The following is a 50,757-nucleotide window of genomic DNA, read 5'->3' on the forward strand; positions in this document are numbered from 1 at the left end:
AACTTTTGAAGGTTTTAAAACAAGAATTTTAGCAAAAATAACAGCATTAACATTGGTTCAGTATATCAATAAATTCATATTTGACAGACCAATAAACAATATTAAAAATCAAACAATTTAATTACACCCAACGGGTTAAAGATATTATTTTTTTTTGATATGATAACAATTTTTGGTTTATAAAAAAATAACTATATTTGCACCGTTATTTACCATTCAAAATTAAATAATGAGGGAAGCAATGCTTCCCTCTTTTTATACAACTATGGCATTTAGAGATAAAATTTTGGAGTTACTGGAAGAAGGATTAAAAGAAAAACCTTCTTTGTTTTTGGTGGATTTAACAGTTACCGAAACATTAAAAGTGATAGTGACTTTAGATGGCGATAACGGTGTTAATTTGCAGGACTGTATAGATATCAGTCGGGTCATTGACAGTAATTTAGATCGTGAAGAACAGGATTATGCATTGGAAGTAGCTTCGGCAGGAGTTTCTACACCATTAAAACTGGTCAGACAATATCGGAAGAATATTGGACGAACATTGAAAGTAAAAACAGCTACCGAAACGATAGAAGCAAAGCTGGAAAATGTTACTGATGATAATATCACATTGACATGGACAGCAAGAGAACCAAAGAAAATTGGAAAAGGAAAAGAAACGGTTGAGCACAAACGTGAAGTTCCTTATTCAGATATAAAAGAAGCAATTGTTACAATAATATTTAATTAAATTTAGGCATGGAGAATATTGCATTAATCGATTCGTTTTCAGAGTTTAAAGACGATAAACTTATTGATCGGGTAACGCTTATGGCGATTTTGGAAGATGTATTTAGAAATGCATTGAAAAAGAAATACGGTTCTGATGATAATTTTGATATTATTATCAATCCTGATAAAGGCGATATGGAAATATGGAGAAGAAGAATCGTTGTTGCCGACGAAGATTTAGATCTTGAAAATGAAGAAATTACCTTAACAGAAGCAAGAAAAATTGAAGCCGATTTCGAGATTGGTGAAGAAGTTTCAGAAGAGGTGAAACTTATCGATCTTGGAAGAAGAGCTATCCTTGCTTTACGTCAAAACTTGATTTCTAAAATTCACGAACACGACAATACCAACCTGTACAAACAATTCAAGGATTTAATTGGCGAAATTTACACAGCGGAAGTGCACCATGTTCGTCCAAGAGTTGTAATTCTAATTGATGACGAAGGAAACGAAATTGTTTTACCAAAAGAAAAACAAATTCCATCCGACTTTTTTCGTAAAGGAGATAACGTTCGTGGCATCATCGAAAGCGTCGAATTGAAAGGGAATAAACCGCAAATTGTCATGTCGAGAACAGCAGATAAATTTCTGGAAAAATTATTCGAACAAGAAATTCCGGAAGTTTTTGACGGTTTGATTATGATTAAAAATGTGGTCAGAATTCCAGGTGAAAAAGCAAAAGTAGCGGTCGATTCTTATGATGACCGAATTGATCCTGTTGGTGCGTGTGTTGGTATGAAAGGTTCAAGAATCCACGGAATTGTTCGTGAGCTTGGAAACGAAAACATTGACGTAATCAACTATACTTCCAATTTGCAGCTTTATATTACTAGGGCGTTAAGTCCTGCAAAAGTATCTTCAGTTAAAATCGATGAAGAGAAAAAAAGAGCAGAAGTTTTCCTTAAATTAGAAGAAGTTTCAAAAGCAATCGGGCGTGGTGGACACAACATTAAATTGGCCGGACTTTTAACAGGTTACGAATTAGACGTAATAAGAGAAGGTGCTGCAATTGAAGAAGATGATGTTGAATTAACAGAGTTCTCAGACGAAATTGATGGTTGGGTAATCGACGAATTTGCAAAAATAGGATTGGATACTGCAAGAAGTATCTTGAATCAGGATGTTGCTGATTTAGTGAGAAGAACCGATTTAGAAGAAGAAACCATTTTGGAAGTAATAAGAATATTGAAAGAAGAGTTCCAGGACTAATCTTTCACACAAAATAGATAACATTAATAAGATTTTATGTCTGAAGGAAATATTAGAATTAATAAAGTTTTAAGGGAATTGAATATTTCTTTGGAAAGAGCTGTGGATTATCTTAAGGATAATGGCATTGTCATTGAGGCAAGCCCAAACACAAAAGTTTCCGATGATGTATATTCTATTCTTTGCGGACAATTTGCCGGTGACAAAGGGAATAAAGAAGCTTCGAAAGGAGTCAGTGAAGAAATAAGAAAAGAAAAAGAAGCACTTCGGGTTGAAAGAGAAAAAGAAATCGAAGGCAAACGCAAGCTTGAAGAAGACCGTCAGCAACAACAAGAGTTGATCAAAGCGAAAGCAACGGTAATTGCACCAAAACAAGTTGGGAAAATAGACTTGGAACCAAAAGCAACAGCTGCTCCGGTTCAAGCAATAAAACCAGTTCAAGAGCCAAAGCCAGTTGTTGACTCGAGCGTCAGCGAACAGGCGAAGCAAAAGAAAGAAGTTAGTGCTAAAAAAGAAGAGGCACCAACGGCTGCTCCAAAAGAAGAAAAAGTTGCAGCGCCAGTTGCTGAAGAGCCAATTGACGAAACGCATACAACACAATATCAAAATCTTACCGGACCAATACACACCGGGCAAACAATAGATTTAGCGCAATTTAATAAACCCAAAAAGAAAAAAGAGGAGTTTAAAAAAGACGCTGCTAAACCGGCAACTCCGGCAACTGGACAAACTGCTCAACAAGCTGCGAATGCTAATGCCAATGCCAATGCCAACAAAAATAAAAGAAAGCGAATTCCCGGCAAACCGGAACCAGGGAAACCTGTTGTTGGAGGCGGAGGCGGAGGAAATGCTTTTGGACCTAACAAACCTGGTGCTGCAAAACCTGGCGGTGGCGGTTTCCAAAAAGGAAATCGTCCTGCTATAGTTCAAAAAGTGGAGCCAACGGAAGAAGAAGTTAAAAATCAGATCAAAGAAACGTTAGAACGTCTTCAAGGAAAAGGAAACAAATCCAAAGCGGCAAAATACAGAAGAGATAAGCGTGATACGCACCGTCAACGAAGTGAAGATGAAATGCAGGCTCTTGAAGAAGGAAGCAAAACAATCAAGGTAACAGAATTTGTTACTGTTGGTGAAGTAGCTACGATGATGGATGTGCCTATTACAAAAGTAATCGGGACCTGTATGTCACTTGGAATCATGGTAACAATGAACCAAAGATTGGACGCCGAAACATTATCAATAGTTGCTGATGAGTTTGGTTTTGAAGTAGAATTTATTACATCTGATATTGAAGATTCGATTGAAGTTGTTGCAGATAAAGAAGAAGATTTAGTATCCCGCGCACCAATTGTAACCGTAATGGGTCACGTTGACCACGGTAAAACTTCGTTGCTGGATTATATACGAAATGAAAATGTAATTGCCGGAGAATCAGGTGGAATTACACAGCACATTGGTGCTTACGCCGTAATGCTTGAAGGTGGACAAAAAATCACTTTCCTTGATACACCAGGTCACGAAGCGTTTACCGCGATGCGTGCCCGTGGAGCGCAGGTTACCGATATTGCTATCATTGTGGTTGCTGCGGATGATGACATCATGCCACAAACCAAAGAAGCTATTAGCCACGCGCAAGCAGCTAATGTCCCGATGATATTTGCGATTAATAAAATTGATAAACAAGGCGCTAATCCTGAAAAGATTAAGGAGAAATTAGCCGCTATGAATTTATTGGTAGAAGATTGGGGTGGGAAATACCAATCGCATGATATCTCTGCCAAAAAAGGAACAGGCGTAAAAGAATTATTGGAAAAAGTGTTGCTTGAAGCTGAAATATTAGACTTAAAAGCAAATCCAAATAAACCTGCTGTAGGAACTGTTGTGGAAGCACAGTTAGACAAAGGAAGAGGCTATGTATCAACAATATTGGTACAATCAGGAACTTTGAAAGTAGGAGATTATGTATTGGCAGGAAAAAATCACGGAAAAGTGAAAGCCATGCACGATGAAAGAGGTCACAATGTAATGTCGGCCGGACCGTCAACACCAATCTCCATTTTAGGTTTGGATGGTGCGTCAACAGCTGGAGACAAATTCAACGTTTTTGAGGACGAAAGAGAAGCAAAACAAATCGCAACTAAACGTTTACAATTGATGCGTGAGCAATCCGTTAGGACACAACGTCATATTACCTTGGCGGAAATTGGTCGTCGTATTGCGTTGGGTCAGTTTAAGGAGTTAAATATTATCCTTAAAGGAGACGTTGATGGTTCTGTAGAAGCACTTTCGAGTGAGTTTTCTAAATTGTCTACGGATGAAATCCAAATCAATATTATCCACAAAGGGGTCGGAGCAATTACCGAAACTGACGTAATGTTGGCTTCTGCATCGGATGCGATTATCATTGGATTTAATGTGCGTCCGGCTGGAAATGCCCGTCAGATAGCGCAAAAAGAAGAAATCGACATCAGAAGTTATTCTATTATTTATGACGCAATCAACGATTTGAAAGACGCGATGGAAGGTATGCTTTCCCCTGAAATGAAGGAAGAAGTTACCGGTACTGCAGAAATCAGAGAGATTTTCAAAGTATCTAAAGTGGGAACTATCGCGGGTTGTATGGTTACCGATGGTAAAATCTTCAGGAATTCCAAAATCAGGATTATTCGTGAAGGTGTAGTTATTTTCACTGGTGAATTATCCACACTGAAACGTTTTAAAGACGACGTAAAAGATGTTGCAAAAGGATACGATTGTGGTATGCAGATTAAGAATTACAACGAGATTGAACAACTTGACATAATCGAAGCTTTCCAGGAAGTGGAAGTGAAGAAAAAGATGAAATAAATACAAACAAAAAAGTCCCGAATCATTCGGGACTTTTTTATTTATTCGGCTTTATCAAAAATGCATTTGGATACTTCTTTTTTAAATCGCTGAGGTTTTTTTCGGCCTCAATCCGGGTTTTGAAATTGCCGACCCAAACTTTGTATAATGGCGTACTGAAAACAATAGTGGCATCAATATTTTTATTTTCTCTTTTAAAATCAAGCAACGTTTTTTTGGAAGTTTCAGTATCACCGTTAAAAATCTGAATTTTATAGCGGTCATTTATCGTAATGGAACTGTTTATTTTACGTTTTTCATTTAAAAGTTGCTCAAACTTTGGATCTTGCGTTACACTTACTTTAGCCTCCTGACTATAGCTTTTTTGCGACAGAAATACCACAGTCAGCGTGGTGAAAATAAATTTTATTCTTTTTAAAAACTGCATAATTGTTTGATTTTTATACAAATGTAAAACATATAGAATTAAACAAAAGAGAAAACACTATTTAGAATTAATATAAATTGAATTTAAGATATATTTAAGGTTTTGAGAATAAGTCTTAAGTCGTATTTTTGTCCAAGTTTTTAAATAAAGTGTTAAAATTTTACTGAGCGTTACTCAGAAAAAATCATGCCAACATCAGCCGATAATTACTATATTATATGAAAAAAGTGGGTAACCATAATTCGATTTCAAGGAAGATAATCTACAGTTTAGCTTTAATGCTAACTTTCTCCTTCACTTCATTTTCACAAGCAACTCCGCAAGCAGCAGCAACTCCAGCAACTGCTACAGCTACAGCAGCACCAACCGCAACCGCTGGAGGTGACGCAGCAGCAGGAAAAGCATTGTTTAACACTAATTGTGCAGCTTGTCACAACCTCGACAGAAAAATGACAGGTCCGGCTCTTAGAGGTGTTACAGGGCGTCATGCCAAAGACTGGTTTTATGGTTGGATTGCCAACAGTTCTGCTTTGATAAAATCAGGTGATGCTGATGCGGTTAAATTATTTGCTGAAAACAACAAGTCAGTAATGACAGCGTTTCCTCAATTATCTAAACAGGATGTTGATAATATCTTAGCGTATACAAGCGAGCCAAAACCAGAGCCTATAAAACCGCCAGGTGTAGTTCCTGGGACCGGAGGAAGTGACAGTGGAATTTCAAACAATGTTATCCTTGGGGCTCTCTGTTTAGTGCTGTTGATGTTGGTAATCATGTTGTTCTTTGTTAACAATGTATTGACCAAAGTAGCCAAAGCAAACGGTATTGAAGTTGCCGAAAAAGAAAAAGGTTTGCCAATTTGGAGAGCTTTTGCAAAAAATCAGTTTCTAGTGTTAGTTTCTTGTATAATCTTATTATTAGCTAGCGGATTCTTTGTGTATGGTTACTTGATGCAAATAGGTGTTGATCAGGATTACCAGCCAATCCAGCCGATTCATTATTCTCACAGAATTCATGCCGGAAGCAACGGAATCAATTGTAAATATTGCCACTCTTCTGCAAGGGTAAGTAAAAATGCAGGAATTCCTTCTCTGAATGTTTGTATGAATTGCCACAAAAATATTGCTGAGGTATCTGATACAACAGCTACTTCTGAGTATTCAAAAGCATTTTACGACGGGGAAATTAAAAAATTATATGCAGCTGTTGGTTGGGATGGATCAAAATATACCGGAAAAACAAATCCGGTAAAATGGGTTCGTATTCACAACTTACCTGACTTTGCTTATTTCAATCACTCACAACACGTAACCGTTGCCGGAATTGAATGTCAAAAATGTCACGGTCCGGTGGAGACATACGAAATCCAAAAACAATTTGCTCCATTAACAATGGGTTGGTGTATCAAATGCCACCGCGAAACCGATGTGAAAATGGAAGGCAATGCCTATTACACAAAAATTCACGAAGAACTTTCCAAAAGATATGGCGTTGACAAATTGACGGCGGCCCAAATGGGAGGAATTGAATGTGGTAAGTGCCACTATTAATAAAATAATTTAAGAAGCTAATATTTATATACGATGTCATCGAACAAAAAATACTGGAAAAGTGTTGAGGAACTAAACGAAAACAGTTCTATTGTTGAGGCGCTTAGAAATAATGAATTTGTAGAGGAAATTCCAACAGACGAATTTCTATCTGACAAAGAAGCATTATCTTCTTCTTCAACTACTCGTCGTGATTTCTTGAAATACGTTGGATTTACAACAGCAGCTGCAACATTAGCTGCCTGCGAAGGCCCGGTACACAAATCAATTCCTTACGTTTTACAACCGGAACAAGTTATTCCAGGTGTTGCAGATTATTATGCAACTTCTATGTTTGATGGTTTCGATTTCGCTAACTTATTAGTAAAAACCCGTGAAGGGCGTCCAATAAAAATAGAAAACAACACTATTGCTGGTGCAAAATTCGCTGCCAATGCAAGAGTTCACGCTTCGGTATTGTCATTATATGATAGTATGCGTTTGAAAATAACGAAAGTGGCTCAAAAAAACGCTACCTGGCAGGAAGCAGATTTAAAAATTAAAGCAAGTTTAGCGGATGCAAAAACTAAAGGCGGACAAGTTGTTTTATTGACAAATACTTTAGCAAGTCCATCAACCGAAAAGTTAATAGCTGAATTTATCGCAAAAAACCCAACTGCAAAACACGTGACTTATGACGCTGTTTCTGAGTCTGCTGCTCTTGATGCATTCGAAGCTGCTTACGGAGAACGAGCTTTGGTTGATTATGATTTCTCAAAAGCGAATACAATTGTTTCTATCGGTGCTGACTTTTTAGGAGATTGGCAAGGTGGAAGTTTTGATTCTGGATACGCAAAAGGAAGAGTTCCACAAGCGGGAAAAATGTCAAAACACTATCAGTTTGAAGCTAACATGACTTTGTCTGGAGCTGCTGCTGATAAGCGTGTTCCAATGACAATTGCTAATCAAAAACAAGCTTTAGTTAAAATATACAATGTAATTACAGGTTCTGCAATATCAACCGGAAAAGTGGCTAACGAAGAGGTAGTTACCAAAGCAGCGCAACAGTTAAAAGCTGAAGGGACAAAAGGACTTTTAGTTTCAGGAATTCAGGATAAAAATGCACAATTATTAGTTTTAGCTATTAATTCAGCTTTGGCTAGTGAAGCATTTTCAACTATCGGAACACGTCAAATCAGAAAAGGTTCAAACGAAAAAGTAGCTCAATTAATTGCTGATATGAATGCAGGAAGTGTTCATACTTTGATTATGAGTGGCGTAAATCCAGTTTATACTTTAGCCGACAGCGCTAAATTTGTAAGCGGATTGAAAAAAGTAAAATTATCTGCTGCATTTTCTATAAGAGAAGATGAAACAGCTTCAATCACAAATATTGCAGTTCCGGCACCTCATTATTTAGAGACTTGGAATGATTTAATGTTGACCAAAGGGACTTATTCTTTGACCCAACCAACAATCCGTCCATTATTCAGCTCTAAACAATTCCAGGAAGGATTACTATCATGGAATGAAAACAGCGCGGATTACTATGATTATATAAAAGCGAATGCTGCTTCTTATACAAATGGCGCTTCATGGAACCAAACGGTTCACGATGGTGTTGCTGTTGGAACTCCAGCCGGTGCATCGGCAAGTTCAGGAGATTATGCTGCTGCGGCTAACACTTTGGCACAATCAAAAACAGCAAACGGATTTGAATTGGTATTGTATACCAAAACAGGTTTAGGTGATGGTCAACAAGCTAACAATCCATGGTTGCAAGAGTTCCCAGATCCAATTACAAGAGTTGCCTGGGATAACTATGTTACTATTTCTAAAGCTGATGCGGATTCAAAAGAATTAGGTTTTGAAAACAGAATAGTAGCTAACGGTGGTCTTAACGGAAGTTATGCAACCTTAACTGTTAATGGAATAAAACTGGAGAATGTTCCGGTTATAATTCAACCAGGACAAGCAAAAGGAACTCTAGGTTTGGCTTTGGGGTATGGCAAAAAAGTAGGATTAAAAGAAGAAATGCAAGTTGGTCTTAATGCTTATGCATTCTATGCTAATTTTAATAATGTACAATCAGTTACTATCGCTAAAGCAAGCGGAGAACATGAGTTTTCGTGTGTTCAGTCACAAAAAACCTTGATGGGTAGAGGCGATATTATCAAAGAAACAAATTTGACTATTTTCAATACTAAAGATGCTAAAGAATGGAATACTGTTCCTATGGTTTCTTTGGATCACAAAGAAGTAGAAGCAACTAAAGTTGATTTATGGGATTCATTTGACCGTTCAGTTGGTCACCATTTTAATCTTTCGATAGATTTGAATGCTTGTACCGGTTGTGGTGCTTGTGTAATTGCTTGCCATGCTGAAAACAACGTTCCGGTTGTTGGTAAAGCAGAAATCAGAAGAAGTCGTGATATGCACTGGTTGCGTATTGACAGATATTATTCATCAGAAGATACTTTTGCTGAAGACAACGAGAAAAAAGAAAATTTTGAAGGTTTATTTGGTAAAAAAGGCTCATTAGGTGGATTTGGAGAAATGGAAAATCCGGCTGATAATCCACAAATATCTTTCCAACCTGTAATGTGTCAACATTGTAATCATGCACCTTGTGAAACTGTTTGTCCTGTGGCAGCAACTTCGCATGGTCGTCAGGGCCAAAACCAAATGGCTTATAACAGATGTGTTGGTACTCGTTACTGCGCAAACAACTGTCCGTATAAAGTGCGTCGTTTTAACTGGTTCTTGTATAATAATAATGACGAGTTTGATTTCCATATGAATAATGATTTAGGACGTATGGTTCTTAATCCGGATGTAAACGTTCGTTCACGTGGAGTTATGGAAAAATGTTCTATGTGTATTCAAAAAACACAGTTGACAATCTTAACAGCAAAACGCGAAGGAAGAGAAGTAAACGTTGACGAATTCCAAACGGCTTGTTCGGCAGCCTGTTCAACTGGCGCTATTGTCTTTGGAGATGTTAACAATAAAGAAGATCAGGTTACAAAACTATCCGAAGATAAAAGAATGTATCACTTATTAGAAAGTGTTGGTACAAAGCCAAATGTGTTTTATCACGTTAAAGTTAGAAATACGTAGTATAAAAAATATTAATTAAGAAATAAAGGAATATGTCGTCTCATTACGAAGCACCCATTAGAAAACCATTAGTTATAGGTGAAAAATCATATCACGATATAACTGTAGATATAGCTGCTCCAATTGAAGGAAGAGCTAACAAACAGTGGTGGACTGTATTTACTATTGCATTAATAGCTTTCCTTTGGGGAATCAGCTGTATCATTTATACCATTTCAACAGGTATCGGAACATGGGGATTAAATAAAACAGTTGGTTGGGCTTGGGATATTACTAACTTCGTGTGGTGGGTAGGTATTGGTCACGCCGGTACACTTATTTCTGCCGTGTTATTATTATTCCGTCAGCGATGGAGAATGGCGATTAACCGTTCTGCAGAAGCGATGACTATCTTTTCTGTAATCCAAGCGGCAATATTTCCGGTTATTCACATGGGTCGTCCATGGTTAGCATATTGGGTATTACCAATTCCAAATCAATTCGGTTCACTATGGGTAAATTTTAACTCGCCGTTGCTTTGGGACGTATTTGCAATCTCAACCTATCTTTCTGTATCATTGGTTTTCTGGTGGACAGGATTACTGCCGGATTTTGCAATGCTTAGAGACAGAGCCGTAACCCCTTTTGCAAAAAAGATATATTCAATATTAAGTTTTGGATGGAGTGGAAGAGCAAAAGACTGGCAACGTTTTGAAGAAGTATCTTTGGTACTTGCAGGTTTAGCAACACCACTTGTGCTTTCGGTTCATACCATTGTAAGTATGGACTTTGCTACGTCGATTGTACCAGGTTGGCATACTACGATTTTCCCGCCTTACTTCGTTGCCGGTGCGGTATTTTCAGGATTTGCAATGGTAAACACCCTGCTTATCATTATGAGAAAGGTATCTAATCTTGAAGATTATATCACAATTCAACATATCGAATTAATGAATATTGTAATAATGATTACGGGTTCTATAGTAGGTGTTGCTTATATTACTGAGTTATTTATCGCTTGGTATTCCGGTGTTGAATTTGAACAATATGCATTCTTAAACAGAGCAACCGGACCTTACTGGTGGGCATACTGGTCGATGATGACATGTAATGTTTTCTCTCCACAGTTTATGTGGTTCAAAAAATTAAGAACAAGTATTATGTTCTCTTTCATTATCTCAATTGTGGTAAATATCGGTATGTGGTTTGAGCGTTTCGTAATTATCGTAACCTCATTGCACAGGGATTATCTTCCATCATCATGGACGATGTTTCAACCAACGTTTGTAGATATTGGGATTTTTATTGGAACAATAGGTTTCTTCTTTGTATTATTCCTTTTATATGCCAGAACTTTCCCAGTGATTGCACAAGCAGAGGTTAAAACAATCCTGAAATCTTCGGGAGAGAATTACAAGAGACAAAGAGAATTAGGAGGTCATAACCATTCAGATAAACATTAATAATTGCTATGAGTAGTAATAAAGTTATACACGCAATATACAATGATGATGATGTATTGATGGACGCAGTTCACAAAACAAGAGCCGCTCATCATCATATTGAAGAAGTTTTTACGCCGTTCCCGGTTCATGGTTTGGATAAAGCTATGGGAATTGCTCCAACACGATTAGCTATTTGTGCTTTCATTTATGGATGTATTGGTTTGACAGTAGCTACGACAATGATGAATTATATCATGATTCAGGATTGGCCGCAAGATATTGGAGGTAAACCAAGTTTTGCCTACTATCAAAATATGCCGGCATTTGTGCCAATTATGTTTGAGATGACGGTGTTCTTTGCAGCGCATTTAATGGTTATTACTTTTTATATGAGAAGTAGATTATGGCCATTCAAACAAGCTGAAAATCCTGATGTCAGAACAACTGACGACCATTTTTTAATGGAAGTTTCTGTAAAAGATAATGAAGAAGAATTGGTAAAATTTTTCAAAAGCACAGGCGCAGTAGAAGTTAAAGTAGTTGAAATTGATAAGCATTAATATAGATATGAAAAGTTTACTTAAAATAGCATTTGTATTAGGTATCGTTGTTTCCTTTTCGTCTTGTAAAGATAATTTGAAACCGAACTACCAATATATGCCAAACATGTACGAATCGGTAGCTTACGAAACCTATTCACAATCGGACGCTTTCAATTCGCCAACAGGTTTAAAAGGTAAAGAAGGTCAGCTTCCACCAAACGGTTCAATCAAAAGAGGATTCGTACCTTATGAAATTCCGAATACGACCGAAGGATATAACTTCTCTAAAACAATTACAAAATCACCACTAGATTCTACAGCGGTTGATATGAAAAAATCGGAAGAATTATTCGTGATCTATTGTGCCATTTGTCATGGAACAGCCGGTGATGGACAAGGAAAATTGGTAAAACAACAAAAATTCCTGGGAGTACCAAATTACAAAGACAGACAAATTTCTGTAGGTAGTATTTTCCATGTTCAAACGTATGGATTAAATTCAATGGGTTCTTACGCAAACCAATTGACGCAACAAGAGCGTTGGATGATTGCAGGGTATGTTTTGGAACTTAAAAGCAAATTATAATTGTAAAACAAACTGATTGTTATAGATATGTATACCTTTTCAAGTAAATTAAAAACTTTTTCTTTCATCTTAATGCTTCTAGGAGCTTTGGGTATTGGTATTGGTTTTATGTCGGCCCCAAAAACAATTCAAGATGTCGAGACTATCCTGAAAACTGAAGAAGCACATCACGAAGGTGGACACGAAGCTGTAGCAGCTCATGAAGAAGTAAAATCATCAACTGAAGTTAAAGCAGAACACGAAGAGCATGTAGAACATGTTTTTCACCAATTACAAAATAAACCGTGGGCAGCATTATATGTTGCATGTATCTTCTTCCTGTTAATAACAATGGGAGTTTTAGCATTTTATGGTATTCAACAAGTGGCACAGGCAGGCTGGTCTCCGGTATTGTTCAGGGTAATGCAGGGAATTACAGCTTATTTACCGGTAATATCGGTTATTTTCTTTGTAATCTTATTGTTATCAGGATTCCATGTTAACCATTTGTTCGTATGGATGAAAGAAGGCGTTGCTGACCCAAATAGCCCAAATTACGACGAGATAATTGCAGGTAAATCAGGCTATTTAAATTTCGCTTTTTGGATTTCAAGAGCGGCAATTTTCCTATTAGGCTGGAATTTGTACCGCTATTTATCACGAAAAAATTGTTTGGCTCAGGACGAAGCTAACGATGATGTTTTTTACAAAAAGAACTTTAAAATGTCAGCGGCATTTCTTGTTTTCTTTATCGTTTCGGAGTCTATAATGTCCTGGGACTGGATTATGTCAATTGATCCACATTGGTTCAGTACACTTTTCGGATGGTATGTTTTTGCAAGTTTTGTTGTGAGTGGTGTTACCGTAATTCAATTGGTGACAATTTATCTGAAATCTAAAGGATATTTGGAAAATGTAAACTCTAGCCATATACACGATTTATCGAAATTTATGTTTGGATTCAGTGTTTTCTGGACTTACTTATGGTTTTCACAATTTATGTTGATTTGGTATGCCAATATTCCTGAAGAAGTTACCTATTTCAAAACAAGGATAGAACTATACAACCTACCGTTTTTTGGTGCGTTCTTCATGAATTTTGTTTTCCCGATTTTACTTTTAGTAAATACCGATTTCAAACGTATTTATTGGATAGTTGTGATGGGAGGTATCGTAATTTTGACCGGACATTATATTGATTTCTTCAATATGATTATGCCGGGAACAGTTGGTGACAGATGGTTTATCGGAATTCCAGAAATATCAGCACTATTGTTTTTCTTTGGATTATTCATTTTTGTTGTGTTCAATGCTTTAACAAAAGTGCCGTTACTTCCAAAACGAAATCCTTTCATTGAAGAAAGTAAACATTTTCATTATTAATATTTAAAGTAAATTACAAATGACAACTCTTTTGGTACTTATAGTTGTAGTTTTATTGGCAGTTGCCTTGTGGCAGTTAACTAAGATATTCGACTTAACACAAGTCGGGGCTAACGTTAACAACACGCAGGTTGCAAATGATAATGATAATAAAGTTAACGGTTACTTGATGTTTGGGTTTCTTGTTTTCATTTACCTGACAACAATCTGGTGTCTTGTGTATTACGGAAAGTTCCCTTTAATTGGAGATTCAGCTTCGCAACACGGACCACAACTTGATAATTTGATGGTTATTACGATGGTTCTTATATTCATTGTTCAAACTATTACACAAGCCTTATTGCACTACTTTGCTTTTAAATACAGAGGAAGACAAGGGCAACAAGCTCTTTATTTTGCCGATAGCAATAAATTAGAATTTATTTGGAGTGTTATACCGGCTATTGTATTGGCAGTATTAATTCTTTACGGATTATATGCCTGGACAAATATTATGTTTGTGGATGAAAAAGATAATAAGGATGCGATTGTAATTGAGTTGTACGCACAACAATTTAAATGGGAAGCAAGATATTCCGGTGCAGATGATGTATTAGGAAAAGCAAACGTAAGATATATTGAAGGCGTAAATAATCTGGGAGTTGATTTATCAGATCCAAATGCACAGGATGACTTTACTTCTTCGGAATTACATATTCCAAAAGGGACAAGGATTATCTTCAAAATGAGATCGCAAGACGTATTGCACTCAGCGTATATGCCACATTTTAGAGCACAAATGAACTGTGTTCCCGGAATGGTAACTAATTTTTCATTCATACCAACAGTTACTACTGCTGAAATGAGAGAAAACGCAGATATGGTTGAAAAGGTTGCTAACATCAACAATATCAGAGCTAAGAAAAGCCTTGATTTAGTTGCCAAAGGAGAACCTGCACTTGATCCTTACACATTTGATTATTTATTATTGTGTAATAAAATTTGTGGTGCTTCACATTACAACATGCAAATGAAAGTAGTGGTTGACACGCCGGAAGAATACAGAGCCTGGCTAAAAGAAAATGCACCAAAAACAATTGTGCTTGCCGTAAAAGCTGCAGCTGCAGAAGCAAAAGCATCGGAAGCCGGAGAAACAAAGTCAAAAGATTCAACTAATGCAACAAGCAAAGACACCACTGTCGTTGCTCAGGCGGAAATGAAATAAATAAAATTTAAAGTTTACCTAATATGTCAGCAGAAGCTCACAATCACGATCACGGTCACGACGAACACGAACACCACCATAAAGACACGTTCATTACTAAATATATTTTTAGTATTGATCACAAGATGATTGCCAAACAATATTTGATTACGGGAATCATTATGGGTATTGTCGGTGTTGGAATGTCAATGCTTTTCAGAATGCAGATAGCCTGGCCTGAACAATCATTTAAGATTTTTAGTTTTTTCCTTGGTGAAAGAATGGCTCCGGGCGGAGTTATGACTAACGAAACTTATTTGTCATTAGTAACCATACACGGTACCATCATGGTATTCTTTGTATTGACTGCTGCGCTAAGTGGTACATTCAGTAACTTATTGATTCCACTCCAAATTGGAGCAAGGGATATGGCCTCCGGAGTGTTGAACATGATTTCCTATTGGTTGTTTTTCATTTCAAGTGTTGTAATGATATCTTCTTTATTTGTTGAATCGGGACCTGCGAGTGCCGGCTGGACAATATATCCGCCATTAAGTGCTTTACCACAGGCTATTTCAGGCTCCGGCACGGGAATGACTTTATGGTTGGTTTCAATGGCTATTTTCATCGCCGCTTCCTTATTGGGATCTTTGAATTATATCGTTACTGTAATCAATTTGAGAACAAAAGGAATGTCAATGACAAGATTGCCACTAACAATTTGGGCTTTCTTTATTACAGCCATCATCGGAGTAATCTCTTTTCCTGTATTGCTTTCAGCAGCTTTGATGTTGATTATGGATAGAAGTTTCGGAACTTCATTCTTCTTATCTGATATCTATATTGCTGGTGAAGTTTTACATTATCAGGGTGGTTCTCCGGTATTATTCGAGCACTTATTCTGGTTCTTGGGTCACCCGGAAGTATATATCGTATTATTACCTGCATTAGGAATCACATCTGAAGTTCTTGCAACCAATTCCCGTAAACCAATCTTTGGTTACCGAGCAATGATTATGTCAATTATAGCAATTGCATTCTTATCAACCATCGTTTGGGGTCACCATATGTTTATCTCGGGAATGAATCCATTCCTAGGTTCTGTATTTACCTTTACGACCTTATTGATTGCTATTCCATCTGCTGTAAAAGCGTTCAACTACATCACAACTTTATGGAAAGGTAACCTGCAGTTAAATCCTGCGATGTTATTCTCAATCGGATTGGTTTCCACTTTCATCACTGGAGGTTTGACCGGAATTATCCTTGGAGACAGTACATTGGATATTAACGTTCACGATACCTATTTCGTAGTAGCCCACTTCCACTTGGTAATGGGTATCTCAGCTCTTTACGGAATGTTTGCCGGAATTTATCATTGGTTCCCAAAAATGTTCGGAAGAATGTTGAACAAAAATTTAGGTTATGTCCACTTTTGGGTAACGGCAACTTGTGCTTATGGAGTTTTCTTCCCGATGCACTTTATCGGAATGGCTGGTTTACCAAGAAGATATTATACTAATACAAACTTCCCATTATTTGATGATTTGCAGAATGTGAATGTAATCATTACTTGTTTTGCTTTAGTGGGTGGAGCTTTTCAATTGGTGTTTTTATACAACTTCTTTAGTAGCATTTTCTACGGTAAGAAAACAGTTCAAAACCCATGGAGATCAAATACGTTGGAATGGACTGCTCCAATAAAACATATCCACGGAAACTGGGAAGGTGAGATCCCTCACGTACACAGATGGCCATACGATTACAGCAAACCTGGACATGATGAAGATTTTGTTCCTCAACATATTCCGATGAAAGAGGGGGAAGAACAGTTACATCATTAATTCAATAATATAAAATATAAAAATGCCTTTCCTTCCGAAGGGCATTTTTATTTGCACCCAACTTTGTTATATATTTGTAAAATGAACGAGAATCTTGATCCAACCAATTCCAATTTTAACCCTGAAGAACTTGACCTCGAAAAAAAGTTAAGACCTTTGTCTTTTGATGATTTTACCGGCCAGGAACAAGTGTTGGATAATCTAAAAGTATTCGTTGAAGCCGCTAATCAGCGAAGTGAAGCGCTTGATCATACCTTGTTTCATGGTCCGCCGGGATTGGGAAAAACTACTTTGGCCAATATCTTGGCTAATGAATTGGGAGTTGGAATTAAAATTACTTCCGGACCGGTTTTAGACAAGCCGGGAGATTTAGCTGGATTACTTACCAACCTTGAAGAAAGAGATGTTTTGTTTATTGATGAAATTCATCGGTTAAGTCCGGTTGTTGAAGAATATTTATATTCCGCCATGGAAGATTTTAAGATTGATATCATGATTGAATCCGGGCCAAATGCCAGAACAGTCCAAATCAATTTAAATCCGTTTACACTTGTAGGAGCAACAACACGCTCCGGATTATTGACAGCGCCAATGCGTGCCCGTTTCGGAATACAGAGCCGGTTACAATATTATAATACAGAACTTCTAACCACCATAGTGCAGCGTAGTTCCAGCATTTTAAAGATGCCCATAACTATGGAGGCCGCAATTGAAATTGCCGGAAGAAGCCGTGGAACGCCTCGTATAGCTAATGCACTTTTACGTCGGGTTCGTGATTTTGCCCAGATCAAAGGCAACGGCAAAATCGATATCGAAATTGCGAAATATGCGTTGAAAGCTTTACACGTTGATACACATGGGTTGGATGAAATGGACAATAAAATCTTAACAACTATAATCGACAAATTCAAAGGCGGACCAGTTGGCATATCAACTTTAGCGACCGCAGTTTCCGAAAGCGGAGAAACAATTGAAGAAGTCTACGAACCATTCTTAATTCAGGAAGGTTTTATAATCCGAACCCCAAGAGGAAGAGAAGTTACTGAGAAAGCCTATAAACATTTAGGGAAAATCAAAACCAATATTCAGGGCGGATTGTTTTAGGGCGTTCCCGCTGAAAAAGCGGGCGGGCTTTCCGCTCCAATCTTTTTACTGTGGCTTGCGAAAGCAATCCACAATAAAAAGGATTTATGCTTCAATCCCTAACGCAACTACCGGATTTTTTAAATTACAAAACAATGTCAGGCAATAAGAAATACAATTATCCAAAACAACTTTCGATATTCAGGTTCTTATTAAAGGCAGAAAGCATCCGTAAAAATCCAATTCCGTTTCACAAAAAATACTTCGACAAATTTGGAGATACATTTTCCTTGAAAATTGGTAAAACGAAACATGTTATTCTCTCAAGAGACAATGAAGTCGCGGAATATATCCTGCAAAAAAATCAGAAGAATTATCAAAAATCAGAACTGCAGACCAAATTCATATCCAAGTATTTGGGTAAAGGTTTATTGACAGCTAATGGCGATTTTTGGTTAAAACAACGTCGGTTAATTCAACCCGCTTTTCATAAGCAAAAAATGAATCAGTTGGTTCAGAATATGAATCAGACAATCATTGCCGAACTACAAAATCTGCCTGAAGATAAATTGGTTGCACTATTTCCAATCATGAACCAATTGGCTTTTAATGTGGTAGCAAAATCGCTTTTCCATATTTTGATAGAAGAGGAAATGAGTCGACTGAAAATCATTATAAATGATGTCCAAAACTTTCTTATCAAGGAAATACGTTTGCCCTATAAGGCATTTTGGTTTAAGATAAGTGGTCAGATAAAAAAGCACCAAAAATTAGCATTAGAAACAGATACCATAATCCAGAAAATTGTGGAAGAACGTATCAATTCAAATGCAAAGCACAATGATTTACTCGACATGCTTCTTGAAACAAGATACGAGGACATAGGCGAAGCCATGCCAACCCAACAATTGATAGACGAAATAAAGATTCTCTTTATCGCAGGTCACGAAACTTCCGCAAATGCAATGACTTTTACGCTGCATCTTTTAGGGAATCATCCCGAAATTCAACAAAAAGTTTTTGAGGAATTAATCGCTATCCAATCCCAAACAAATGATGTTGTTGAACAGCTTCAGGAAATGACCTATACCAATGCCGTCATAAATGAATCGATGCGGTTGTATCCCCCGGCGTGGATTACGGACCGGGAAAATATCGAAGACGATACGCTTTTAGGATTTCACATAAAAGAGAAAACACTTATTGGAGTTTCATTCTATGAATTGCACAGAAATCCGAAATATTGGAAAAATCCTTCCGACTTCAATCCGGAAAGATTTCTTGGCGAACAAAAAAAAGAATCAAACAAGTATTTTTATCCTTTTGGAGTCGGTCCAAGAATGTGCATCGGCCTTGGTTTTGCGATGTATGAAATGAGCCTGACGCTTTCTTATATTATCAAAAAGTACAAAGTCACTTCATCTAAAAAAGACATTGATATAAATCCATTGATTACCTTAAAACCTGTTGGAGCAGTAGTAACTTTCTCAAAAAGATGACATCAGATTCTAACAAAGCGAACTATTCCCAACTCATAAAAGCCGAAGCCAAACGCTTGGGCTTTCTGTCGTGCGGAATTTCAAAAGCTGGTTTTCTGGAAGAAGAAGCTCCGCGATTGGAACATTGGTTAAACCAAAATCATCAAGGCGAAATGAAGTACATGGAAAATCATTTCGACAAGCGGCTGAATCCAACTTTGTTGGTTGATGATGCAAAAAGCGTGATTTCATTATTACTGAATTATTATCCTTCAGAATCACAGAATCCGAACAGCTACAAGATCTCAAAATATGCCTATGGACAGGATTATCATTTTGTCATTAAGGAAAAATTAAAGGAATTACTTCATACAATTCAAACCCAAATCGGCGAAGTTTCGGGAAGAGCCTTTGTCGATTCGGCACCCGTGTTAGACAAAGCATGGGCGGCAAAATCGGGTTTGGGCTGGATTGGGAAAAACAGCAATTTGCTAACGCAGCAAGTAGGCTCATTTTATTTTATTGCAGAATTGATTATCGACTTAGATTTGGAATATGATTATGCCACAACCGACCATTGCGGCACTTGCACAGCTTGTATTGATGCCTGTCCAACGGAAGCGATTGTCGCGCCATATGTTGTTGACGGAAGCAAATGCATTTCTTATTTTACCATCGAACTCAAAGAGAATATTCCACAGGAAATGAAAGGAAAAATGGACGATTGGATGTTTGGCTGCGACATTTGCCAGGATGTCTGCCCATGGAATCGTTTTTCGAAATCGCATAACGAACCGCTTTTTAATCCAAACCCCGAAATGCTTTCGATGACTAAAAAAGACTGGGAAGAAATAACCGAAGAGATTTTTAAAACCGTATTTAAAAACTCCGCTGTAAAAAGAACAAAGTTCGATGGATTACAGCGAAACATTCAGTTTCTAAAATAAATTCTTTACAAAAGAAACTCCTAAAAATTTCCTTTTTACATTCAGTCTTCTACCTTTGTAGTCATCAAAATAATGACCATGCACAAAGACAGCAAAAGAAGAGAGGCACTTTTATACCACGCAAAACCAACACCGGGGAAAATCAAAGTGGTGCCCACCAAAAAATATGCAACGCAACGAGATTTGTCACTGGCCTATTCTCCGGGTGTTGCCGAGCCTTGTTTGGAAATTGCCAAAGATGTAAATAATGTTTATAAATATACTTCCAAAGGAAATTTAGTAGCCGTAATCAGTAATGGAACAGCGGTGTTAGGACTTGGTGACATTGGTCCCGAAGCTTCAAAACCCGTGATGGAAGGAAAAGCGCTGCTCTTCAAAATCTTTGCAGACATTGATGTTTTTGATATTGAAGTGAGGACAAAAGATGTTGATGCTTTTATAGAAACGGTGAAAAACATTGCACCAACATTTGGAGGAATAAACCTGGAAGACATTAAGGCACCGGAATCTTTTGAAATCGAAAGGCGTTTGGTAGAAGAACTGAATATTCCGGTTATGCACGACGACCAGCACGGAACCGCTATTATCTCTGCAGCAGCTTTGTTGAATGCAGTTGAATTAGCTGAAAAGAAAATGGGAGAAGTGAAAATGGTTATATCAGGTGCAGGTTCTGCCGCAATTGCGTGTGCTAATTTATATGTTTCTTTTGGCGTAAAACCGGAAAACATTGTCATGTTTAACAGCAAAGGCGTGCTTAGAAAAGAGGATCCAAAAATTTCAGAGGAGCAAAGAAAATATGCAACCGATAAAGACTTTCCATCCTTACTTGAAGCGATGACAGGAATAGATGTTTTTGTTGGTTTATCTACTGGCGATATCGTAACGCCCGAAATGTTGTTGGTGATGGCGAAAAACCCAATTGTTTTCGCGATGGCAAATCCAAATCCGGAAATCAATTATGATTTGGCTATAAAAACCAGAAGAGACATTATCATGGCGACCGGTCGTTCTGACCATCCTAACCAGGTGAACAATGTACTTGGTTTTCCGTATATTTTCCGTGGTGCGTTAGATGTCCGAGCAACCAAAATTAATGAAGAAATGAAAAAAGCGGCGGTTATCGCTTTAGCAGAATTAGCCAAAGAATCGGTTCCGGAACAAGTAAATATTGCTTACGGAGAAACCAAATTAAATTTTGGTAAGGATTATATTATTCCGAAACCATTTGACCCAAGATTAATAGCAAGAATTCCATTAGCCGTAGCAAAAGCTGCTATAGAATCCGGAGTTTCGCTCCAGCCAATTACCGATTGGGAGAAATATGAAGAAGAATTATTGGAGCGTTTAGGTTCGGATAACAAAATGGTTCGGTTGCTGACCAATCGTGCGAAGACGGAACCTAAACGAGTGGTTTTTGCCGAAGCAGATCATTTAGATGTGTTGAAAGCAGCTCAAATAGCGTATGAAGAAGGCATTGCCCTTCCGATACTTTTAGGAAATAAAGATTTGATTCTTGAACTCAAGGAGGAATTAGGATTTGATGCCGAAGTACCTATCATCGACCCAAAAACTAAAGAAGAAGACAAACGAAGACTGAAATACGGCGAATTATACTGGAAATCCAGACAGCGCCGTGGCATTTCACTGCTTGATGCTCAAAAGTGGATGAGAGAACGCAACTATTTTGCCGCAATGATGGTCAATGAAGGTGATGCCGATGCCATGGTTTCAGGATATTCCCGAAGTTATCCTTCTACAGTAAAACCCTTGATGCAACTGATTGGTAAAGCGCCTGGCATTACGCTAATTGCTACCACAAATATGATGATGACAAATCGGGGTCCGATGTTCTTATCGGACACTGCAATTAATCCAAATCCAACAGCAGATGAATTGGCTAAAATAGCATTGATGACGGCGAAAACGGTTAGAATGTTTGGAATGCAGCCGGTAATTGCCATGGTTTCTTTTTCCAATTTTGGTTCTTCAGCCCATGAAAGCGCAAGCAAAGTGAGGGAAGCAGTTGCTTATCTTCATAAATATTATCCTGACTTAGTTGTAGACGGAGAAATTCAGTCTGATTTTGCTTTAAACGCTGAGATGCTAAAGGCTAAATTTCCTTTTTCAAAATTGGCAGGAAAGAAAGTGAACACCTTGATTTTCCCCAATTTAGAATCGGCAAACATTACCTATAAACTTTTGAAGGAATTAGATAAAGTTGATTCAATCGGACCAATAATGTTAGGAATGGAGAAAGCAGTGCATGTCTTCCAACTTGGCGCAAGCGTAGAGGAAATGGTAAATATGGTAGCCGTTGCCGTGGTTGATGCACAAGAAAAAGACAAAAGAAAAAAGATGTCTGCCAAATAGTTTTTGTATTATTGTAGAGATATTGCAAAGACATTCCTTCAATTGGAGAATTTTGCTATATTTGGAATTAGATTTTAGTAAAAAATGATTTCACACATTCAAGGAAAATTAATTGAAAAAACGCCTACTGAAGTCGTAATTGACTGCAATGGTGTGGGTTATCATATTAATATTTCGTTGCATACTTTTTCCTTACTCCCCAATGCCGATTTTATTAAGTTGTTTACATTTCTCCAAATTAAGGAAGACGCACATTCTTTGTTTGGTTTTGTGGAAAAATCAGAGCGGGAATTATTTAAATTGCTATTATCTGTATCCGGAATTGGAGCCAGCATTGCAAGAACAATGTTGTCATCATTAGATCCAAAACAAATAATTCATGCCATTGCAAGCGCAGACGTTATTACCATTCAATCCATAAAAGGAATTGGGAGTAAAACTGCCCAGCGTGTCATCCTGGATTTAAAGGAAAAAGTGTTAAAAATCTATGATTTAAGCGAAATTTCTATGTCCCAACACAATATTAGTAGAGAAGAATCGTTATCTGCTTTAGAGGTTTTAGGTTATGTTAGAAAGAACGCTGAAAAAGTGGTGGATAAAATAATCAAGGAAAATCCGGAAGCCGGAGTTGAAACAATAATAAAACAAGCGTTAAAAAATTTATAATTCTTGGAAACAATATACTTTACAAAATCATTATTGAACGTTAAAAAATTGATCTTCGGATTAGTTTTGATGTTAAGTGCAACAGTTTTTTCCCAGGTAAATCCAACTCAGATAGACAGTACGGGTTATTCTACAGGAAGACTTGATATAAAAAATCCAAACAGCATTGTCAATGCGTATACGTATGACGCGGCCACCAACAGGTATATTTATACCAGTACCATGGATGGCTTTAATATCAATTATCCAATTATTTTAACGCCAAAAGAATACGAAGAATTAGTGCTTCGCGAATCAATGCGGGAATATTTTAAGAAAAAATCGGATGCAATTGATGGGAAAAAAGACGGAAGCGAGGCTGCAAAAAAGGATTTGTTACCAAGATATTATGTAAACTCCAGTTTCTTTGAAACTATTTTTGGTTCCAATACGATTGACGTTAAGCCAACAGGTTCCGTTGAAATGGATTTGGGAGTTCGTTACACCAAACAGGATAATCCATCTTTTTCACCAAGAAACAGAGCGCAGACTTCTTTTGATTTTGACCAAAGAATAAGCATGAGTTTAAATGGAAAAGTAGGAACACGATTGAGCGTAAATGCCAATTATGATACCGAATCAACTTTTGCTTTCCAAAATCTTATCAAATTAGAATACGCACCAACCGAAGATGATATTATTCAAAAAATAGAAGTTGGAAACGTGAGTATGCCACTTTCAAATTCCCTGATTCGAGGTGCGCAAAGTTTGTTTGGGGTCAAAGCCCAATTGCAATTCGGAAAAACGACGATAACTGGAGTGTTCTCTGAACAAAAATCCCAAACCAAATCGGTTACAGCGCAAGGTGGCGGAACTATACAGGATTTTGAATTGTTTGCACTTGATTACGATGCTGACCGCCATTTTTTCTTATCCCAGTATTTCAGAAATAAATATGATGATGCATTAAGAGATTATCCGGTAATTAGAAGTAGAGTGCAGATTACAAGGATTGAGGTTTGGGTAACCAATAGGCAGAATCGCGTGAGCACTACCAACAATAACCTTAGAAATATTATTGCGCTACAGGATTTAGGGGAATCACATTATACGGATGTTCCTGATTCCAGATTGGTTGCTATAAATCCTCAGCCAGCAAATTTCTTTGTAACCGATCCGGAAGTACTGCCTGATAATGAAGGGATTTTACCGTCAGATAACCGTAATAATAAATATGATCCGGGATTGATAATTCCGGCTACTCCGCCTAATCCTAATTATCCAGGATTATTAAATACAAACATTAGAGACATCGTAACCTCAAGTGCGGGCTTTAATAATATCAATCCTGTTGATGAAGGAACGGATTATTCTAAGTTGGAAAACGCCAGAAAGTTGGCGCCCAACGAATATACACTTAATCCACAATTGGGTTACATCTCATTGCAACAGCGTTTAGCCAATGACGAAGTATTGGCCGTTGCCTATCAATATACTATTGGCGACAATGTTTATCAGGTAGGAGAATTTGGTACAGATGGTGTTGATTCCACCGTAATTACAGATGCCACAAGTTCTAATCCATCAGTTTCTACCCAGAGTTTGATTCTGAAAATGTTAAAGAGCAATTTAACCAATGTGGAGAAACCAATCTGGAACCTGATGATGAAAAATATTTATCAGATACAGGGAGGTTACCAATTACAACAGGAAGATTTCAGATTTAACATCTTATATACAGATCCATCACCTATTAACTATATTACTCCTGTTGCAGGAACGCCATTTCCTGCGAGTCCAACAACGCCACCGGGGAATGAGGTTTCGGAAACTCCGCTCTTAAAAGTTTTCAATGTCGATAAACTGAATTATAATAATGACCCGCAACTTGGCGGTGATGGTTTTTTCGATTTCTTGCCGGGAATAACAGTTGACCAACAAAATGGACGCCTTATTTTCACAACGGTCGAACCATTTGGCAAGCTTTTGTTTGAGAAGTTAAGATTAAGTCCTGCTGAGGATTATTACAATGAAAGCACCTATAATGCCAATCAGGCAAAATATGTTTTCAGAGAAATGTATATAAAAACCCAGGCGGCGGCATTGCAGGATGCTGAAAAAAATAAATTCCAATTAAAAGGAAGGTACAAATCTGCCGGCGGTGATGGAATTCCGATTGGTGCTTATAATGTTCCAAGAGGTTCAGTTGTGGTTACGGCTGGAGGAAGAGTATTGCAGGAAGGAATTGATTATAGCGTAAATTATCAGGCGGGAAGAGTTCAAATCCTGGATCCGTCGTTGCAGGCATCCAATACGCCAATCCAGGTTTCTGTAGAAAACAATTCTACTTTTGGGCAACAAACACGAAGGTTTATGGGATTTAATGTAGAACATAAATTCTCGGATAAATTATTACTGGGTGCTACGTTTATAAAAATGACCGAAAGACCGCTTACAACTAAATCGAATTATGGTCAAGAATCGGTTAACAATACTATTTTTGGCCTCAATGCCAATTATTCTACAGAAGTTCCTTTTTTAACCCGAATGGTTAACAAACTGCCTAATATAGATACCGATGTACCTTCTAATTTCTCTTTGCGCGGCGAGGTTGCCTTTTTGAAACCGGATGCTTCGAAATCAGATCAGTTTGAAGGGGAACCCACGGTATATGTAGATGATTTTGAAGGATCGCAAACCACTATTGATATGCGTTCGGCGCAGTCATGGAGTTTATCTTCTACACCTAAACGTCCGACAACAGCAGATTACAATGATTTTGGTTCAAGTGCAGTTGGTTTGGATTATGGATATAAAAGAGCCAAACTAAACTGGTACAGCATTGACCCAACGCTGTATGTGCAAACACCCGGAGATATTGGTCAGGACGGAATTTCAGCCAATAACACCAGAAGAGTTTTTATTCGGGAATTATTTGACACCGACCCACTTATTGGACAATCGACAGTTATTAACACGTTAGATTTAAGGTATTACCCACAAGAAAGAGGGCCATATAACTACAATCCGCAAGCGCTTTCGTCCGGATTTAGCGATACTGAAGCCAAAGATAACTTTGGTGGGATTATGCGTGCCATCAATTCTACCAATTTTGAACAAAGCAATGTAGAATATATCCAATTTTGGGTTTTAGATCCTTATTTTGATCCGTCAAACCCGACAGCTGTTGCAAACTCAGCAAACTCTGGACAAATTTATTTTAATCTTGGAGAAATATCAGAAGATGTTTTGAAGGATGAACGTAAGCAATACGAGAACGGACTCCCTGACAACAGCACTTCACAAGCGTTAACCAACCCAACAGTTTGGGGTAAAGTTCCGTCATCGCAGTCGCTTATCTATGCTTTTGATGTGGATGGTGCCAATAGAGCCGCGCAGGATGTTGGTTTTGATGGTGTAAATAATAGTGCTGAACAAAGCCTTCCCGGAATTGGGGGTTATGCCGCATTGGCGGATCCCGCAGCGGACGATTATCAATACTTTTTAAGCGCTTCAGGATCAACCATATTTGACCGTTACAGAAGCTACAACGGCGTGGAAGGAAACTCACCAGTGGATCTTGCAGGTAGTAACAGAGGCTCAACAACGATTCCGGATGTTGAGGATATAAATCGTGATAATACAATGAATACGGCAAACGCGTATTACGAGTATAAAATCGATATGAATTATGGAAATATTGATGGTAGTGGAATGACCGTAGGACAAAACTTTATTACAGATAAAGTTGTTACTAACGTTTCGGGCACACCTAATGGAATTGACACACAAGCGAGATGGTATCAGTTTAAAATTCCTGTAACACAACCAACTAATGTTATTGGAAGTATTTCTGATTTCCGTTCCATTCGTTTTATGAGAATGTTCATGACCGGATTTTCATCTCCAATTACTGTGCGTTTTGGCGCTTTGGATTTGGTTCGTGGCGAATGGAGACGTTATGATAATTCATTCCAAATAACTGATACTGATCCGACAGATGACAATACAAATTTCGATGTTTTGTCAGTTAATATTCAGGAGAACTCACAAAGGGTGCCGATTCATTATGTAACGCCTCCGGGAGTAATTTTGGAGCAAGTTAGCAACGGACAACAGGTTATCAATCAAAATGAGCAATCGCTTTCTTTGAGAGCATGTGAATTAGAAATAGGCGACTCAAGAGCGGTATTTAAAAATGTTGATGTTGACATGCGTCAATACAATAAACTAAAAATGTTCCTGCACGCTGAAGCATTACCGACAGATGTAACACCATTGCAGGATAACCAATTGAAGGGGTTTATCCGTTTCGGAAATGACTTTACCAATAACTTTTACCAGGTTGAAATCCCGCTTAAAGTAACTCCGACGGGAGCTACAGACCCGGATGTCATTTGGCCTGCTGAAAATGAGATTAATCTCAATATGTCCTTGCTAACCAAAATGAAAGTTAGGGCATTGAGTATTCCTTTAGGTTCATTATTGCGGGATGAAAATGGCATCTATTATCCTGATAATGATCCAGCCCTCGCTCCTGATGGGGACGGAGATCCAAACTTGAGTTTAGGAATAAAAGGAACTCCAAACTTTGGTTTGGTTCGAACTTTAATGGTAGGAATTAAAAACAATACAGGCACTGCCTTATCTCCTGCTGCTACACCTATTTGTGGCGAGGTTTGGTTTAACGAATTGCGTTTGGCCGATTTGAACAACAAAGGCGGAATGGCCGCCGTATTAAACATGGACACTAACTTGGCCGATTTTGCTACGCTTTCTGGCACAGGAAGAATGAGCACCATTGGTTTTGGCGCTTTAGAGCAAGGACCACAAGAAAGAAGTAGAGAAGATATGCAGCAGTATAATATTGTTTCCAATCTTAGTTTGGGGAAATTATTACCAAAGAAATGGGGAATTAATTTACCGTTTAACTATGCCGTAGGCGAAGAAACTATTACGCCGGAGTATGATCCGTTTAATCAGGATATTCGTTTGGAGCAATTGCTCAGTAACACGACTGATGCTGCCGAAAGAGAAAATATCAGAAGCAGGGCAATCGATTTCACAAAACGAAAGAGCATCAACTTTATTGGTGTTAAAAAGGATAGAGCTGCAGAACAAAAGCAACACATTTATGACCCTGAGAATTTAACACTTTCGTATTCGTATAATCAGGTTGAAAAACACAATTACGAAATTGAAAATTATATCGATCAGCAGGTAAATACGAGCGTTGATTACACATATTCTTTCAAAAACAAAGCAATTGAACCGTTTAAGAAAAATAAATTCTTTAAGAAAAGTTCGTATTGGAAAATGCTAAGTGATTTCAACTTCAACTATCTGCCGGCCAGCATTTCATTTAGCAGCAACATTATCAGACAGTACAACAAACAACAGTTTAGGCAAGTTGATGTTGCCGGAATCGCTTTAGACCCACTGTTCAGAAGAAACTATATGTTCAACTATCAATATGGATTTAATTATAATATCACAAAAGCCTTAAAACTAAATTTTACAGCATCGACACACAATATTGTCCGCACTTATCTGGATGAAAATAATGTTCCGGATAACAGCAATACGATTTGGACAGACTTTTGGAATATTGGAACTCCAAACCAGCACAACCAGCAAATTGTTCTTAATTATGAATTGCCAATTAACAAAATTCCGTTCCTGGCATTTATAAAATCTACCTATTCCTATACCGGTAATTATAGCTGGCAAAAATCATCATTAGCCTTGTCGTCGGTTGATGGGTATGATTTAGGAAACACTATTCAAAATGCGGCTTCCCATCGTTTGAACACAGCATTCAGCATGGAAACTTTTTATAAATTTATTGGACTGGGGAAAAAGCCTGCTCCATCTGTACAAAAGCCTGTGACCTTACCAAAACCAGGTGAAAAAATTATTGCAGTCAAGGCGCAACCGGCAAAAACTACAAGTGTTTTTTTAGATGGATTGAAAGGGGTTTTAACCAGTGTTAAAAACATTCAGGTTAACTACACTCAAAATGAAGGAACGGTTCTTCCCGGGTTTTTACCAGGACTCGGATTTTTTGGTTCTTCAAAACCATCATTATCTTTCGTTTTTGGAGGACAAGATGATGTTCGCTACGAAGCCGCCAAAAGAGGTTGGTTAACAAGCTATCCGGAGTTCAATCAAAATTACACAGAGGTTGTAACCAAAACATTAAACCTTACGGCTAATGTTGATTTGTTTCCAGACTTTAAAATTGATTTAAATGCGGATAGAACTTACGCTAATAATTTTTCAGAGCAATTTTATACTGACGATGCGGGCTATCATCCTCAATCGCCATACAATTTTGGCAACTTCTCCATTTCTGCAGTAATGCTGAAAACATCTTTTAAAGCAAGCGATGAGAACAGCTCTTCGTCTTTTCAGGATTTTAGGGAAAATAGAATTATAATTGCCAACAGATTGGCTACACAATATTATGGAAGCTCAGGCTATCCAACTTATGGAGATGCGGCTAATCCTGTTCCTGCGCCAACGGATCCTAGTTACAATTTTTATACTAATAACTTTGGTTTCCCAATTGGTTTTGGTAAAAACAACCAAGCGGTTTTAATTCCGTCTTTCTTAGCAGCTTATACAGGTTTATACACAACAGGGGCGGGTGATGTTGCTAAAGGGATTTCTTTAGGTGCTTTCAGGAATTTTCCAATTCCGAACTGGACAATCAAATATAGCGGATTGATGCGTTATAAATTCTTTAAGGAAAGGTTTAAACGATTCTCAATCCAACATGCTTACAGAGCTTCGTATACTATAAACTCTTTCCGTTCCAATCTTGATTATGACCCTAACCAAGCAAATCAGGATAATGGTGGTTATGGTAACTTCTTTAACAAAACAATCATTGCCAACATCAACTTAGTGGAGCAATTCAATCCGCTTATACGTATCGATTTTGAAATGAAAAATGCTTTCAAAATTTTAGCAGAAATTAAAAAAGACCGAAGCTTATCAATGAGTTTTGACAATAATTTATTGACAGAAGTTCAAGGGAAAGAATTCATTGTTGGGGTAGGATATCGTTTCAAAGATGTTATTTTCTCTTCCCAACTGGCGGACAATCCAACAGGAATTATCAAAAGTGACATCAATGTAAAAGTTGACTTCTCATATAGAAATAACAAAACCATCGTGCGTTATTTAGATTATGATAACAATCAGTTAGGCGGTGGACAAAATATTTGGTCGGCAAAATTAACTGCAGATTATTCGTTTAGCAAAAACCTGACGGCGATTTTCTTTTATGACCATTCATTCTCAAAACCTGTAATTTCTACATCATTCCCATTAACGAATATCCGGGCGGGTTTTACCATGCGATATAATTTTGGAAACTAACACGTATTTTTCAATAATTATTACAATATCAAATGGTATCTTTACGGTTTAAATTTTAATATCAAATGAATATACCAAGCAATTTAAAGTATACTAAAGACCACGAATGGGTTTTAATTGAAGGCGATGTGGCAACTGTTGGCATCACCGATTTTGCACAAAAAGAATTGGGCGACATTGTGTATGTTGAAGTAGAAACTTTAGACCAAACATTAGACAAAGACGAAGTTTTCGGAACCGTTGAAGCCGTGAAAACCGTTTCAGATTTGTTCTTGCCATTATCCGGAGAAATTATTGAATTTAATGACGAATTAGAATCTAATCCTGAAGATGTCAATGCCGATCCTTATGGAAAAGGCTGGATGGTGAAAATCAAAATTGTAAACCCTACAGAAGTAGAAGAATTACTTTCGAGTGATACTTACAGACAGCTCATCGGTGCTTAAAACACTATTAGGTTTAGCTATTGGCTGGACCGTTTTAATTGCTGTTTTGTGTCTGTTTAAGTTCACTAATATATCATCGTTTGGGATTTCAGAAGCTGATAAATATGTTCACTTTGCGCTTCATTTTGTGTTCACTATTCTTTGGGGATTGTATGCATGGAAGAAGCAAAATAAAATGAGGCTTAACAAAATAGCCATCATTGTTGTTATTTCACTTTGCTACGGAATTCTGATTGAGATTTTACAGGAAACATGTACAACAACACGGCATGCTGATATATTTGATGTGTTGGCAAATGCTAGTGGAGCAACAATTGCCTTAGTAGTACTTGTTTTAATTAAAAAGCGAAAACAAACAACTAGATAATAAAGATTGTCCCGTCTCGTTATCAAACGAGACGGGAATTTTTTTACTTTTATCCCATAATTACAAAATCATATCTTGAATCGTTATATTAGAGAAAATGAAAAAAACACTACCATTTTTAGCACTTCTTTTTTTAAGCCATGTGACTAATGCACAAGTTACCCAACGGGCAACAGAAAGATTTCCTGTTTTTCCATCTTGCGAAAACTTACAGTTTCAGGCATTAGAAAACTGCTTTTACGGTCAGGTGCAGGATTTTGTATACAATAATTTCAAAGTACCCGAAACACTCAAACAAAATAATTATAAAGGAACCGTAATCGTACTTTTTGAAGTGAATGATGCAGGAAACTTTAAAGTGCAGTATGTGGATGCCATTGAGGAAGCGTTAGTCGCTGAAAGTAAACGCGTTTTTTCACAAATGCCAAAGATAGCTCCGGCAACACATAATGGAAGTCCAACTTATGCCAAATACACTATTAAAATAGCGATTCCGTTACAAAGTGCAGCCGAATTGCAAGCGCAAAAAGAAGCGGATATTTTGGCTGAAAAAAACTCAGGCCTTTATAAACCCAACAACAAACAGCTTACGGAATTAGACAGCATCAAGTATAAAAAATTTGATAATCCACAGTTTCAAAGTCATATCAATATTCCGTTTTCACACAGCTATTATTCGCAGTTTGATGACGAAATGAATAAAGTTGGAGCCAACAACCATACTGGTTCAAAACCTTTTTCGTATGCGGATGTTTCCAAATATTATAACCTGAAGGATGAAAATCAAAAATTGTCAAGAGGGAAAACGGCTCGGTTAGGCAGAAAAATTTGGGACGAAAATTTAGTCGAAATTCAGGGTGAGGATTATTGGTTTACACTCAATCCTATTTTTGATATCCAAGTGGGGAAAAGCGATCCAAGTGTTGCTTCTTATACTTATATAAATACAAGGGGAATTCAATTCAATGGTGGTTTAGGAAAGGAATTAAATTTCACGACAACCATTTATGAAAGCCAGGGGCGATTTGCTGATTATTTCAATCGCTATGCGGAATCCATAAAACCCGCGGGTGGTGATCCCGCAATTATTCCGGGAATAGGAATTGCCAAGCCTTTCAAATCTGATGCTTATGATTTTCCTTTGGCGGAAGCCAATTTGTCGTATACGCCAAGTAAATTCATCAATTTGAATTTGGGTTACGGAAAGAACTTTATTGGCGATGGCTATCGTTCTCTATTATTGGGTGATGGCGCGAGTCCGTATCCGTATTTAAAACTGAATACTACTTTCTGGAAAATAAAATATACCAATCTTTACACGTGGCTCAAGGATGTTCGTCCCGAAGCTACCGTAGAAAGAACCTATGCAACCAAGTTTGCTGCCAGCCATTATTTAAGTTTGAATATTACCAACCGTTGGAATATTGGTTTATTTGAATCGGTAGTTTGGACCAATACAAACAATCGTGGTTTTGACATGAGTTTTGTGAACCCAATTATATTTTATCGTACAGTGGAGTTTGCTTCTTCGGCACGAACCGGTAATGCGTTATTGGGTTTAACAACTAAAGTTAAATGGAACAATCAGATCAATTTTTACGGACAGTTTTTGTTGGATGAATTTTCGTTGGCTGCAGTAAAAGCTGGAAACCAAAGCTGGAAAAATAAGTTTGGGTATCAATTAGGAGCCAAATATTATAATGCTTTCAATGTCAAAAATCTATTGTTGCAGGTTGAATACAATCATGTGCGCCCTTATGTATACTCGCATAGCGAAGTAATTACCAATTATGGACACAACAACCAAAGTTTAGGACATCAATGGGGCGGGAATTTCAAGGAATTTATTGCTATTGCCCGGTATCATAAAGGAAGGTATTTTGCGGATGCCAAAGTTACGGTTGGTGAACGCGGTTTGGATTTTAACAGCTCCACCGACACTTTTAATTATGGAAGCAACATCTATTTAAGTTATAACGATAACAGACCATTCGATACGGGTGTAAAAATTGGGCAGGGTAATAAAACCAGCATCTTCATTGCTGATGTTCAAGCGGGTTACCTTGTAAATTCTTCAACCAATATGAAACTGTTTGCGAGCTTTATCTACAGAGACTTTAACCCAGCAACTGAAACCGCAACGGCTATTAAAGAAAGCACCACGTGGTTTTCTGTGGGATTACGATGTGATATTTTTAACTGGTATTTTGATTACTAATTTGAAATTAAAAGGAGGAAGCCCGGTGTGGCTTCAGGTATTTTTCATTGTTTAGAAAACTAAACCTTCTCTCTAGCCCCGATAGAAGCTGGCTACCATGTAGCGCGGATAGCGGGAGGATTAGTGAAAGAAGGCAAAACATCTGCTCCTGAAACCATAAAAAATCGCCAAATATATCCTCCATATTTTTTTGTCAAATCGTTTTCTATAAAGTACCTTTGCGGCAGTTCCGAAGCTTCGGAATAAAACTACTGATGAACGCTACTGTTGCTCCATTTTCCATAAAACAAATTGCGATTGATTTCAAGGAAATCACGAAGGCCGGTTTAGCTGTCAGCGTGGTATTTTCTTCTATTGCGGGTTATTTGCTTGGTGTTGTTGATTTCCATGATTTAAAAGTTACAACTTTGTTGATGCTCGCCATTGGAGGTTACTGTATGGTTGGCGCTTCGAATGCATTCAATCAGGTAATCGAAAAAGACCCTGATGCCTTGATGGACAGAACCAAAAACCGTCCGGTTGCTTCGGGAAGAATGTCTCCAAACAAAGCCTTGTTTATTGCCAGTTTATTAACCATTGTCGGATTAATTTTATTGTACAATATCAATCAGAAGTCTGCTATGTTTGGTGCGATTTCTATTTTTCTGTACACAAGTGTTTATACGCCGTTAAAGCAATATACGCCGCTTTCGGTTTTTGTCGGAGCTTTTCCGGGTGCGATTCCGTTTATGTTGGGATGGGTTGCGGCTACGAATAATTTTGGCATTGAAGCCGGAACGCTTTTTCTGATACAATTCTTTTGGCAGTTTCCTCATTTTTGGGCCATTGGCTGGTTCCTGTATGAAGACTATGAAAAAGCAGGATTCTTTATGCTTCCAACAGGAAAAAAAGATACATCAACCGCTTTGCAGACGATATTGTATTGCATTTGGCTGTTAGTGGCTTCGATGCTGCCGTGTTTGGGTTATACGGGAAGATTATTTTTATCACCAGTAGCAGCGGGAATCGTATTTTTACTTGGTCTTTGGATGATTTTTTATGCCGTGAAATTATACCAGCAACGAACTTCAAAAGCAGCACGGACATTAATGCTGGTAAGTGTTTCTTATATATCTTTGCTGCAATTGGTTTATATTATTGATAAATTTTTAAGATAGTTACTTATGACAATGACTGTGCAAGAACACAAGGAAAGGAAAGCGAGATCATCAAAATTATTATTATTGTTTGCCATGGGAAGCATGACGATGATGTTTGCCGGAATAGTGAGTGCTTTTGTGGTAAGTAAATCGAGAGAAGACTGGATGAAGGATTTCCAGTTGCCAACAGCATTTTACTGTAGTACACTAGCGATTATTTTGTGCAGCGTTATGTTTCATTTGGCCAAAAAAGCCATTCAGAAAGACAATAGAGCAGCTACTACAAATTTTCTTTTACTGACCTTAGCATTGGGAATCACTTTTGTGTTTTTTCAATTCAAAGGGTTTGGACAATTGATGGATAGCGGGTATTTTTTTTCCGGTCCCGAGAGTAATATTGCCACCACGTTTATATACGTAATTGCGACGGTTCACCTGGCACATCTTGCGGGAGGATTAATTTGTCTTCTAATCATAATTTATAATCATTTTAAACAAAAATACAATTCAGGTCAAACACTTGGAATTGAGCTAGGTGCGATGTATTGGCACTTTCTTGATTTCTTGTGGATTTGTTTGTTTTTATTTTTATATTTCTTTAAATAAGAAAAAAAATCTAAATTTGGGAACTTTTTAACTTATAACTTTTATGGGATCTACAGGTACTACTGGAAATAATACTGAGAATACTTGGGGTGGCGGAAACGAGCCAATGGGAGCAAGTTACGGCAAATTGATGATGTGGTTTTTCATCATATCGGATGCTTTAACCTTCTCAGGTTTTCTTGCTGCGTATGGTTTTTCAAGATTTAAATTTATCAATAATTGGCCAATTGCCGACGAAGTGTTTACGCACTTTCCATTTATGCATGGTGTAGAAGCACCAATGTATTATGTGGCATTGATGACTTTTATATTGATATTTTCTTCTGTAACTATGGTTTTAGCGGTTGATGCGGGTCATCACATGCAAAAGATGAAAGTAGCGTTCTATATGCTATTGACTATTCTGGGTGGTTTAATCTTCGTGGGTTCACAAGCCTGGGAATGGAAGAACTTCATCAAAGGTGAATATGGCGCGGTTGAAACCAAAGGCGGAAGCATCATCCAATTTGTAAACAAAGAAGGCGAAAGAGTTAAACTGGAAAAATTCGCTGTTCATCTTCCGGGTCAAAGAGAAGAGTTAACAAGAAACAAAGGGAAATGGTTTATGAAGGACGAAGAATCCTTAACCACTTATTCTGTTGCCGAAGTGCAAGCTGGTTTCAAATCGCATCCTGAATTGTTAATCAGAACCGAAAAAATTTATAGAGACACCGAAGAAGATAGAAAAAATACTAAACTACAACCGGGATTAAATCACAACAAAAGAAGAGAAATCTTAACAAGAGTTGAATCTGAAATAATGGTGGCTAATGGTGCTATAGTTGTTGAAGGCGCAAACTTAAGGCACAACGAATACGGAAGTAAATTGTTTGCCGATTTCTTTTTCTTCATTACAGGTTTCCACGGTTTCCACGTATTCTCCGGAGTTATTATCAACTTCATCATTTTCTTAAATGTTGTTTTAGGAACCTACGAGAAAAGAAGAACCTATGAAATGGTAGAAAAAGTTGGACTTTATTGGCACTTTGTCGATTTAGTTTGGGTATTTGTATTTACATTCTTCTACTTAGTTTAATTTTTTAGAAAATTTATATTATGTCACACGACCACGCACACGAGCACGTATCAAATACAAAAAGAATATGGATGGTTTTTGCACTTTTGTCTGTTGTAACTACTGTCGAGGTGTATTTAGGAATTACAAGGCCGAGCTTTTTATTCATGCACAATTTCCTAAGCATGAATTTATTAAACTGGGTATTCATCTTATTAACGCTTTATAAAGCATACTACATTGTTTGGGCTTTCATGCACATGGAAGGCGAAAGAAGTAGTTTGCGCTGGTCAGTTGTTGCGACTGTCATTTTCCTTGTATTATATTTATTATTTATACTTCTTGTTGAAGCAGATTACATTTTCGAGGTTTTTAAAAATGCCACTATTAAGTGGAATTTTTAACGGTATATTAATTCAAAAAAAGTCCCGTCGAGTTAGATAACACGTCGGGATTTTTTTATTTTTGTACATCATTTTTCACAATCCAAATGAAAAAAAATATTGTCCTTTTTGTCTTGTTTGTTTTACCCATAGTTGCCTATCTTTTCTTTGCTTCTGGTGTGAATAGTTTTATTTCTTTGCCCACCATTACCAAAAACGTTCCTGAAGTCAACACCTGGAAAACCCTCGATAATAAACCGGTTGCCTTAACCAATAAGATTACGATACTTGGCTTTATAGGAACTGATGTTATGAAGCACAAAGGGAGTTTCTTTAATCTTTATGAAATCATTTATGATAAATATAAGGATTTCAAGGATTTTCAAGTGGTCATGGTATTACCCGATGGAACACAAAAACAGGTTGAGGATTTACTAAAATTAGACATAAAGCAATTGGGAACACACAAAGGATGGAAATTCGTTTTTGCTTCACCTAATGATATAGTTGCTTTTTACGACAAACTTCAATTGGTTGGTAAACTCGATACTACCTTAGCAACGCCAAATGTCTTTATCATTGACAAAAAAAGAAACCTGAGAGGCAGAAAAGGAGAAGATCAAAAGGGAACACCCGAATATAAAGAAGGATACAACACCATTTTTGTTTCTGAGCTTTATAATAAGATGATGGACGATATGAAAATCATCATTTATGAATACCGTGCCGCGCTTAAAAAGAACCATAACGCTACAAAAGAACTTTAGATTTTTATCATATGAAGAATAAATCTTATATCGGATTATCATTTGTAGTGTTGGTTTTTGGAATCATCTTCATTCCGAAAATTATCAACAGAATAAAAAGCGAAACAGTAGTACAGGGCGACAGACTTGACGCTGTTTCTAATCATAAAAACGGAGAAACAGGTTTAGTTAAAATTGGGCCGGCTCCCAAATTTGAATTGACCGACCAAAACGAAACAAAGGTTAACAACAATACCTATTTAGGCAAAGTATATCTGGTAGAATTTTTCTTCACAACCTGTCCTTCCATTTGTCCGGTTATGAATAGGAACATGGTGGATATTCAGAACGAGTTTTTTGGAAACCCTAATTTTGGGATTGCTTCTATATCTATTGATCCGGAGCATGATTCATCACAAGTATTAAAAGAGCATGCTAAAACACTTGGCGTAAAATCTTCCAATTGGCATTTATTAACAGGAGATAAAGAGTATATTTTTAATATCGCTAACAAAGGATTTAATCTTTATGCCGGGGAAAATAAAAATATCAAAGGCGGATTTGAGCATTCCGGACTTTTTGCTTTGATTGATAAAAAGGGAAATATTCGTTGCAGAAGAGATGATTTTAACAATCCAATCTTGTATTATGACGGATTAGACAAAAAAGGGGTAAAAGCCATTACAGAAGACATAAAAAAACTCTTAAATGAATAAATCAGACAACAAAACGCTGGAACAAAGATTTAGATTTCCCATAATTCTGATTTCAATACTAATACCGGTTGCCGTAGCTGTTTTGTTTACAGTGAAGCTAAAGGATTTTGGCATTGAAGTGGAGCCACTTTCTTTTTTACCACCAATTTATGCCTCCATAAATGGTCTTACCGCCTTACTTTTAGTTATGGGAGTAATGGCAATCAAAAACGGAAACCAAAAAGTGCACGAACGATTTATGACCACCGCTATTGCTTGTTCCGGGTTTTTTTTAATAATGTATGTGGCGTATCACATGACTGCAGATTCAACAGTTTATGGCGATATTGATGGCAACAAAATTTTAGATGCAACAGAAAAAACAAATGCTGGTATAGCACGCGAGGTGTATTTGTTCATTTTGCTTACCCATATAGCGTTGTCAATTATAATTATTCCTTTGGTATTGATTACGTATGTGAGAGCCTTAGCAGCCCGATTTGACAAGCATAAAAAAATAGCAAAAATTACTTTCCCGCTTTGGTTGTATGTAGCAATAACAGGAGTTATTGTCTATTTAATGATTTCACCTTATTATGCAAACTAAAGAAGAAAGAGCCAAGAGCCAAGAGCCAAGAACGTTTAGTTTGAAAAAGACTTTTTTCTTGCTTCTTGCTTCTTGCTTCTTTTCTCTTTCTGCTGCAGCCCAATGCGCCATGTGCCGCGCGGCTTTGGAAAGTGAAGGCAATAAAACGAAAGTAGAAGCCGTAAATGACGGTATTGTTTTCTTGATGGCTGTCCCTTATATAATTGTGGCAGTAATAGGTTTTGCGATTTACAGGATGTATTTTAAGAAGTCAGTTTCTAAAGAATAATTCTCCGAATTAATCCATTCCGTCAATTTTCACGTTCATTTTCCCAGTCGTTGTAATAAATGCAATAATAGCTTTATCGGTTACTTCTACTTTTTCAAAATCAAAATCATTCATGCTTCCGTTAACGAAAACACCTTTCATTGGTGAATAATTATTCAGATAAGGCAACAAACTTTTCTTGCCTTCTTCCAGATTTTCCTTTATAGAATAACGACAGTTTTCTTGAATTTTTTTCAAAATCACACCCTGTAATAGCCAATTGGCGGTTCTGGTTAATAGTCCTTTTGTGTTTAAAACATAATCCATTTGTTCAAAATAAATCTCTTTGGTTACCGCGTTATAATTTGGACTTCCCGAAAGATAAATGGTTCCGTTAATGCTTCCCGTCATATCTAGTCCAATAATAATCTTACTGTCTTTTTGCCAAAGCGATACATTCTGAACAACTATTTTTCTACTGCCGGCGGCAAATTCTTTTCCTTTAAAATTATTGGAAATGATTCTGGAAGCACTTTCATAAGTAGAAATGGCGGCAATGTTTGCGGTGAGCTTTTCTGGTATTTTAGCTACCGCTTTAAACTGAACAGCATCTCTGTCAAAACTGTTTTTTGGTTTTAAACCAACCATGGTTTGCATATTGCATTTCAATCCTAAATCCATATTGATTTGGCTTTTGCCCAAAACGGCATCGGTTACATAAACCTCTAAAGGAATCAATTTGAACCACGTTTGATATTGTTCGCTGGTTAAAAATGGCGTGCTCATTTTTTCTAAAACATCAAGTACATAGGGCTTGAAGTCACATGACTTTTCAATGGCATCATCAATCTTTTTTGCAATTTTTGATTTGAAAATAGAAAGCGTAGGATTGATGATATAAGTAATTGGAACATTTTTTCCGGCCACTATTATTGTCGGACTTTCAGACCATTCAAAATCATCAATTTTAGAGGTAGTCGACATTTTCCAATTCGACAATTTTACATCGCTAATCAGTGTAATGGTTCCATTCAGATTAATTTCCCGGGTATCGTTTAAACCCATGAAATCAGTTCCGTATTTAAATCGGGACCAAATTTTTAAGGGTAATGTGGTTTGTATTTTGCCGTTTTTCATGACAAGCCGAATGGGTGCCGTTTTTGTAATTTTCATTTCAGTTTTATCATCATCCAAATTGGAATCGTCATAAATCTGACCGTTCAGCGTTTTGTTTAACTGGTTTTCAATTTCTGTTAAGGAAATTTCCAAAGGCATATTGACAAACGATGTTTTGGTGTTGTAAACCATGGGTGTATCATCGGAAGGGAGCGGTTTTAAGGCTTCAATCTTTTGGGTAGTAGAACAACTATTGAAAAACTGCGAAAGGAACAGGACAAAAAGAGTTACTCTGAATGTTGCCATAAATACAAATATTTTTTGGCAAAAATAAAAGTAAAAAATGTAATAATCCTGTAACATTATCAAAAAAGTCAAGTCTAAGTTTGTATCTCTTTAAATAAAGAATAAAAAGACAAAATCATATATTTGCTTACTAAAAAATTGAAGCTTGCAAACCAGTTTTATTATGAAATGTAACTTACAAAAAATTGCTCTTCTTTTTATTTTGCTTTTAGGTTTTTTTGGTCATGCTCAGGTCAAAAACTGGACGCTTGAGGAATGTGTTGCGTATGCTTTGAAAAACAACATTTCCATCAAACAATCTGAACTGGATTTAAAAATTTCGGATGTCGAAAAACTCGAAGCTCTTGGAAACTTTCTTCCAAATGTTAGCGGTTCGGCAAGTTATGGAATCAATACTGGTGCAAACATTAATCCGGCAACAAATCAATTTGAAAACGAATCGTTCCGTTCTGCTTCGGCAAATATCAATACAAGTGTGAATTTGTTTAACGGGTTATTAAACTGGAAAAATCTGCAACGGGTAAAGCTCAACAAATTGGCAAACACTTACAGGGTGGACAAAATGAAAGACGATATTGCCCTTTCTGTTGCCAATTCTTATCTACAAATTTTATTTAACAAAGAGCAATTGAAGGTTTTAGTTAACCAAAATAAAATAACTAAAGAAAATCTATTCCGAACCAAGGAATTAATTCAAGCAGGAACACTTCCGGCTGGTGATATTTATGATTTGAATGCAACTTATGCGTCTCAGGAACAACAAATTATAGTAGCTGAAAACACTTTAATGATTTCTAAATTAGCTTTGGCGCAAACCCTTTTGTTAGAAGATTATGCTAATTTTGATGTTGCAGTATCAGAAATGGATATCCCGCCCACTACAATTCTGCTTCAGACTCCTGAGGCAATTATGCAAAAAGCCAAGGAAGTGGTCAATGATATAAAAATTGCAAGTTCCAATCTTGATATTGCCAAAAAAGATGTCCAACTTTCCCGAGCAGGTTATTTGCCAACACTTTCAGGTTTTGCAAGTTACAACACACGTTGGTCTCAAAGCATTCCTATTGGTTTTGTCGATCAGCTTTCTACCTTTGACGGGACGAATGTTGGTATACAATTGAATGTGCCCATCTTGAATGGATTTGCTACTCGTGGCAGAGTTCAACGAAGTAAAATCAGTCAGGAAAAAACCAAATTGCTTTTAGATCAATCGGAATTAGATTTGGAAAGAACTGTATTTCAAGCGTATTATGATTTGATGACAGCAAAAGCGGCTTATGAAGCGGCTCTTAAAACTTCTGAAGCACGCAAATTTGCCAACGATTTTTCAAAAGAACGCTATGATGTAGGGTTGTTGAATTCATTCGATTATAGTCAGACTTTATTAGCCTATGAAAATGCTCAATCTGAAGTTTTAAGAACAAAATACGATTACATTTTTAAAATTAAATTATTAGAATTTTATTTTGGAATCCCAATTATTCAAAAACAATAAACCATGTCAAAAAAGAAAATTTATATACTAGTTGGAGTTGTTATCGCACTAATTATAGTGCTTGTTACTTTAAAGTCAAAAGGAATTATTGGCGGTAATGATGATTCAAAAGAAGTTGAAACGGCAAAAGTTGATGAAATAACCATTGTAGAAACCGTATCCGCAACCGGCAAAATCCAACCAGAAATTGAAGTAAAAATATCTTCGGAAGTATCGGGAGAAATTATCGCTTTGCCTGTAAAAGAAGGGCAAGTAGTAAAAAAAGGCGATTTGTTGGTTAAGATAAATCCGGATTTATATACTTCAGGTTATAACAGAACTATTTCAAATTTGTCAGGTTCAAAAGCAGGATTAAGTCAGGCTGATGCAACATTCAAGGAAGCAAAAGCAAGTTATGACAGAAGCAAGACCTTGTTTGATAAAGGAATCATTTCGAAGTCAGATTGGGATAAAGCAGTGGCGACTTTTGATGGAGCAAAAGCCAACAAAGACTTGGCTTATTATAATGTGCAAAGCGCAAATGCAACAGTAAAAGAAGCAAAAGACAACCTTGGCAGAACAACTATTTATGCTCCGGCGGATGGGACTATTTCGTCACTTGGTGTGGAATTAGGGGAACGTGTTTTGGGACAACAACAAATGACCGGAACGGAGATTCTTCGTGTTGCCAACCTTAATAATATGGAAGTTGAAGTGAGTGTCAACGAAAATGATATTGTAAAAATCAGCATTGGCGACAGCACAAAAATCCAGGTTGATGCGTATTTAAAAAAGGAATTCAGAGGTATTGTTACCAGCATTTCTAATTCGGCGAGCGCAGCAACAACGGCTGATCAGGTAACGAATTTTAAAGTAAAAGTTAGAATTTTAAAAGAATCATATCAGGATTTATTGGAAGGAAAACTAGCAACCTATTCACCATTCAGACCTGGAATGACGGCAACTGTTGATATTATTACGAAAAGAAAAGAGAAAGTCATTGGCGTTCCAATTAGCGCTGTTGTTGTAAAATCAGATACGGCGGCAACCAAAAGGTATGAGGTAAAAGAGGAAGGTGAAGACAAAAAAGTTACCGCAAAAAGTGACAAGAAATTTGAATGTGTTTTTGTAAAAGATGGCAACAAAGCCAAAATCAGAATTGTGAAAACCGGAATTCAGGATGACACTAACATCGAGGTTACTTCCGGCTTAAAGAAAGGCGATGTAGTCATTGTGGGTCCATATACAACAGTTACAAAAGACTTAAATTCGGGTGATAAAGTTACTTTGAAAAAGAGTTCTGATGTAAAAGATAAAAAAGAAACTTCTATTACTGTATCTACTAATTAAATCCTGAATCTTTGATTTACATTCTGAATATAGAAACAGCAACCAGAAACTGCTCAGTTTCCTTAGCAAAAAATGGAGAAACTATTTTATGCAGGGAAATAGCCGAACAAGGTTATTCCCATGCCGAGAAACTTCATGTTTTTATCGAAGAAATTTTAAAGGAAACATCCATAACTGTCAGCGATTTAAAAGCCATCGCTGTTAGCAAAGGCCCGGGTTCTTATACCGGTTTGCGTATTGGAGTTTCTACTGCAAAAGGTTTGTGTTATGCGCTTGGAATTCCGTTAATAGCTGTTGATACGTTGCAGGTTTTAGCCAAGCAGGTTGGCGTCGAGAATGGTTTAATTGTTCCAATGCTTGATGCGCGACGAATGGAAGTATACAGCGCCGTTTTTGATAATAAGCACGTCCAAATAATGGAAGTACAAGCGGAAGTGCTTACTGAAAAAAGTTATGCTGAAATAACCGAGCCCATTTATTTTGTTGGCGATTGCCAGGAAAAGTGCAAAACGGTTTTAACTAAAGATAACTTTACTTTCCTTCCCGAAATAATTTTTCCTTCGGCAAATGAAATGAGTTCCCTGAGCTACGAAAAATTTATCAAAGATGAATTTGAAAATGTGGCTTATTTTGAACCTTTTTATCTGAAGGATTTTATGATGGCAAAATCAAAGTAAATTATTTCTTCGGAATTTCTTTTGCAAAAGATTGAATCACAATCCCTGCTTTATCAAAAGCTTCTTTGCATTCCTCTAAAACATCCGAACACATGTCGCTAAAATCGATGTTTTTAGACCATGGACGAATTGATAACTGAATTGCAGTATCTGTCAAGAGATTAACTACCACAGTTGGTGCCGGAGTTTTTAAGACTTTAGGATGCTTTTCTAAAACCTGTATCACAATGTCTTTGGCTGTTTTTATATTCGTTTCGTATGAAATATTAAATAGCAGGTTGGCTCTTCTGTTTTTCCCCAACGAAAAATTAGTTATAACACCGTTAGACAGAATTCCATTCGGAACAAAAATAGTCTGATTGTTTCCTGTAATTAATTTGGTTACAAAAATTTGAATTTCGCTTACCATTCCGGCTACGCCCTGTGCTTCTATAGAATCTCCAACTCTAAAAGGTTTGAATAAAATAATCAGCATTCCACCCGCAAAATTGGATAACGAACCCTGCAAAGATAATCCAACAGCCAAACCAAGAGCTCCGAGAATGGCAACAAACGACGAAGTTTCTATGCCTAATTTTGAAATGAAAGTAATAAAAAGTAAAAAGCGCAATGTCCAGAGTAAACTATCTGCTAAAAAGGTTGACAATGTTGGGTCTAATTCACGCTTAATCATAATCCTTCTTACCAACCGGTTGATTAGCCTAACAGCATACAATCCAATGAAAAGAATAATCAAAGCCATAATCAGCTTTGGTGAATAATCAATTGAAAGTTTAATAAATTGATCGATATATTCCGTAAAGGAATGAATATTGAGAAGTTCGCTTTTTTCCATTTTATGATAAAAAAATCCCGACGAATCGGGATAATTATGCAATGCAAAAATAATAATTTTAATTAGTCAGCATCTTCTTCAACACGATTTGTGACATTTTTAACAGCTTCTTCAGCATGTTCAGAAGCGTCATCGGTAAACGAACTCACTTTTTCCTTTACTGTTTCTTCCGCAGTAGAGATAATTTCACTTATTTTTTCTTTAGCCGAATCTACAATGTTATCAATAGTATCGCCGGCTTGCGGAACATATTCGGTTATTTTTTCTTTAGCGGTATCGGCTAATTCATTTACTTTGTCCATCATTGGCTCTGCCATTTCTTTTACTTTTTCAATAGCTTCTTGGGCAAAATTTTCAGTGGTATCTACCCCTTTTTCTTTTGCACTGCCAAACAAATTTTTTAAAAAGTCTCCTAATCCCATGGTTGTTGTTTTTAATTGGTTACTACTAACAATAGTACAAATTTTTTCTAATTTTTTGCTTTAATTTCTTTTATAATTTGTTCAAAATCCGTTGTTGGGAGGTCGCAAGCTTTGTTCTGACATAAATAAAATAAAGTTTCATTTTCCGCAAATCGATTTTTAAGAAACGGAAGATTTGTCACCGTTTCGCTTCCTGCAACGAGAATGTATGGTAAATAGTTCTTATTTATTTTTTCTAAATAGTGCAAAGCCTTGTTTCCACAAATTGCCAATTCTTTATTTTGTTCCGAATAATGCAAAAACACATTCAACCAATTTGAAAAAGCTGACGGATAATCAACCGTCTGAATTATATTTTGAACCATTTGGTAACAGACATTTTCGTAATGACTGTTCTCAAAATAAATACTCAATTTAAACAAAGCATCCGCCATAACCGAGTTAGAAGCCGGAATCACATTGTCTTCCACTTCAAAGTGTTTAGTAATTAGTGCCTCATCCTGATGCGAAGTAAAGGAGAAAAACTGCGCGGTGACATCATAAAAATTGTCAAAAGCATAATCAGTTAATTGTTTGGCGTTTTGCAGCCAGTTTTCATCAAAAGTTACTTCATATAAAGAAATAAACGCCTGAATTACATGCGCATAATCTTCAAGAAAACCGTTTATAGTTGCTTTTCCATCTTTGTAACTATGTTTCAGATTTCCTTCCGAATCCCAAATTTCCTTGACAATAAAGTTCGCGTTTTGCAAAGCAATTTCTAAATACTTTTTATTTCCAATCGCTTTATAGGCTTCAACAAAACCTTTGAGCATAATCGCATTCCATGAGGTTAGGCATTTATCGTCGAGTCTTGGTTTGTTTCGTTTTTCTCTTTCTGTGTAAAGGATTTGCTCCCAATTTTTTTTCTTTTGTACCAAAGTTTCCAATGAAATATCTTGCTGTTTTGCAATTGCCGATAATGATTGATTTTGTATTAAAACATAATTTTCGTGTTCCCAAAATCCATATTCATTCACATTAAAAACAACTGCAAACAACTCGAAATCATTATGAAGCAACTTTACTAATTCGGTTTTTGTCCAAACATAAAAAGCGCCTTCTTCGAGATGATTTTCTGTATTCAAACTATCTGCATCAAGTGCGGAATAAAAGCTTCCCTCGGTTGTCAACCATTCTTTTTCTACGAATTGCAATGTTTTTTCAATGATTTCTTTATAAAGTTGATTGCCGGTCAATTTATACGCATTGGCATACAGTGAAACCAATTGTCCGTTGTCATAAAGCATTTTTTCAAAATGAGGTACATGCCATTTCATATCGACGGAATAGCGCGAGAATCCGCCGTCAAGTGTATCAAACAATCCGCCGTAAGCCATTTTGGTCAAGGTTAGATTTACAAAATCCAATACATTTTGATTTTTTGTTTGATGGCCAAAACGCAGAAGAAATTCATAATTGGTTGGCATCATAAATTTGGGTGCACGAGCCATTCCGCCAAAATCCCAATCGAAACTTTTTTGCCATTTTGAAACCAAGGATTCCAGAATTTCAAAACTAAAACTTGCTTCTGCAACGTTTTTTGAAATAATACTCAGCGATTGAAGACCTTCGCTTAGTTTTTCGGCATAATCCAGAATGGTTTGTGGTTGTTGGGTATAAATTTCCTGAAGACGTTCTAATGAATTTATCCAGTCATTTTTTCTGAAATACGTTCCTCCCCAAATCGGTCTTCCGTCAGGCAGTGTAATTACATTCATTGGCCAGCCACCGTGACCAGTCATTATTTGAACGGCTTTCATATAAACAGCATCAATATCGGGACGTTCTTCACGGTCAATTTTTATACTGACAAAATTAGCGTTCATTGTTGAAGCTACTTCATGGTCTTCAAAACTTTCGTGCTCCATGACATGGCACCAATGACAGGCAGAATAACCAATGCTGACAATTATTAGTTTGTTTTCTTTTTTGGCTAAAGCCAAAGAATTAGGATTCCATGCTTTCCAATACACAGGATTGTTAGCGTGTTGCAGTAAGTATGGGCTGGTTTCGAGATGTAGTTCATTCATGGCAGATTTTTTTAGCCCCGATTGCAGTGGAAATCCTTTTTATCTTGTTTTGACAAAAACGAGATAAAAAGATTGGAACGAAAAGCGGGAATAGCTCCTATCCGTTTATTGCTTCGACGACAATATCTTTATCGTTGAGCATATCTTTCAGCATATTTTCTATACCGCTTTTTAACGTAAAGGTTGAAGAAGGACAGCCGTTACAGGCGCCCTGAAGCACTACCTTTACACGCTTTTCGGTTTCATCATACGAATCAAAAAGAATATTCCCGCCGTCAGCAGCGACCGCAGGTTTTACGTATTCCTCGAGAATATTGATGATTTGTTGTGACGTAGTGTCAAGATTTTCAAAGTTTTTATTTATCTGTTTTTCCTGTGTTTCAGTGTTTACAATTTGGCTTTCATCAATGACAGTTCCACCGTTTTCTATAAACTGTTTAATAAAAGTGCGTATTTCCAATGTGATTTCTTCCCACGAAATGCTGTCATATTTGGTTACAGAAACATAATTTTCGGCAATAAAAATTTCCTTTACATAGTGAAACTTGAATAGTTCCTGTGCCAAAGGTGATGGTTTTGCTTGGTCAATGTTTTTGAATTCTGCTGCTATTTTTGTCAACGCTTTATTGACCACAAATTTAAGTGAAGCGGGATTAGGCGTGGTTTCACCATAAACAGTTATTGGTTGTTTTTTGTTTAGATTTTCATTTGGCAGAACAATTACACCACCATTATTAACAAAGTTTTCAATTTGTTCGGCAACATCTTCCTGAACCTCTGACCATTCCACAATGCTAAATCGTTCGATAGCTACGAAATTTCCGGAGATGTAAACAGTTTTTACAAAAGGCAGATAAAACAGTTGTTGTGCTAAAGGTGAATTTTTAGCCTCATCAATGTTTTTAAACTCAAAGCTCTCGTTTTGAGTTATAAATTCCGGAAATTCAAATTTTAATATCGCTGAATTTTGAGTTTCTTTTATGCTGATTTTCATCGGAAAAGTGTATTTTTATGCAAATTTAATAAAGTTATTTTGTTAATGGTTATATTTGGACAATTAAACAATTAATTAACATATCGAGTGATTTTGATTCTTAAATCACTTCTGAAATATCATATTAATGAAAAATTTATTTTTATTTTTTACTTTTCTTTGGGGATTTAATTCCTTTTCTCAAGCAATATCAGTCAATAATACTACCTATACTGTTCCGCAACTTGTTCAGGATGTTTTATTTGCCTCGGGGAGCCCCACTTCTTCCTGTGTTGGCACCGTATCAAATATTACTTGGAGTACCGGTAGCGGCGCAAGTGATGGGAGTAGTTTTGGCTCATCAAATGGGATAGGTTTTTTCCAAAATACAAACCCTAATTTTCCTTTGTCTTCGGGAGTTGTTTTGAGTACAGGGGATGCTTTAGATGCCCCAGGACCAAACGATACAATACAGCAAGCTGGCAATTGGCCCGGTGATGCAGATTTATATAATTATATTAACGGATTAGGAATTGACCCTGGTTTGGTGGATTATAATAATGCGACTATTTTGGAATTTGATTTTACACCGTTGACTACAATGATGAGTTTTGATTTTCTCTTTGCTTCTGAAGAGTATGGAGACTATCAATGTGCTTACTCTGATGCATTTGCTTTTTTTCTGACGAATGTAACTACAGGATCAACGCCTACAAATTTGGCTTTGGTTCCTAGTACTACAACTCCAATATCAGTTGTAACTATCCGTGATGGTGCTTATTTCACAGGTTTTGGAACAAATTGTGGGTCAACAAACCCTACCTATTTTGGCAATTTTAATGACTCATCCCCAGCGGTTGCTGCTGCTGCCGCGACCAATTTTAATGGTGAAACAGTTTTAATGACAGCAACATCGGCAGTAATTCCGAATAATTTATATCACATTAAACTTGTTATTGCTGATAGGAATGATGATTTATATGACTCTGCTGTTTTTTTAGGAGGCGGAAGTTTTGATATTGGAACTGCTGATTTAGTTGGAACAGGTACTGAGTTTGGAGGAATTCGCGATTTTACTATCGCTGACAATACTGCGATTTGCAGTTCAAAAACGGTTATTATACAAGCGGGAAATGTTGCAATTCCGGGTGTAACTTACAGTTGGACGCAAGGTGTAACTCCAGTTGGCACCAATTCTAATCTTTATACTGTTACTCAGGCGGGAACTTATACAGTTACGCTTACATATCCTGGCGGATGTCAACAATCGGATTCTATGATTGTTGAATATATTCCTTCACTTGCACTTGGTACTCCAAGTGATTTAACACTATGTAGTGCTCCTTTTAATTTAACAAATAACAGTGCTACTGTTTTAAATGGATTGTCTAATCCTATTACATTTCATCATACGTTATCAGAGGCGCAACAATTAGCATCTCCCATTTTAACCCCTGCAAACTATAATGGTTCCGACGGAGAAATAATATATGTAGCAGTTGAAGATGACGCCACAGGTTGTATTTCTACTGTGCAATTTGCTTTACACATCGACTCTAGTTTGTGTGTAATGCCACCTATTCCCGTGACGCCACCAGATTTGGTTCAATATGAAACGACACCTGGTTCAGGAGTTTCTGTTTTTGATTTTACTCCGCAAACTACAATTATATATGGAGCAAATTCACCAGCGGATTACACCGTTACTTACTATCTTACTTTAGCTGATGCAACTGCTGGAACTAATCCAATAACGGTTATCAATAACTTCCCAAACACATCGGATCCGCAGATAATTTATGCTGTTTTATCTCAAAATAGTATTCCTAATAATGTTGCAATAGTGAGTTTTCAATTGATTGTTGTAGCATTGCCTTTCGTATCCATTTCTGCATCGCCAACTACGGTTTGTGCTGGCGGTTCAGCTACTATAACTTTTACAGGAACACCAAATGCAATAGTTGATTATACTGTGGATGGAAATCCAAGGCAAATTACTTTAAATGGTTCAGGAACTAATTTTGATATTACACTTCCATTAAACGTTAGCACTGTTTATAATTTAGTAAGTGCTACAACCACGACTGCCGCAGGAACAATAACCCAGCCTGAAGTAGGGATGGCAACAGTCACCGTAAACACAGCACCAACAATCAACAATCCAACTCCTTACGTAGTTTGTGATGACAGCTTAAACAATGATGGTCTTTATTGTTTCAATCTGGTGATTAAGAATCCGGAGATTTCGACAGATCCGAATGTTGTGAT

Annotated in this window: 38 protein-coding genes and 1 pseudogene; 33 read left to right on the forward strand and 6 right to left on the reverse strand. The window is 37.0% G+C overall.

Features of this window, described 5'->3' with window-relative positions; all coding sequences use genetic code 11:
- The 4 genes and pseudogenes from Q0Q99_RS09375 to infB form a co-directional block, all read left to right on the forward strand.
- Window positions 1-121: pseudogene (locus tag Q0Q99_RS09375) on the forward strand (IS982 family transposase); the annotation flags it as partial.
- A 144-nt stretch (window positions 122-265) separates the two neighbouring features.
- Window positions 266-733, forward strand: coding sequence for a ribosome assembly cofactor RimP (gene rimP / locus Q0Q99_RS09380; protein ID WP_293894886.1), 468 nt, complete (start codon window positions 266-268; stop codon window positions 731-733).
- 8 nt (window positions 734-741) lie between these two features.
- On the forward strand, window positions 742-1,983 hold the full coding sequence (gene nusA, locus Q0Q99_RS09385; RefSeq protein ID WP_293894784.1) for a transcription termination factor NusA: 1,242 nt from the start codon (window positions 742-744) through the stop codon (window positions 1,981-1,983).
- A gap of 36 nt (window positions 1,984-2,019) precedes the next feature.
- Window positions 2,020-4,830, forward strand: a complete 2,811-nt coding sequence (gene infB, locus Q0Q99_RS09390) for a translation initiation factor IF-2 (RefSeq protein WP_293894787.1) — start codon at window positions 2,020-2,022, stop codon at window positions 4,828-4,830.
- Between the two features lie 37 nt (window positions 4,831-4,867).
- Here infB and Q0Q99_RS09395 read toward each other — a convergent pair whose 3' ends face one another.
- A complete protein-coding gene (locus Q0Q99_RS09395) occupies window positions 4,868-5,257 on the reverse strand; it encodes an SPOR domain-containing protein (protein ID WP_293894790.1) in 390 nt (129 codons plus the stop codon).
- 218 nt (window positions 5,258-5,475) lie between these two features.
- Here Q0Q99_RS09395 and Q0Q99_RS09400 point away from each other — a divergent pair, with 218 nt between their 5' ends.
- The 25 genes from Q0Q99_RS09400 (at window position 5,476) to Q0Q99_RS09520 (ending at window position 39,285) form a co-directional block, all read left to right on the forward strand.
- Window positions 5,476-6,807, forward strand: a complete 1,332-nt coding sequence (locus Q0Q99_RS09400) for a c-type cytochrome (protein ID WP_293894793.1) — start codon at window positions 5,476-5,478, stop codon at window positions 6,805-6,807.
- Between the two features lie 33 nt (window positions 6,808-6,840).
- Entirely contained in the window at window positions 6,841-9,906 is a 3,066-nt protein-coding gene (locus Q0Q99_RS09405; protein ID WP_293894796.1) for a TAT-variant-translocated molybdopterin oxidoreductase, read from the forward strand.
- A 32-nt stretch (window positions 9,907-9,938) separates the two neighbouring features.
- The gene (nrfD, locus tag Q0Q99_RS09410) at window positions 9,939-11,348 is read left to right on the forward strand and encodes an NrfD/PsrC family molybdoenzyme membrane anchor subunit (RefSeq protein ID WP_293894799.1); all 1,410 of its coding nucleotides are present in this window, start codon (window positions 9,939-9,941) and stop codon (window positions 11,346-11,348) included.
- An 8-nt stretch (window positions 11,349-11,356) separates the two neighbouring features.
- Window positions 11,357-11,890, forward strand: a complete 534-nt coding sequence (locus Q0Q99_RS09415) for a DUF3341 domain-containing protein (RefSeq protein WP_293894802.1) — start codon at window positions 11,357-11,359, stop codon at window positions 11,888-11,890.
- A gap of 7 nt (window positions 11,891-11,897) precedes the next feature.
- The gene (locus Q0Q99_RS09420; protein ID WP_293894805.1) at window positions 11,898-12,458 is read left to right on the forward strand and encodes a cytochrome c; all 561 of its coding nucleotides are present in this window, start codon (window positions 11,898-11,900) and stop codon (window positions 12,456-12,458) included.
- Window positions 12,459-12,485: 27 nt separating this feature from the next.
- Window positions 12,486-13,820, forward strand: a complete 1,335-nt coding sequence (locus Q0Q99_RS09425) for a quinol:cytochrome C oxidoreductase (RefSeq protein WP_293894808.1) — start codon at window positions 12,486-12,488, stop codon at window positions 13,818-13,820.
- A gap of 19 nt (window positions 13,821-13,839) precedes the next feature.
- Window positions 13,840-15,024 (forward strand): cytochrome c oxidase subunit II, encoded by a 1,185-nt coding sequence (locus tag Q0Q99_RS09430; RefSeq protein WP_293894810.1) that lies wholly within the window; start codon window positions 13,840-13,842, stop codon window positions 15,022-15,024.
- Window positions 15,025-15,047: 23 nt separating this feature from the next.
- The gene (locus tag Q0Q99_RS09435) at window positions 15,048-16,847 is read left to right on the forward strand and encodes a cbb3-type cytochrome c oxidase subunit I (RefSeq protein WP_293894813.1); all 1,800 of its coding nucleotides are present in this window, start codon (window positions 15,048-15,050) and stop codon (window positions 16,845-16,847) included.
- 81 nt (window positions 16,848-16,928) lie between these two features.
- Window positions 16,929-17,951, forward strand: coding sequence for a Holliday junction branch migration DNA helicase RuvB (ruvB, locus tag Q0Q99_RS09440; RefSeq protein ID WP_293894816.1), 1,023 nt, complete (start codon window positions 16,929-16,931; stop codon window positions 17,949-17,951).
- A gap of 134 nt (window positions 17,952-18,085) precedes the next feature.
- Window positions 18,086-19,429: a cytochrome P450 gene (locus tag Q0Q99_RS09445; RefSeq protein ID WP_293894819.1), complete on the forward strand. Its 1,344-nt coding sequence runs from the start codon at window positions 18,086-18,088 to the stop codon at window positions 19,427-19,429.
- Window positions 19,426-20,355, forward strand: a complete 930-nt coding sequence (gene queG / locus Q0Q99_RS09450; RefSeq protein WP_293894822.1) for a tRNA epoxyqueuosine(34) reductase QueG — start codon at window positions 19,426-19,428, stop codon at window positions 20,353-20,355. Before Q0Q99_RS09445 ends, queG begins: the two co-directional genes overlap by 4 nt.
- A 78-nt stretch (window positions 20,356-20,433) precedes the next feature.
- Window positions 20,434-22,725, forward strand: coding sequence for an NADP-dependent malic enzyme (locus Q0Q99_RS09455; protein WP_293894825.1), 2,292 nt, complete (start codon window positions 20,434-20,436; stop codon window positions 22,723-22,725).
- A gap of 84 nt (window positions 22,726-22,809) precedes the next feature.
- The gene (gene ruvA / locus Q0Q99_RS09460) at window positions 22,810-23,391 is read left to right on the forward strand and encodes a Holliday junction branch migration protein RuvA (RefSeq protein ID WP_293894828.1); all 582 of its coding nucleotides are present in this window, start codon (window positions 22,810-22,812) and stop codon (window positions 23,389-23,391) included.
- 69 nt (window positions 23,392-23,460) lie between these two features.
- Window positions 23,461-30,756 carry a cell surface protein SprA gene (sprA, locus tag Q0Q99_RS09465; protein ID WP_293894889.1) on the forward strand — a complete coding sequence of 2,432 codons (7,296 nt, stop codon included), beginning with the start codon at window positions 23,461-23,463 and terminating at the stop codon, window positions 30,754-30,756.
- 65 nt (window positions 30,757-30,821) lie between these two features.
- Window positions 30,822-31,202, forward strand: a complete 381-nt coding sequence (gene gcvH / locus Q0Q99_RS09470; RefSeq protein ID WP_293894830.1) for a glycine cleavage system protein GcvH — start codon at window positions 30,822-30,824, stop codon at window positions 31,200-31,202.
- The gene (locus Q0Q99_RS09475; protein WP_293894832.1) at window positions 31,171-31,569 is read left to right on the forward strand and encodes a VanZ family protein; all 399 of its coding nucleotides are present in this window, start codon (window positions 31,171-31,173) and stop codon (window positions 31,567-31,569) included. Before gcvH ends, Q0Q99_RS09475 begins: the two co-directional genes overlap by 32 nt.
- A gap of 97 nt (window positions 31,570-31,666) precedes the next feature.
- Complete coding sequence (locus Q0Q99_RS09480; protein ID WP_293894835.1) at window positions 31,667-33,787, forward strand: gliding motility protein RemB; 2,121 nt, start codon at window positions 31,667-31,669, stop codon at window positions 33,785-33,787.
- 254 nt (window positions 33,788-34,041) lie between these two features.
- Entirely contained in the window at window positions 34,042-34,944 is a 903-nt protein-coding gene (gene cyoE / locus Q0Q99_RS09485) for a heme o synthase (RefSeq protein ID WP_293894838.1), read from the forward strand.
- Between the two features lie 6 nt (window positions 34,945-34,950).
- On the forward strand, window positions 34,951-35,532 hold the full coding sequence (locus Q0Q99_RS09490; protein WP_293894841.1) for a cytochrome c oxidase subunit 3: 582 nt from the start codon (window positions 34,951-34,953) through the stop codon (window positions 35,530-35,532).
- Between the two features lie 43 nt (window positions 35,533-35,575).
- The gene (locus tag Q0Q99_RS09495) at window positions 35,576-36,607 is read left to right on the forward strand and encodes a cytochrome c oxidase subunit 3 (RefSeq protein ID WP_293894844.1); all 1,032 of its coding nucleotides are present in this window, start codon (window positions 35,576-35,578) and stop codon (window positions 36,605-36,607) included.
- Window positions 36,608-36,627: 20 nt separating this feature from the next.
- Window positions 36,628-36,990 (forward strand): cytochrome C oxidase subunit IV family protein, encoded by a 363-nt coding sequence (locus Q0Q99_RS09500; RefSeq protein WP_293894847.1) that lies wholly within the window; start codon window positions 36,628-36,630, stop codon window positions 36,988-36,990.
- Between the two features lie 86 nt (window positions 36,991-37,076).
- A complete protein-coding gene (locus Q0Q99_RS09505; RefSeq protein WP_293894850.1) occupies window positions 37,077-37,736 on the forward strand; it encodes a hypothetical protein in 660 nt (219 codons plus the stop codon).
- A gap of 11 nt (window positions 37,737-37,747) precedes the next feature.
- Window positions 37,748-38,431 carry an SCO family protein gene (locus tag Q0Q99_RS09510; protein ID WP_293894853.1) on the forward strand — a complete coding sequence of 228 codons (684 nt, stop codon included), beginning with the start codon at window positions 37,748-37,750 and terminating at the stop codon, window positions 38,429-38,431.
- Window positions 38,424-39,017 carry a DUF420 domain-containing protein gene (locus Q0Q99_RS09515; RefSeq protein WP_293894855.1) on the forward strand — a complete coding sequence of 198 codons (594 nt, stop codon included), beginning with the start codon at window positions 38,424-38,426 and terminating at the stop codon, window positions 39,015-39,017. The genes Q0Q99_RS09510 and Q0Q99_RS09515 overlap by 8 nt, the downstream gene beginning before the upstream one ends.
- Window positions 39,007-39,285: a hypothetical protein gene (locus Q0Q99_RS09520; protein ID WP_293894858.1), complete on the forward strand. Its 279-nt coding sequence runs from the start codon at window positions 39,007-39,009 to the stop codon at window positions 39,283-39,285. Before Q0Q99_RS09515 ends, Q0Q99_RS09520 begins: the two co-directional genes overlap by 11 nt.
- Window positions 39,286-39,294: 9 nt before the next feature.
- Here the strand turns inward: Q0Q99_RS09520 and Q0Q99_RS09525 are convergent, their stop codons facing one another.
- Window positions 39,295-40,686, reverse strand: coding sequence for a DUF4403 family protein (locus Q0Q99_RS09525; RefSeq protein WP_293894861.1), 1,392 nt, complete (start codon window positions 40,684-40,686; stop codon window positions 39,295-39,297).
- Between the two features lie 163 nt (window positions 40,687-40,849).
- Here Q0Q99_RS09525 and Q0Q99_RS09530 point away from each other — a divergent pair, with 163 nt between their 5' ends.
- The 3 genes from Q0Q99_RS09530 to tsaB are packed head-to-tail and all read left to right on the forward strand — an operon-like array spanning window position 40,850 to window position 44,187.
- A complete protein-coding gene (locus Q0Q99_RS09530) occupies window positions 40,850-42,181 on the forward strand; it encodes a TolC family protein (RefSeq protein ID WP_293894864.1) in 1,332 nt (443 codons plus the stop codon).
- Between the two features lie 3 nt (window positions 42,182-42,184).
- Entirely contained in the window at window positions 42,185-43,510 is a 1,326-nt protein-coding gene (locus tag Q0Q99_RS09535; RefSeq protein ID WP_293894867.1) for an efflux RND transporter periplasmic adaptor subunit, read from the forward strand.
- Between the two features lie 11 nt (window positions 43,511-43,521).
- On the forward strand, window positions 43,522-44,187 hold the full coding sequence (gene tsaB, locus Q0Q99_RS09540; protein ID WP_293894870.1) for a tRNA (adenosine(37)-N6)-threonylcarbamoyltransferase complex dimerization subunit type 1 TsaB: 666 nt from the start codon (window positions 43,522-43,524) through the stop codon (window positions 44,185-44,187).
- A 1-nt stretch (window position 44,188) separates the two neighbouring features.
- On the opposite strand, the gene Q0Q99_RS09545 is transcribed toward tsaB, so the two are convergent.
- From Q0Q99_RS09545 to Q0Q99_RS09560, 4 genes are all read right to left on the reverse strand, one after another.
- Window positions 44,189-45,022: a mechanosensitive ion channel domain-containing protein gene (locus Q0Q99_RS09545; protein WP_293894872.1), complete on the reverse strand. Its 834-nt coding sequence runs from the start codon at window positions 45,020-45,022 to the stop codon at window positions 44,189-44,191.
- Window positions 45,023-45,084: 62 nt separating this feature from the next.
- Window positions 45,085-45,444 (reverse strand): hypothetical protein, encoded by a 360-nt coding sequence (locus Q0Q99_RS09550; protein WP_293894874.1) that lies wholly within the window; start codon window positions 45,442-45,444, stop codon window positions 45,085-45,087.
- Between the two features lie 47 nt (window positions 45,445-45,491).
- The gene (locus tag Q0Q99_RS09555; protein WP_293894877.1) at window positions 45,492-47,516 is read right to left on the reverse strand and encodes a thioredoxin domain-containing protein; all 2,025 of its coding nucleotides are present in this window, start codon (window positions 47,514-47,516) and stop codon (window positions 45,492-45,494) included.
- A gap of 97 nt (window positions 47,517-47,613) precedes the next feature.
- Window positions 47,614-48,510: a NifU family protein gene (locus Q0Q99_RS09560; RefSeq protein WP_293894880.1), complete on the reverse strand. Its 897-nt coding sequence runs from the start codon at window positions 48,508-48,510 to the stop codon at window positions 47,614-47,616.
- 127 nt (window positions 48,511-48,637) lie between these two features.
- On the opposite strand from Q0Q99_RS09560, the gene Q0Q99_RS09565 reads away from it, so the two are divergent.
- Window positions 48,638-50,757 (forward strand): choice-of-anchor L domain-containing protein (locus tag Q0Q99_RS09565; RefSeq protein WP_293894883.1); only part of this gene is annotated, 2,120 nt, incomplete at its 3' end.

Origin of the sequence: Flavobacterium sp., assembly GCF_025352425.1 — a bacterium.
Classification (GTDB): Bacteria; Bacteroidota; Bacteroidia; order Flavobacteriales; family Flavobacteriaceae; genus Flavobacterium.

Coding starts and splice junctions, on each gene's coding strand:
- rimP (WP_293894886.1), top strand. CDS start 266: ATGGCATTTAGAGATAAAATTTTGGAGTTACTGGAAGAAGGATTAAAA.
- nusA (WP_293894784.1), top strand. CDS start 742: ATGGAGAATATTGCATTAATCGATTCGTTTTCAGAGTTTAAAGACGAT.
- infB (WP_293894787.1), top strand. CDS start 2,020: ATGTCTGAAGGAAATATTAGAATTAATAAAGTTTTAAGGGAATTGAAT.
- Q0Q99_RS09395 (WP_293894790.1), bottom strand. CDS start 5,257: ATGCAGTTTTTAAAAAGAATAAAATTTATTTTCACCACGCTGACTGTG.
- Q0Q99_RS09400 (WP_293894793.1), top strand. CDS start 5,476: ATGAAAAAAGTGGGTAACCATAATTCGATTTCAAGGAAGATAATCTAC.
- Q0Q99_RS09405 (WP_293894796.1), top strand. CDS start 6,841: ATGTCATCGAACAAAAAATACTGGAAAAGTGTTGAGGAACTAAACGAA.
- nrfD (WP_293894799.1), top strand. CDS start 9,939: ATGTCGTCTCATTACGAAGCACCCATTAGAAAACCATTAGTTATAGGT.
- Q0Q99_RS09415 (WP_293894802.1), top strand. CDS start 11,357: ATGAGTAGTAATAAAGTTATACACGCAATATACAATGATGATGATGTA.
- Q0Q99_RS09420 (WP_293894805.1), top strand. CDS start 11,898: ATGAAAAGTTTACTTAAAATAGCATTTGTATTAGGTATCGTTGTTTCC.
- Q0Q99_RS09425 (WP_293894808.1), top strand. CDS start 12,486: ATGTATACCTTTTCAAGTAAATTAAAAACTTTTTCTTTCATCTTAATG.
- Q0Q99_RS09430 (WP_293894810.1), top strand. CDS start 13,840: ATGACAACTCTTTTGGTACTTATAGTTGTAGTTTTATTGGCAGTTGCC.
- Q0Q99_RS09435 (WP_293894813.1), top strand. CDS start 15,048: ATGTCAGCAGAAGCTCACAATCACGATCACGGTCACGACGAACACGAA.
- ruvB (WP_293894816.1), top strand. CDS start 16,929: ATGAACGAGAATCTTGATCCAACCAATTCCAATTTTAACCCTGAAGAA.
- Q0Q99_RS09445 (WP_293894819.1), top strand. CDS start 18,086: ATGTCAGGCAATAAGAAATACAATTATCCAAAACAACTTTCGATATTC.
- queG (WP_293894822.1), top strand. CDS start 19,426: ATGACATCAGATTCTAACAAAGCGAACTATTCCCAACTCATAAAAGCC.
- Q0Q99_RS09455 (WP_293894825.1), top strand. CDS start 20,434: ATGCACAAAGACAGCAAAAGAAGAGAGGCACTTTTATACCACGCAAAA.
- ruvA (WP_293894828.1), top strand. CDS start 22,810: ATGATTTCACACATTCAAGGAAAATTAATTGAAAAAACGCCTACTGAA.
- sprA (WP_293894889.1), top strand. CDS start 23,461: ATGTTAAGTGCAACAGTTTTTTCCCAGGTAAATCCAACTCAGATAGAC.
- gcvH (WP_293894830.1), top strand. CDS start 30,822: ATGAATATACCAAGCAATTTAAAGTATACTAAAGACCACGAATGGGTT.
- Q0Q99_RS09480 (WP_293894835.1), top strand. CDS start 31,667: ATGAAAAAAACACTACCATTTTTAGCACTTCTTTTTTTAAGCCATGTG.
- cyoE (WP_293894838.1), top strand. CDS start 34,042: ATGAACGCTACTGTTGCTCCATTTTCCATAAAACAAATTGCGATTGAT.
- Q0Q99_RS09490 (WP_293894841.1), top strand. CDS start 34,951: ATGACAATGACTGTGCAAGAACACAAGGAAAGGAAAGCGAGATCATCA.
- Q0Q99_RS09495 (WP_293894844.1), top strand. CDS start 35,576: ATGGGATCTACAGGTACTACTGGAAATAATACTGAGAATACTTGGGGT.
- Q0Q99_RS09500 (WP_293894847.1), top strand. CDS start 36,628: ATGTCACACGACCACGCACACGAGCACGTATCAAATACAAAAAGAATA.
- Q0Q99_RS09505 (WP_293894850.1), top strand. CDS start 37,077: ATGAAAAAAAATATTGTCCTTTTTGTCTTGTTTGTTTTACCCATAGTT.
- Q0Q99_RS09510 (WP_293894853.1), top strand. CDS start 37,748: ATGAAGAATAAATCTTATATCGGATTATCATTTGTAGTGTTGGTTTTT.
- Q0Q99_RS09515 (WP_293894855.1), top strand. CDS start 38,424: ATGAATAAATCAGACAACAAAACGCTGGAACAAAGATTTAGATTTCCC.
- Q0Q99_RS09520 (WP_293894858.1), top strand. CDS start 39,007: ATGCAAACTAAAGAAGAAAGAGCCAAGAGCCAAGAGCCAAGAACGTTT.
- Q0Q99_RS09525 (WP_293894861.1), bottom strand. CDS start 40,686: ATGGCAACATTCAGAGTAACTCTTTTTGTCCTGTTCCTTTCGCAGTTT.
- Q0Q99_RS09530 (WP_293894864.1), top strand. CDS start 40,850: ATGAAATGTAACTTACAAAAAATTGCTCTTCTTTTTATTTTGCTTTTA.
- Q0Q99_RS09535 (WP_293894867.1), top strand. CDS start 42,185: ATGTCAAAAAAGAAAATTTATATACTAGTTGGAGTTGTTATCGCACTA.
- Q0Q99_RS09545 (WP_293894872.1), bottom strand. CDS start 45,022: ATGGAAAAAAGCGAACTTCTCAATATTCATTCCTTTACGGAATATATC.
- Q0Q99_RS09550 (WP_293894874.1), bottom strand. CDS start 45,444: ATGGGATTAGGAGACTTTTTAAAAAATTTGTTTGGCAGTGCAAAAGAA.
- Q0Q99_RS09555 (WP_293894877.1), bottom strand. CDS start 47,516: ATGAATGAACTACATCTCGAAACCAGCCCATACTTACTGCAACACGCT.
- Q0Q99_RS09560 (WP_293894880.1), bottom strand. CDS start 48,510: ATGAAAATCAGCATAAAAGAAACTCAAAATTCAGCGATATTAAAATTT.